The 57,216-nt window shown below is 48.1% G+C and carries 43 protein-coding genes and 1 pseudogene; 35 read left to right on the plus strand and 9 right to left on the minus strand.

The features are described from left to right. The first annotated feature begins 15 nt into the window (after positions 1-15). From ydeP to ACJHX7_RS05120, 5 genes are all read left to right on the plus strand, one after another. On the plus strand, positions 16-2,295 hold the full coding sequence (gene ydeP, locus ACJHX7_RS05100) for an acid resistance putative oxidoreductase YdeP (protein WP_097465966.1): 2,280 nt from the start codon (positions 16-18) through the stop codon (positions 2,293-2,295). Between the two features lie 247 nt (positions 2,296-2,542). Next, positions 2,543-2,740, plus strand: a complete 198-nt coding sequence (safA, locus tag ACJHX7_RS05105; protein WP_000543389.1) for a two-component system connector SafA — start codon at positions 2,543-2,545, stop codon at positions 2,738-2,740. 74 nt (positions 2,741-2,814) lie between these two features. After that, complete coding sequence (gene ydeO, locus ACJHX7_RS05110) at positions 2,815-3,576, plus strand: acid stress response transcriptional regulator YdeO (RefSeq protein ID WP_000060457.1); 762 nt, start codon at positions 2,815-2,817, stop codon at positions 3,574-3,576. A gap of 401 nt (positions 3,577-3,977) precedes the next feature. Then, complete coding sequence (locus tag ACJHX7_RS05115) at positions 3,978-5,660, plus strand: sulfatase-like hydrolase/transferase (protein ID WP_094030371.1); 1,683 nt, start codon at positions 3,978-3,980, stop codon at positions 5,658-5,660. Between the two features lie 51 nt (positions 5,661-5,711). Continuing rightward, positions 5,712-6,869 (plus strand): anaerobic sulfatase maturase, encoded by a 1,158-nt coding sequence (locus ACJHX7_RS05120; protein WP_001299007.1) that lies wholly within the window; start codon positions 5,712-5,714, stop codon positions 6,867-6,869. Here ACJHX7_RS05120 and ACJHX7_RS05125 read toward each other — a convergent pair. Further along, entirely contained in the window at positions 6,835-6,960 is a 126-nt protein-coding gene (locus ACJHX7_RS05125) for a hypothetical protein (protein ID WP_122083086.1), read from the minus strand. The two genes, ACJHX7_RS05120 and ACJHX7_RS05125, sit on opposite strands and share 35 nt — an antisense overlap. Positions 6,961-7,160: 200 nt before the next feature. Here ACJHX7_RS05125 and ACJHX7_RS05130 point away from each other — a divergent pair, with 200 nt between their 5' ends. The 14 genes from ACJHX7_RS05130 (at position 7,161) to ACJHX7_RS05195 (ending at position 29,403) form a co-directional block, all read left to right on the plus strand. Further along, positions 7,161-8,846 (plus strand): ABC transporter ATP-binding protein/permease, encoded by a 1,686-nt coding sequence (locus ACJHX7_RS05130; protein ID WP_094030372.1) that lies wholly within the window; start codon positions 7,161-7,163, stop codon positions 8,844-8,846. Positions 8,847-8,883: 37 nt separating this feature from the next. Beyond that, a complete protein-coding gene (locus ACJHX7_RS05135) occupies positions 8,884-11,256 on the plus strand; it encodes a TonB-dependent receptor plug domain-containing protein (RefSeq protein WP_094030373.1) in 2,373 nt (790 codons plus the stop codon). Between the two features lie 56 nt (positions 11,257-11,312). Next, positions 11,313-14,096: a M16 family metallopeptidase gene (locus ACJHX7_RS05140; protein WP_012311699.1), complete on the plus strand. Its 2,784-nt coding sequence runs from the start codon at positions 11,313-11,315 to the stop codon at positions 14,094-14,096. A 361-nt stretch (positions 14,097-14,457) separates the two neighbouring features. Then, positions 14,458-15,858 carry a glutamate decarboxylase gene (locus tag ACJHX7_RS05145; RefSeq protein ID WP_000358930.1) on the plus strand — a complete coding sequence of 467 codons (1,401 nt, stop codon included), beginning with the start codon at positions 14,458-14,460 and terminating at the stop codon, positions 15,856-15,858. Positions 15,859-16,013: 155 nt separating this feature from the next. Then, entirely contained in the window at positions 16,014-17,549 is a 1,536-nt protein-coding gene (gene gadC / locus ACJHX7_RS05150; RefSeq protein WP_000246009.1) for an acid resistance gamma-aminobutyrate antiporter GadC, read from the plus strand. A gap of 130 nt (positions 17,550-17,679) precedes the next feature. Beyond that, positions 17,680-18,999 carry a family 10 glycosylhydrolase gene (locus ACJHX7_RS05155; RefSeq protein WP_094030487.1) on the plus strand — a complete coding sequence of 440 codons (1,320 nt, stop codon included), beginning with the start codon at positions 17,680-17,682 and terminating at the stop codon, positions 18,997-18,999. A gap of 375 nt (positions 19,000-19,374) precedes the next feature. Beyond that, the gene (gene dosC, locus ACJHX7_RS05160) at positions 19,375-20,757 is read left to right on the plus strand and encodes a diguanylate cyclase DosC (protein ID WP_000426277.1); all 1,383 of its coding nucleotides are present in this window, start codon (positions 19,375-19,377) and stop codon (positions 20,755-20,757) included. A 24-nt stretch (positions 20,758-20,781) separates the two neighbouring features. Beyond that, complete coding sequence (dosP, locus tag ACJHX7_RS05165; protein ID WP_077517065.1) at positions 20,782-23,181, plus strand: oxygen-sensing cyclic-di-GMP phosphodiesterase DosP; 2,400 nt, start codon at positions 20,782-20,784, stop codon at positions 23,179-23,181. Between the two features lie 257 nt (positions 23,182-23,438). Then, positions 23,439-24,020, plus strand: a complete 582-nt coding sequence (gene ddpX, locus ACJHX7_RS05170; RefSeq protein ID WP_001285824.1) for a D-alanyl-D-alanine dipeptidase — start codon at positions 23,439-23,441, stop codon at positions 24,018-24,020. Between the two features lie 13 nt (positions 24,021-24,033). Further along, positions 24,034-25,584, plus strand: coding sequence for an ABC transporter substrate-binding protein (locus ACJHX7_RS05175; RefSeq protein WP_094030486.1), 1,551 nt, complete (start codon positions 24,034-24,036; stop codon positions 25,582-25,584). Position 25,585: 1 nt separating this feature from the next. Beyond that, on the plus strand, positions 25,586-26,608 hold the full coding sequence (locus tag ACJHX7_RS05180; RefSeq protein ID WP_410231538.1) for an ABC transporter permease: 1,023 nt from the start codon (positions 25,586-25,588) through the stop codon (positions 26,606-26,608). Continuing rightward, on the plus strand, positions 26,605-27,501 hold the full coding sequence (gene ddpC / locus ACJHX7_RS05185; protein WP_000979620.1) for a D,D-dipeptide ABC transporter permease: 897 nt from the start codon (positions 26,605-26,607) through the stop codon (positions 27,499-27,501). The genes ACJHX7_RS05180 and ddpC overlap by 4 nt, the downstream gene beginning before the upstream one ends. After that, positions 27,498-28,484, plus strand: a complete 987-nt coding sequence (locus tag ACJHX7_RS05190) for an ABC transporter ATP-binding protein (protein ID WP_094030485.1) — start codon at positions 27,498-27,500, stop codon at positions 28,482-28,484. Before ddpC ends, ACJHX7_RS05190 begins: the two co-directional genes overlap by 4 nt. Then, complete coding sequence (locus tag ACJHX7_RS05195; protein ID WP_077737838.1) at positions 28,477-29,403, plus strand: ABC transporter ATP-binding protein; 927 nt, start codon at positions 28,477-28,479, stop codon at positions 29,401-29,403. Before ACJHX7_RS05190 ends, ACJHX7_RS05195 begins: the two co-directional genes overlap by 8 nt. Before the next feature lie 55 nt (positions 29,404-29,458). Here ACJHX7_RS05195 and osmC read toward each other — a convergent pair whose 3' ends face one another. Beyond that, on the minus strand, positions 29,459-29,890 hold the full coding sequence (osmC, locus tag ACJHX7_RS05200) for a peroxiredoxin OsmC (RefSeq protein WP_000152305.1): 432 nt from the start codon (positions 29,888-29,890) through the stop codon (positions 29,459-29,461). A 344-nt stretch (positions 29,891-30,234) separates the two neighbouring features. On the opposite strand from osmC, the gene bdm reads away from it, so the two are divergent. The 5 genes from bdm (at position 30,235) to ACJHX7_RS05225 (ending at position 34,117) form a co-directional block, all read left to right on the plus strand. Then, positions 30,235-30,450, plus strand: coding sequence for a biofilm-dependent modulation protein (bdm, locus tag ACJHX7_RS05205; RefSeq protein ID WP_000495766.1), 216 nt, complete (start codon positions 30,235-30,237; stop codon positions 30,448-30,450). A 101-nt stretch (positions 30,451-30,551) separates the two neighbouring features. After that, entirely contained in the window at positions 30,552-30,689 is a 138-nt protein-coding gene (sra, locus tag ACJHX7_RS05210) for a stationary-phase-induced ribosome-associated protein (RefSeq protein WP_000841554.1), read from the plus strand. Positions 30,690-30,845: 156 nt separating this feature from the next. Then, positions 30,846-32,543, plus strand: coding sequence for a malate dehydrogenase (gene maeA / locus ACJHX7_RS05215; RefSeq protein WP_000433471.1), 1,698 nt, complete (start codon positions 30,846-30,848; stop codon positions 32,541-32,543). A 133-nt stretch (positions 32,544-32,676) separates the two neighbouring features. Further along, positions 32,677-33,687 carry an alcohol dehydrogenase AdhP gene (adhP, locus tag ACJHX7_RS05220; RefSeq protein ID WP_000642407.1) on the plus strand — a complete coding sequence of 337 codons (1,011 nt, stop codon included), beginning with the start codon at positions 32,677-32,679 and terminating at the stop codon, positions 33,685-33,687. 145 nt (positions 33,688-33,832) lie between these two features. Next, the gene (locus tag ACJHX7_RS05225) at positions 33,833-34,117 is read left to right on the plus strand and encodes a HigA family addiction module antitoxin (RefSeq protein WP_000781370.1); all 285 of its coding nucleotides are present in this window, start codon (positions 33,833-33,835) and stop codon (positions 34,115-34,117) included. A 50-nt stretch (positions 34,118-34,167) separates the two neighbouring features. Here ACJHX7_RS05225 and fdnI read toward each other — a convergent pair whose 3' ends face one another. Genes fdnI through fdnG form a run of 3 tightly spaced genes read right to left on the minus strand, consistent with a single transcriptional unit; the run spans position 34,168 to position 38,758 of the window. Next, positions 34,168-34,821, minus strand: a complete 654-nt coding sequence (gene fdnI, locus ACJHX7_RS05230) for a formate dehydrogenase-N subunit gamma (protein ID WP_000045648.1) — start codon at positions 34,819-34,821, stop codon at positions 34,168-34,170. Beyond that, positions 34,814-35,698 carry a formate dehydrogenase N subunit beta gene (fdnH, locus tag ACJHX7_RS05235; protein ID WP_001240581.1) on the minus strand — a complete coding sequence of 295 codons (885 nt, stop codon included), beginning with the start codon at positions 35,696-35,698 and terminating at the stop codon, positions 34,814-34,816. The genes fdnI and fdnH overlap by 8 nt, the downstream gene beginning before the upstream one ends. Positions 35,699-35,710: 12 nt before the next feature. Then, positions 35,711-38,758 (minus strand): formate dehydrogenase-N subunit alpha, encoded by a 3,048-nt coding sequence (fdnG, locus tag ACJHX7_RS05240; protein WP_157908352.1) that lies wholly within the window; start codon positions 38,756-38,758, stop codon positions 35,711-35,713. Between the two features lie 231 nt (positions 38,759-38,989). Between fdnG and yddG the strand changes: the two genes are divergently transcribed. The 10 genes and pseudogenes from yddG to ACJHX7_RS05290 all read left to right on the plus strand — a co-directional run bounded on the left by yddG (position 38,990) and on the right by ACJHX7_RS05290 (position 53,396). Further along, positions 38,990-39,871, plus strand: coding sequence for an aromatic amino acid efflux DMT transporter YddG (yddG, locus tag ACJHX7_RS05245; protein ID WP_000198203.1), 882 nt, complete (start codon positions 38,990-38,992; stop codon positions 39,869-39,871). A gap of 257 nt (positions 39,872-40,128) precedes the next feature. Next, positions 40,129-41,229 (plus strand): porin OmpC, encoded by a 1,101-nt coding sequence (gene ompC / locus ACJHX7_RS05250; protein WP_000768393.1) that lies wholly within the window; start codon positions 40,129-40,131, stop codon positions 41,227-41,229. Positions 41,230-41,989: 760 nt separating this feature from the next. Beyond that, positions 41,990-42,277: pseudogene (locus tag ACJHX7_RS05255) on the plus strand (leucine Rich Repeat family protein); the annotation flags it as partial. A 443-nt stretch (positions 42,278-42,720) separates the two neighbouring features. Beyond that, positions 42,721-43,977: a leucine-rich repeat domain-containing protein gene (locus tag ACJHX7_RS05260; RefSeq protein ID WP_094030483.1), complete on the plus strand. Its 1,257-nt coding sequence runs from the start codon at positions 42,721-42,723 to the stop codon at positions 43,975-43,977. 309 nt (positions 43,978-44,286) lie between these two features. Then, on the plus strand, positions 44,287-45,675 hold the full coding sequence (gene narU / locus ACJHX7_RS05265; protein ID WP_001207907.1) for a nitrate/nitrite transporter NarU: 1,389 nt from the start codon (positions 44,287-44,289) through the stop codon (positions 45,673-45,675). A gap of 94 nt (positions 45,676-45,769) precedes the next feature. Continuing rightward, positions 45,770-49,510: a nitrate reductase Z subunit alpha gene (narZ, locus tag ACJHX7_RS05270; protein ID WP_001361907.1), complete on the plus strand. Its 3,741-nt coding sequence runs from the start codon at positions 45,770-45,772 to the stop codon at positions 49,508-49,510. Then, positions 49,507-51,051 carry a nitrate reductase subunit beta gene (narH, locus tag ACJHX7_RS05275; protein WP_000702550.1) on the plus strand — a complete coding sequence of 515 codons (1,545 nt, stop codon included), beginning with the start codon at positions 49,507-49,509 and terminating at the stop codon, positions 51,049-51,051. The genes narZ and narH overlap by 4 nt, the downstream gene beginning before the upstream one ends. Beyond that, complete coding sequence (gene narW / locus ACJHX7_RS05280) at positions 51,051-51,746, plus strand: nitrate reductase molybdenum cofactor assembly chaperone (RefSeq protein WP_077737842.1); 696 nt, start codon at positions 51,051-51,053, stop codon at positions 51,744-51,746. The genes narH and narW overlap by 1 nt, the downstream gene beginning before the upstream one ends. Further along, positions 51,743-52,423: a respiratory nitrate reductase subunit gamma gene (gene narI / locus ACJHX7_RS05285; protein WP_000617136.1), complete on the plus strand. Its 681-nt coding sequence runs from the start codon at positions 51,743-51,745 to the stop codon at positions 52,421-52,423. Before narW ends, narI begins: the two co-directional genes overlap by 4 nt. Before the next feature lie 79 nt (positions 52,424-52,502). After that, positions 52,503-53,396 carry a PhzF family isomerase gene (locus ACJHX7_RS05290; protein ID WP_094030482.1) on the plus strand — a complete coding sequence of 298 codons (894 nt, stop codon included), beginning with the start codon at positions 52,503-52,505 and terminating at the stop codon, positions 53,394-53,396. A 95-nt stretch (positions 53,397-53,491) separates the two neighbouring features. Here the strand turns inward: ACJHX7_RS05290 and nhoA are convergent, their stop codons facing one another. Then, positions 53,492-54,337, minus strand: a complete 846-nt coding sequence (nhoA, locus tag ACJHX7_RS05295; protein ID WP_094030481.1) for an N-hydroxyarylamine O-acetyltransferase — start codon at positions 54,335-54,337, stop codon at positions 53,492-53,494. Positions 54,338-54,511: 174 nt separating this feature from the next. Here nhoA and ACJHX7_RS05300 point away from each other — a divergent pair, with 174 nt between their 5' ends. Further along, positions 54,512-55,081 (plus strand): flavin reductase family protein, encoded by a 570-nt coding sequence (locus ACJHX7_RS05300; protein WP_000085928.1) that lies wholly within the window; start codon positions 54,512-54,514, stop codon positions 55,079-55,081. Positions 55,082-55,084: 3 nt separating this feature from the next. On the opposite strand, the gene pptA is transcribed toward ACJHX7_RS05300, so the two are convergent. The 3 genes from pptA to ACJHX7_RS05315 all read right to left on the minus strand — a co-directional run. Next, positions 55,085-55,312, minus strand: a complete 228-nt coding sequence (pptA, locus tag ACJHX7_RS05305; protein WP_001120144.1) for a tautomerase PptA — start codon at positions 55,310-55,312, stop codon at positions 55,085-55,087. A 383-nt stretch (positions 55,313-55,695) separates the two neighbouring features. Continuing rightward, entirely contained in the window at positions 55,696-56,832 is a 1,137-nt protein-coding gene (locus ACJHX7_RS05310) for an ISAs1-like element ISEc1 family transposase (RefSeq protein WP_410231539.1), read from the minus strand. Between the two features lie 189 nt (positions 56,833-57,021). Then, positions 57,022-57,216: transposase (locus tag ACJHX7_RS05315; protein WP_410003950.1), on the minus strand; the 195-nt coding region annotated here is incomplete at its 5' end.

The raw sequence follows: 57,216 nt of genomic DNA on the forward strand, positions 1-57,216 counted from the left end.
ACACAGGATAAGTAGATGAAGAAAAAAATTGAATCCTACCAGGGTGCTGCCGGTGGTTGGGGTGCTGTTAAATCCGTAGCGAATGCAGTACGTAAGCAGATGGATATACGCCAGGATGTTATTGCCATGTTTGACATGAATAAGCCAGAGGGCTTTGACTGTCCGGGTTGTGCATGGCCAGATCCTAAGCACAGTGCGTCATTCGACATTTGTGAAAACGGCGCAAAAGCAATCGCCTGGGAAGTCACGGATAAGCAGGTAAACGCCTCTTTCTTTGCTGAGAATACGGTTCAATCATTACTTACCTGGGGAGACCACGAGCTTGAGGCTGCGGGGCGTCTCACCCAGCCTTTGAAATATGATGCCGTCAGCGACTGTTACAAGCCATTAAGCTGGCAACAAGCTTTCGACGAAATTGGCGAACGCCTTCAAAGCTATAGTGATCCCAATCAGGTTGAATTCTATACTTCGGGCCGCACTTCCAATGAAGCTGCCTTTCTTTATCAGCTTTTTGCCCGTGAATACGGGAGCAATAACTTCCCCGACTGCTCCAACATGTGCCATGAACCGACCAGTGTGGGTTTGGCAGCGAGTATCGGTGTAGGTAAAGGGACCGTGTTGCTGGAAGACTTTGAGAAATGCGATTTAGTCATTTGCATTGGGCATAACCCTGGTACAAACCACCCTCGCATGTTGACTTCGTTGCGCGCTTTAGTGAAACGGGGAGCGAAAATGATCGCCATCAATCCTCTACAGGAACGTGGCCTGGAGCGATTTACCGCACCGCAAAACCCGTTTGAAATGCTGACGAACTCTGAGACTCAGTTGGCCAGTGCCTACTACAACGTGCGCATTGGTGGTGATATGGCGTTGCTCAAGGGGATGATGCGCCTGTTAATTGAGCGCGATGATGCTGCAAGCGCCGCAGGTCGGCCCTCATTGCTGGATGACGAATTTATTCAAACGCATACCGTCGGCTTTGACGAGCTACGCCGTGACGTTCTCAATTCCGAGTGGAAAGATATCGAGCGTATTTCTGGACTAAGTCAGACTCAAATCGCCGAACTGGCTGATGCATATGCCGCTGCCGAACGAACCATTATCTGTTACGGAATGGGGGTCACTCAGCACGAACATGGTACCCAGAATGTACAGCAACTGGTCAATCTGCTGTTGATGAAAGGTAACATTGGCAAGCCTGGTGCGGGCATCTGCCCACTACGAGGTCACTCTAATGTACAGGGCGACCGAACCGTCGGTATCACCGAGAAACCGTCTGCAGAGTTTCTGGCTCGCCTGGGTGAGCGCTATGGTTTCACCCCACCTCATGCACCTGGACATGCTGCAATTGCCAGCATGCAAGCAATATGTACGGGGCAGGCTCGAGCATTGATCTGCATGGGGGGCAACTTTGCACTGGCAATGCCAGATCGGGAAGCGAGCGCTGTACCGTTAACACAATTAGATCTGACGGTACACGTAGCCACTAAGCTTAACCGCTCTCATCTGCTGACCGCACGTCATAGCTATATTCTGCCGGTTCTGGGACGCAGCGAGATTGACATGCAAAAAAGCGGTGCGCAGGCGGTAACCGTTGAGGATTCAATGTCGATGATTCATGCCTCGCGTGGCGTGTTAAAACCCGCCGGTGTAATGCTGAAATCAGAGTGTGCAGTGGTCGCGGGAATCGCGCAGGCAGCACTACCCCAGAGCGTGGTAGCCTGGGAGTATCTGGTGGAAGATTATGATCGCATTCGCAATGACATTGAAGCTGTGCTGCCAGAGTTTGCCGACTATAACCAGCGCATCCGTCATCCTGGTGGTTTTCACCTGATAAACGCAGCTGCTGAAAGGCGCTGGATGACGCCGTCAGGTAAGGCTAATTTCATTACCAGCAAAGGGCTGTTAGAAGATCCCTCTTCAGCGTTTAACAGTAAGCTGGTCATGGCGACAGTACGCAGCCACGATCAGTACAACACGACGATTTATGGTATGGATGATCGCTATCGAGGTGTATTCGGTCAACGAGATGTGGTCTTTATGAGTGCTAAACAAGCTAAAATTTGCCGTGTAAAAAACGGCGAAAGAGTTAATCTTATTGCACTCACGCCAGACGGTAAACGTAGCTCACGCCGCATGGATAGATTAAAAGTGGTCATTTACCCTATGGCTGACCGCTCACTGGTGACCTATTTTCCAGAATCGAATCACATGCTAACACTTGATAACCACGATCCATTAAGTGGCATTCCTGGCTATAAAAGTATTCCTGTTGAATTAGAACCATCAAATTAATTCGCCTCCTCATTTCTTCTGCTGTCATCCGCACAGCAGAAGAATTCCTCATTGACTATTATCGCGCAATTTGCTCACATGGATTAAATTAAACTACATACTATAAGATATAAACTTCTGCCTACAGCTGTAAGAAACTCCGCTCAGTACTGAAGCACCAGTCCTATTTCCTCTTTTTTCCAGCCTGTTATATTAAGCATACTGATTAACGATTTTTAACGTTATCCGCTAAATAAACATATTTGAAATGCATGCGACCACAGTGAAAAACAAAATCACGCAAAGAGACAACTATAAAGAAATCATGTCTGTAATTGTGGTTGTCTTATTACTGACACTTACGTTGATAGCCATTTTTTCGGCAATTGATCAGCTGGGTATTTCAGAAATGGGTCGCATTGCAAGAGATCTTACACATTTCATTATCAATAGTTTGCAAGACTGAAAATAAACAGCAAATTATAAATATGAAATGTTAAAAAAGTATCGATAAAAACTTTATTGTTTTAAGGAGATAAAATGTCGCTCGTTTGTTCTGTTATATTTATTCATCATGCCTTCAACGCTAACATTTTAGATAAAGATTACGCCTTCTCTGACGGCGAGATCCTGATGGTAGATAACGCTGTTCGTACGCATTTTGAACCTTATGAGCGGCATTTCAAAGAAATCGGATTTAATGAAAATACCATTAAAAAATATCTACAATGCACTAACATCCAGACAGTGACGATGCCTGTTCCTGCGAAGTTTTTACGTGCTTCAAATGTACCGACTGGATTGCTTAATGAAATGATTGCTTATCTCAACTCGGAAGAACGCAATCATCATAATTTTTCAGAGCTTTTGCTTTTTTCTTGCCTGTCTATTTTTGCCGCATGCAAAGGTTTCATTACACTATTAACTAACGGTGTGCTATCCGTTTCCGGGAAAGTAAGAAATATTGTCAACATGAAGCTGGCGCACCCATGGAAGCTGAAAGATATTTGTGACTGCCTGTACATCAGTGAAAGCCTGTTGAAGAAAAAACTAAAGCAAGAGCAAACGACATTCTCACAGATTCTATTAGATGCCAGAATGCAGCACGCAAAAAATTTGATACGCGTAGAAGGTTCAGTCAATAAAATTGCCGAACAATGTGGTTATGCGAGTACATCTTATTTTATTTATGCGTTCCGCAAACATTTCGGCAACAGTCCAAAGAGAGTTTCTAAGGAGTACCGTTGTCAAAGGCACACCGGTATGAACACGGACAACACGATGAGTGCTTTAGCTATTTGATTATTTGCTAACGAGTAGTCAACCACACACGCTGCGTAAGAATTAAATGGGGCAGCCATTCCCTGCCCCGCGTTGTTTTTAGGTGATATATTTCTTGAAATAAATAAGTGACAGCCATCACATATTTATGCATTTGCATAACCCGTTGCATGATTATTTATGATCTCAATTCGGTATTTTGTCGGTGAAATTAAATAATTTATTAAATATCAATAGATTAGTTGTTTATCGGCGAGAAATTACTTAGTAGAACAGAAAGTAATGTCAACGCTTTATGGACTGTTATTTCCCTTTTTTTAGCTAAATCTGCTATCTCTTTATGTGACTCACTTCACTTACATCCACTTATTTCTCTTCGTAAAATTACTTTGGAATTAAGTACAATAAGAAGAGGAACATTTATGAAGTCTGCATTAAAGAAAAGTGTCGTAAGTACCTCGATATCTTTGATACTGGCATCTGGTATGGCTGCATTTGCTGCTCATGCGGCAGATGATGTAAAGCTGAAAGCAACCAAAACAAACGTTGCTTTCTCAGACTTTACGCCGACTGAATACAGTACCAAAGGAAAGCCAAATATTATCGTACTGACCATGGATGATCTTGGTTATGGACAACTTCCTTTTGATAAGGGATCTTTTGACCCAAAAACAATGGAAAATCGTGAAGTTGTCGATACCTACAAAATAGGGATAGATAAAGCCATTGAAGCTGCACAAAAATCAACGCCGACGCTCCTTTCATTAATGGATGAAGGCGTACGTTTTACTAACGGCTATGTGGCGCACGGTGTTTCCGGCCCCTCCCGCGCCGCAATAATGACCGGTCGAGCGCCCGCCCGCTTTGGTGTCTATTCCAATACCGATGCTCAGGATGGTATTCCGCTAACAGAAACTTTCTTGCCTGAATTATTCCAGAATCATGGTTATTACACTGCAGCAGTAGGTAAATGGCACTTGTCAAAAATCAGTAATGTGCCGGTACCGGAAGATAAACAAACGCGTGACTATCATGACAACTTCACCACATTTTCTGCGGAAGAATGGCAACCTCAAAACCGTGGCTTTGATTACTTTATGGGATTCCACGCTGCAGGAACGGCATATTACAACTCCCCTTCACTGTTCAAAAACCGTGAACGCGTCCCCGCAAAAGGTTATATCAGCGATCAGTTAACCGATGAGGCAATTGGCGTTGTTGATCGTGCTAAAACACTTGACCAGCCTTTTATGCTTTACCTGGCTTATAATGCTCCGCACCTGCCAAATGATAATCCTGCACCGGAGCAATATCAGAAGCAATTTAATACCGGTAGTCAAACAGCAGATAACTACTACGCTTCCGTTTATTCTGTTGATCAGGGTGTAAAACGCATTCTCGAACAACTGAAGAAAAACGGACAGTATGACAATACTATTATTCTCTTTACCTCCGATAATGGTGCGGTTATCGATGGTCCTCTGCCGCTGAACGGGGCGCAAAAAGGCTATAAGAGTCAGACCTATCCTGGCGGTACTCACACCCCAATGTTTATATGGTGGAAAGGAAAACTTCAACCCGGTAATTATGACAAGCTGATTTCCGCAATGGATTTCTACCCGACAGCTCTTGATGCAGCCGATATCAGCATTCCAAAAGACCTTAAGCTGGATGGCGTTTCCTTGCTGCCGTGGTTGCAAGATAAGAAACAAGGCGAGCCACATAAAAATCTGACCTGGATAACCTCTTATTCTCACTGGTTTGATGAAGAAAATATTCCCTTCTGGGATAATTACCACAAATTTGTCCGCCATCAGTCAGACGATTACCCGCATAACCCCAACACCGAGGACTTAAGCCAATTCTCTTATACGGTGAGAAATAACGATTATTCGCTTGTCTATACAGTAGAAAACAATCAGTTAGGTCTATACAAACTGACGGATCTACAGCAAAAAGATAACATTGCCGCCGCCAATCCGCAGGTCGTTAAAGAGATGCAAGGCGTGGTAAGAGAGTTTATCGACAGCAGCCAACCACCACTTAGCGAGGTAAATCAGGAGAAGTTTAACAATATCAAGAAAGCACTAAGCGAAGCGAAATAACTAAACCTTCATGCGGCGGATTTTTCCGCCGCCTTATTGAGCGAGATAGCGATGCACGTTACAGCCAAGCCCTCCAGTTTTCAATGTAATCTCAAATGTGATTACTGTTTTTACCTTGAAAAAGAGTCGCAGTTTACTCATGAAAAATGGATGGATGACAGCACTCTGAAAGAGTTCATCAAACAATATATCGCAGCGTCTGGCAATCAGGTCTATTTTACCTGGCAAGGCGGTGAACCCACTCTGGCTGGCCTGGATTTTTTCCGTAAAGTTATTCACTATCAACAACGCTATGCAGGCCAAAAACGTATTTTTAATGCATTACAAACGAATGGCATTTTATTGAATAATGAATGGTGTGCCTTTCTCAAAGAACATGAGTTTCTGGTTGGTATATCGATCGATGGACCCCAGGAGCTACATGATCGTTACAGACGCAGTAATTCAGGTAACGGTACTTTTGCAAAAGTGATAGCAGCCATCGAGCGTCTGAAATCATATCAAGTAGAGTTTAATACGTTAACCGTCATTAATAACGTTAATGTCCATTACCCTCTTGAGGTTTATCATTTTTTAAAATCTATCGGCAGTAAACATATGCAATTTATCGAATTGCTCGAAACCGGGACGCCGAATATTGATTTCAGTGGTCATAGTGAGAACACATTCCGTATCATTGATTTTTCTGTGCCTCCTACGGCTTATGGCAAGTTTATGTCGACCATTTTTATGCAATGGGTTAAAAACGATGTGGGTGAAATTTTCATCCGTCAGTTTGAAAGCTTTGTCAGCCGTTTTTTGGGGAATGGGCATACCAGTTGTATTTTCCAGGAATCCTGCAAGGATAATCTGGTTGTTGAAAGTAATGGAGATATTTACGAATGCGATCATTTTGTCTATCCACAGTACAAAATTGGAAACATTAATAAATCTGAACTCAAAACGATGAACAGTGTTCAACTGACAGCGCAAAAAAAACGGATTTCAGCGAAATGTCAGCAATGTGCATATAAACCTATCTGCAATGGTGGTTGCCCTAAGCATCGTATTACTAAAGTAAACAATGAGACTGTTTCCTATTTTTGCGAAGGTTATAAAATCCTTTTTTCAACCATGGTACCTTATATGAACGCCATGGTGGAGTTAGCTAAGAACAGAGTACCGCTTTACCACATTATGGATGTTGCAAAACAAATGGAGAATAATTAATAACGCTCCCCCTTAGCTCCATTCTTAGCCTCCTTCTTATGACCTTAACAAGGCACCCGACATAAATTCCTGTCGGGTGTTTCGTCTTCATCATCTTCCTTTGCGAAAATCCTGGCTTACGAGGTATGCGTCAGGGCATTAGCAATACCCTTGATTATCAATAGCATAACCATAACCACTGAAAATGAAATATTTCTTTATATTTCATATTGTTAAATGATACTTAAATAAATTTCATCAGTATATCATTGCCATAGATAATCATTGGATGGCACAATCAATTTTTCGCTAATGATAACCATTCCCATTACGTTTTGTATGTTGATAGCAAAGTATCTCTGTCTGCTGAAGCCCTTTTGGCTGCGTAAGAATAATAAAACTTCAGTGTTGTTAATCATTATTATCCTCGCCATGATCCTTGGCGTGGTTAAAATTCAGGTCTGGTTAAACGACTGGAATAATGATTTTTTCAATGCGCTAAGCCAGAAAGAAACTGATAAGCTTTGGCAGCTTGTCCTTTGGTTCCCTGCCCTGCTGGGGATCTTTGTATTAATATCCGTAAACAAAACATGGTTAATTAAACTACTGACTATTCGCTGGCGCGAATGGTTAACAGATTACTACCTTAATCGCTGGTTTGCAGATAAAAACTACTACTTCACGCAGATCTACGGCGAGCATAAAAATACAGATAACCCTGACCAACGTATCGCTGAAGACATTCTCTTACTGATCAGCAAAACGCTCAGTCTTTCATTTGGCTTCATCCAGTCACTTAGCATGCTGATCACCTTTACCGTTATTCTTTGGCAAAGCGCGGGTACGCTCTCATTCACTGTTGGTGGAACTGAATGGAATATCCAGGGGTATATGGTCTATACCGTCGTGCTCATTGTGATCGGTGGAACTTTATTTACCCATAAGGTTGGTAAACGTATTCGTCCGCTTAATGTGGAAAAACAACGTAGCGAAGCGACATTTCGAACTAATCTTGTGCAGCATAATAAGCAGGCAGAACTGATTGCGCTAAGCAATGCTGAGTCTCTACAACGCCAGGAGTTGAGCGAAAATTTTCATACCATTAAAGAGAACTGGCATCGTTTAATGAATCGTCAGCGGTGGCTTGATTACTGGCAGAATATTTATTCGCGCTCGCTTAGCGTTCTTCCCTACTTTCTGTTATTGCCGCAGTTTATTAGCGGACAGATCAATCTGGGCGGACTGATGAAATCGCGCCAGGCATTTATGCTGGTATCGAACAATTTAAGCTGGTTTATTTATAAATATGATGAACTTGCTGAACTGGCTGCGGTTATCGATCGCTTGTATGAGTTCCATCAACTCACCGAACAGCGCCCTACGAATAAGCCTAAAAATTGCCAACATGCGGTACAAGTGGCTGACGCGAGTATTCGTACTCCTGATAATAAGATCATATTAGAGAACCTGAACTTTCATGTTTTGCCAGGCAAATGGCTATTACTGAAAGGTTACTCTGGTGCGGGAAAAACCACACTGCTTAAAACATTATCCCACTGCTGGCCGTGGTTTAAAGGTGATATTTCTTCTCCTGCTGACAGTTGGTATGTGTCACAAACACCGTTAATCAAAACCGGCTTACTGAAAGAGATTATTTGTAAAGCACTTCCCCTGTCCGTAGACGATAAATCGTTGAGTGAAGTACTGCATCAGGTTGGGCTGGGGAAATTGGCTACGCGTATTCATGACCACGATCGCTGGGGAGATATTCTTTCCAGCGGCGAAAAACAACGTATCGCCCTGGCTCGATTAATTTTACGACGTCCGAAATGGATATTTCTTGACGAAACTACCTCTCATCTTGAGGAACAAGAGGCAATCCGCTTACTGCGTTTAGTGCGAGAAAAACTCCCCACAAGCGGCGTCATTATGGTTACACATCAACCCGGTGTCTGGAACCTGGCCGATGATATTTGTGACATTAGCTCGGTTTTATAAAAACAATAAAAGCCCTGCTGTACGGAGATATAAATAAATGAAGCGAGTTCTTATTCCTGGCGTCATTTTATGTGGCGCTGATGTAGCGCAGGCCGTCGATGACAAAAATATGTACATGCATGTTTTTGAAGAGATGATGGTCTATGCTCCTGTCCCTGTACCCGTAAACGGCAACACGCATTACACCAGTGAAAGCATCGAGCGTTTACCGACCGGGAATGGCAATATCAGCGATCTGCTGAGAACCAACCCTGCGGTACGCATGGATTCAACGCAAAGTACCTCATTGAACCAGGGAGATATTCGTCCGGAGAAAATCTCTATTCACGGTGCGTCGCCCTACCAGAATGCCTATTTGATTGACGGTATTAGTGCAACGAATAACCTGAACCCAGCGAATGAGTCCGATGCCAGTAGTGCAACCAATATTAGCGGGATGTCACAGGGGTATTATCTTGATGTCAGCTTACTGGACAATGTGACGCTTTATGACAGTTTTGTGCCGGTTGAATTCGGTCGCTTCAATGGCGGGGTAATTGATGCAAAGATCAAACGCTTCAACGCTGATGATAGCAGCGTGAAACTGGGTTATCGCACTACGCGTTCGGACTGGTTAACATCGCATATCGATGAGAATAACAAGAGCGCATTTAATCAAGGTTCTTCAGGAAGTACTTATTACTCTCCAGATTTTAAAAAGAACTTTTATACCTTGTCGTTTAATCAGGAACTCGCTGATAACTTTGGCGTTACCGCCGGTTTATCGCGCCGCCAGTCTGATATCACCCGCGCGGATTATGTTTCGAATGACGGCATTGTCGCCGGCCGGGCACAGTATAAAAACGTTATCGATACTGCATTGAGCAAATTTACTTGGTTTGCCAGCGACCGCTTTACCCACGATTTAACCTTAAAATATACCGGCTCCAGCCGTGATTATAATACCAGCACCTTCCCGGAGTCTGATCGCGAAATGGGTAATAAATCCTATGGTCTGGCATGGGATATGGATACCCAGCTCGCATGGGCCAAACTGCGTACCACCGTTGGTTGGGATCATATTAGTGATTATACCCGTCACGATCATGACATCTGGTACACCGAACTTTCATGTACATATGGTGATATTTCAGGGCGTTGCACCCGTGGCGGATTAGGACACATTTCCCAGGCTGTAGATAATTACACCTTCAAAACACGCCTGGACTGGCAAAAATTCACCGTGGGTAATGTTTCGCATCAACCCTACTTCGGCGCGGAATACATCTATTCCGATGCATGGACTGAACGCCATAACCAGTCTGAATCCTATGTGATTAATGCTGCCGGAAAGAAAACTAACCATACCATTTATCATAAAGGTAAAGGCAGCCTGGGAATTGACAACTACACGCTGTATATGGCGGATCGCATTAGCTGGCGTAATGTGTCATTAATGCCCGGCGTGCGGTATGACTATGACAACTATCTGTCAAACCACAATATCTCCCCGCGTTTTATGACGGAATGGGATATTTTTGCTGATCAAACCTCAATGATTACCGCAGGTTATAACCGTTACTATGGCGGGAATATTCTTGATATGGGATTACGTGATATTCGCAATAGCTGGACGGAATCGGTATCAGGCAATAAAACCCTGACGCGTTATCAGGATTTGAAAACGCCTTATAACGATGAACTGGCAATGGGATTGCAGCAAAAAATCAGTAAGAACGTTATTGCGCGCGCAAACTATGTTTACCGTGAAGCGCATGATCAAATCAGCAAAAGCAGTCGTACCGACAGCGCGACTAAAACCACCATTACTGAATATAACAACGACGGTAAAACCAAAACGCATTCGTTCAACCTCAGTTTTGAACTGGCCGAACCCCTGCATATCAGCCAGGTAGATATTAACCCGCAAATTGTCTTTAGCTATATCAAGAGCAAGGGCAACTTGTCGTTAAACAATGGTTATGAGGAGAGCAATACCGGTGATAACCAGGTGGTTTATAACGGTAATCTGGTCTCTTACGATAGCGTTCCAGTGGCGGATTTTAATAATCCATTAAAGATCTCCTTAAACATGGATTTCACGCATCAACCGAGCGGGTTGGTGTGGGCGAATACGCTGACCTGGCAAGAAGCGCGTAAAGCTCGCATTATCCTGGGTAAGACGAATGCGCAATACATCAGCGAATATTCAGATTACAAGCAGTATGTTGACGAAAAACTGGATAGCAGCCTGACCTGGGACACCCGCTTGTCCTGGACGCCACAATTTCTGAAACAACAAAACCTGACGTTCAGTGCCGATATTCTCAATGTACTGGATAGCAAAACCGCTGTTGATACAACGAATACCGGTGTGGCGACCTACGCCAGTGGCCGTACTTTCTGGCTTGATGTCAGCATGAAATTTTAATAGTTCGGATTTTACTTAACCGGGTAAATTCGCCCGGTTTTCGCATGGAGATAATTATGAGAAACCTCTGTTTCTTACTGACGTTAGTGGCAACTCTGTTGCTCCCCGGGCGACTGATTGCCGCCGCCTTACCGCAGGATGAAAAGTTAATTACCGGGCAACTGGACAATGGCTTGCGATATCTGATTTATCCGCATGCTCAACCAAAGGATCAGGTAAATTTATGGCTGCAAATTCATACCGGTTCATTGCAGGAAGAGGACAATGAGCGCGGCGTGGCTCATTTTGTAGAACATATGATGTTTAACGGCACAAAAACATGGCCGGGTAATAAAGTCATCGAAACATTTGAGTCAATGGGCCTGCGTTTTGGTCGCGATGTTAATGCCTATACCAGCTATGACGAAACAGTGTATCAGGTGAGTTTGCCGACTACGCAGAAACAAAATCTGCAACAAGTGATGGCAATCTTCAGTGAATGGAGTAATGCCGCAACCTTTGAAAAACTCGAAGTAGACGCTGAACGTGGCGTAATTACTGAGGAATGGCGTGCCCATCAGGATGCAAAATGGCGCACCTCTCAGGCGCGCCGCCCTTTCCTGCTGGCAAATACCCGTAATTTAGACCGTGAACCTATCGGCCTGATGGATACCGTCGCCACGGTCACACCGGCACAATTGCGCCAATTTTATCAACGCTGGTATCAACCAAATAATATGACCTTTATTGTGGTCGGCGATATCGACAGTAAAGAAGCGCTGGCGCTGATAAAGGATAATTTAAGTAAGCTTCCGGCTAACAAAGCAGCTGAAAATCGCGTCTGGCCGACAAAAGCCGAAAACCACCTGCGCTTTAATATCATCAATGATAAAGAAAACCGGGTGAACGGCATCGCACTCTATTATCGCCTGCCAATGGTGCAAGTGAGCGATGAGCAAAGCTTTATCGAACAAGCTGAATGGAGCATGTTAGTTCAGCTGTTCAATCAACGTCTGCAGGAACGTATACAGTCGGGCGAGTTGAAGACTATTTCTGGCGGCACTGCGCGCAGCGTCAAAATTGCACCCGATTATCAGTCGCTGTTTTTCCGTGTAAATGCACAAGACGATAATATGCAGGATGCTGCGAATGCATTAATGGCAGAGTTGGCAACCATTGATCAGCATGGCTTTTCTGCTGAAGAACTCGATGATGTTAAATCTACCCGCCTTACCTGGCTGAAAAATGCGGTTGATCAGCAAGCTGAGCGTGATTTACGTATGCTGACCAGTCGCCTGGCATCCAGCTCATTAAATAATACGCCGTTCTTGTCGCCGGAAGAAACATATCAACTTTCGAAACGTCTGTGGCAGCAAATTACCGTGCAAAGTCTGGCGGAAAAATGGCAGCAGTTAAGAAAGAACCAGGACGCATTTTGGGAGCAAATGGTAAACAATGAAGTTGCCGCCAAAAAAGCATTGTCTCCTGCGGCTATCCTGGCGCTGGAAAAAGAGTACGCCAACAAAAAGCTGGCGGCTTACATCTTCCCAGGCAGAAATTTATCGTTAACAGTAGACGCTGACCCACAGGCGGAAATTAGCAGCAAAGAAACGCTGGCTGAGAATCTGACATCATTAACACTTTCCAATGGTGCCAGGGTTATTCTGGCAAAATCCGCGGGTGAAGAGCAAAAGCTACAAATTACTGCCGTATCTAATAAAGGCGATTTAAGTTTCCCTGCGCAGCAAAAATCACTTATCGCGCTGGCAAATAAAGCAGTAAGCGGAAGCGGCGTTGGTGAACTCTCCTCTTCCAGCCTGAAACGCTGGAGTGCGGAAAACTCGGTAACCATGAGCAGTAAAGTCAGTGGCATGAATACATTGCTCTCTGTTAGCGCGCGGACTAATAACCCTGAACCTGGTTTCCAGTTGATTAACCAGCGAATCACCCACAGCACGATTAACGATAATATTTGGGCATCGCTACAAAATGCTCAAATTCAGGCGTTGAAAACGCTCGACCAGCGTCCAGCGGAGAAATTCGCCCAGCAGATGTATGAGACGCGCTATGCTGATGACCGCACGAAATTACTGCAAGAAAATCAGATTGCACAGTTTACTGCCGCAGATGCGCTGGCTGCCGATCGCCAGTTGTTTTCATCTCCAGCGGATATCACCTTTGTCATTGTCGGTAATGTCGCAGAAGACAAACTCGTGGCGTTAATTACGCGTTACTTAGGATCAATCAAACACTCTGATTCGCCATTAGCCGCAGGTAAACCATTAACTCGCGCGACGGACAACGCATCGGTTACTGTAAAAGAACAAAATGAACCTGTGGCACAGGTTTCACAGTGGAAGCGTTATGATTCCCGGACACCTGTAAATCTGGAGACGCGTATGGCGCTCGATGCTTTTAACGTCGCACTGGCAAAAGATCTACGCGTTAATATTCGTGAACAGGCATCTGGAGCATACAGCGTTTCTTCTCGCCTCTCGGTTGATCCTCAGGCCAAAGATATCAGTCATTTGCTGGCTTTTACTTGTCAACCAGAACGACATGATGAACTGTTAACGTTAGCGAATGAAGTGATGGTTAAGCGCCTGGCTAAAGGGATCAGTGAGCAAGAACTGAATGAATACCAGCAAAACGTTCAGCGCAGCCTCGATATCCAACAGCGTAGCGTTCAACAATTAGCGAACACCATTGTAAATAGTCTTATTCAATATGACGATCCTGCAGCATGGACTGAGCAGGAGCAATTATTGAAACAAATGACGGTAGAGAATGTTAACACTGCCGTTAAACAATATCTTTCTCATCCGGTGAATACCTATACCGGAGTATTATTGCCAAAATAATAACAGCCCCGTCAACACCTCGTTGGCGGGGATTTTAGCAATATTCGCCATTTTTATGTAATAATTTTATAAATGCGTTCAAAATAATAGCCGAGTGCTAATAGTGATATTTTAAGGTCTGATTTTTACGTGATAATTCAGGAGGCGTAGAAAGTGCATAAAAATAACAGCATAAAACACCTTGCCACCACCCAAGAATTCAATAATATATTGATTTTCAATGATAAAATATAATTCGCATAATATCTCGCGATAAATAACATTAGGATTTTGTTATTTAAACACGAGTCCTTTGCACTTGCTTACTTTATCGATAAATCCTACTTTTTTAATGCGATCCAATCATTTTAAGGAGTTTAAAATGGATAAGAAGCAAGTAACGGATTTAAGGTCGGAACTACTCGATTCACGTTTTGGTGCAAAGTCTATTTCCACTATCGCAGAATCAAAACGTTTTCCGCTGCACGAAATGCGCGACGATGTCGCATTTCAGATTATCAATGACGAATTATATCTTGATGGCAACGCTCGTCAGAACCTGGCCACTTTCTGCCAGACCTGGGACGACGAAAACGTCCACAAGTTGATGGATTTATCCATTAACAAAAACTGGATCGACAAAGAAGAATATCCGCAATCCGCAGCCATCGACCTGCGTTGCGTAAACATGGTTGCCGATCTGTGGCATGCGCCTGCGCCGAAAAATGGTCAGGCCGTTGGCACCAACACCATTGGTTCTTCCGAGGCCTGTATGCTTGGCGGGATGGCGATGAAATGGCGTTGGCGCAAGCGTATGGAAGCTGCAGGCAAACCAACGGATAAACCAAACCTGGTGTGCGGTCCGGTGCAAATCTGCTGGCATAAATTCGCCCGCTACTGGGATGTGGAGTTGCGTGAGATCCCTATGCGCCCCGGTCAGTTGTTTATGGACCCGAAACGCATGATTGAAGCCTGCGACGAAAATACCATCGGCGTGGTGCCGACTTTCGGCGTGACCTACACCGGTAACTATGAGTTCCCGCAGCCGCTGCACGATGCGCTGGATAAATTCCAGGCCGACACCGGTATCGACATCGACATGCACATCGACGCCGCCAGCGGTGGCTTCCTGGCACCGTTCGTCGCCCCGGATATCGTCTGGGACTTCCGCCTGCCGCGTGTGAAATCGATCAGTGCTTCAGGCCATAAATTCGGTCTGGCTCCGCTGGGCTGCGGCTGGGTTATCTGGCGTGATGAAGAAGCGCTGCCGCAGGAACTGGTGTTCAACGTTGACTACCTCGGCGGTCAGATTGGGACTTTCGCCATCAACTTCTCCCGCCCGGCGGGTCAGGTGATTGCACAGTACTATGAATTCCTGCGCCTCGGTCGTGAAGGCTATACCAAAGTACAGAACGCTTCCTACCAGGTTGCCGCTTATCTGGCGGATGAAATCGCCAAACTGGGACCGTATGAGTTTATCTGTACCGGTCGCCCGGACGAAGGCATCCCGGCGGTTTGCTTCAAACTGAAAGATGGTGAAGATCCGGGATACACCCTCTACGACCTCTCTGAACGTCTGCGTCTGCGCGGCTGGCAGGTTCCGGCCTTCACTCTCGGCGGTGAAGCCACTGACATCGTGGTGATGCGCATTATGTGTCGTCGCGGCTTCGAAATGGACTTTGCTGAACTGTTGCTGGAAGACTACAAAGCCTCCCTGAAATATCTCAGCGATCACCCGAAACTGCAGGGTATTGCCCAGCAGAACAGCTTTAAACATACCTGATAACGTTTAACGGTAACGGTGTCCCGAAACACACCCGTTTCGGGACAATTTCCAAAGTCTGTTCACTGGCATTAGCAACGGAAAATATTGTTCTGAATACGCTTCAGAACAAAACAGGTGCGGTTCCGACAGGAATACCGTTTTAGGGGGATAATATGGCTACATCAGTACAGACAGGTAAAGCTAAGCAGCTCACATTACTCGGATTCTTTGCCATAACGGCATCGATGGTAATGGCTGTTTATGAATACCCTACCTTCGCAACATCGGGCTTTTCATTAGTCTTCTTCCTGCTATTAGGCGGGATTTTATGGTTTATTCCCGTGGGACTTTGTGCTGCGGAAATGGCTACCGTCGACGGCTGGGAAGAAGGTGGCGTCTTCGCCTGGGTATCAAATACTTTGGGGCCGAGATGGGGATTTGCAGCGATCTCATTTGGTTATCTGCAAATCGCCATTGGTTTTATTCCGATGCTCTATTTCGTGTTAGGGGCACTCTCCTACATCCTGAAATGGCCAGCGCTGAATGAAGACCCCATTACCAAAACTATTGCAGCACTCATCATTCTTTGGGCGCTGGCATTAACGCAGTTTGGTGGCACGAAATACACGGCGCGCATTGCTAAAGTTGGCTTCTTCGCCGGTATCCTGTTACCTGCATTTATTTTGATCGCATTAGCGGCTATTTATCTGCACTCCGGTGCCCCCGTTGCTATCGAAATGGATGCGAAGACCTTCTTCCCTGACTTCTCTAAAGTGGGCACCCTGGTTGTATTTGTTGCCTTCATTTTGAGTTATATGGGCGTTGAAGCTTCCGCAACCCACGTCAATGAAATGAGCAACCCCGGGCGCGACTATCCACTGGCTATGTTACTGCTGATGGTAGCGGCAATCTGCTTAAGCTCTGTTGGCGGTTTGTCTATTGCGATGGTCATTCCGGGTAATGAAATCAACCTCTCCGCAGGGGTAATGCAAACCTTTACCGTTCTGATGTCACATGTGGCACCGGAAATTGAGTGGACGGTTCGCGTGATCTCCGCACTGCTGTTGCTGGGTGTTCTGGCGGAAATCGCTTCCTGGATTGTTGGTCCTTCTCGCGGGATGTATGTCACAGCGCAGAAAAACCTGCTGCCAGCAGCATTCGCTAAAATGAACAAAAATGGCGTACCGGTAACGCTGGTCATTTCGCAGCTGGTGATTACTTCTATCGCGTTGATCATCCTCACCAATACCGGTGGCGGTAACAACATGTCCTTCCTGATCGCACTGGCACTGACGGTGGTGATTTATCTGTGTGCTTATTTCATGCTGTTTATTGGCTACATTGTGTTGGTTCTTAAACATCCTGACTTAAAACGCACATTTAATATCCCTGGTGGTAAAGGGGTGAAACTGGTCGTGGCTATTGTCGGTCTGCTGACTTCAATTATGGCGTTTATTGTTTCCTTCCTGCCGCCGGATAACATCCAGGGTGACTCTACCGATATGTATGTTGAATTACTGGTCGTGAGTTTCCTGGTGGTACTTGCCCTGCCCTTTATTCTCTATGCTGTTCATGATCGTAAAGGCAAAGGGAATACCGGCGTTACTCTGGAGCCAATCAACAGTCAGAACGCACCAAAAGGTCACTTCTTCCTGCACCCGCGTGCACGTTCACCACACTATATTGTGATGAATGACAAGAAACACTAACCATGTCTGAATGGTTATAAGACAAGGGAGCGATAATTCATCGCTCCCTTTTTCGTGCTTGCTGTCGTATTGACTTAACCGGGATAAGTACGAGAATGAGCGCACATCTGTTTACCGGAAACCAGCACATATGGATATCTGCTCCCGAAACGAGAAATTAGCGATTAGAAGACCAGCGATACTGGTTGCACTGGCACTTTTACTGTGTAGTTGTAAAAGCACGCCTCCAGAGTCCATGGTGACACCACCAGCGGGTTCAAAGCCACCAGCCACGACGCAACAATCGTCACAACCGATGCGTGGCATCTGGCTGGCCACGGTGTCTCGCCTCGACTGGCCACCGGTTTCCTCGGTTAACATTAGTAACCCCACCAGCCGGGCCCGTGTACAACAACAGGCGATGATCGACAAACTGGATCATCTGCAACGTCTCGGCATAAACACGGTCTTTTTCCAGGTCAAGCCAGACGGTACCGCCCTGTGGCCATCGAAAATTTTGCCGTGGTCCGATCTTATGACCGGTAAGATTGGTGAAAATCCGGGTTACGATCCGCTGCAATTCATGCTCGACGAAGCCCACAAGCGTGGGATGAAAGTACACGTCTGGTTTAACCCCTATCGCGTATCGGTTAATACGAAGCCCGGTACTATCAGGGAACTGAATAGCACCCTGTCTCAACAACCGGCGAGCGTCTATGTGCAACACCGCGACTGGATCAGAACGTCCGGCGATCGCTTTGTCCTCGACCCGGGCATACCTGAGGTTCAGGACTGGATCACATCAATAGTTGCAGAAGTGGTTTCCCGCTATCCGGTAGATGGCGTGCAGTTTGACGACTATTTCTATACTGAGTCGCCAGGTTCACGGCTAAATGATAATGAAACGTACCGCAAATACGGCGGCGCATTTGCGTCAAAAGCAGACTGGCGGCGCAACAATACTCAGCAGTTAATTGCGAAGGTATCGCACACCATTAAAAGCATTAAGCCGGAAGTCGAATTTGGCGTTAGCCCGGCAGGCGTGTGGCGTAACCGATCACACGATCCGCTCGGTTCCGATACCCGAGGCGCGGCAGCCTATGACGAATCCTACGCTGATACCCGTCGATGGGTGGAACAAGGGTTGCTGGATTACATTGCTCCCCAAATTTACTGGCCGTTCTCACGGAGTGCCGCACGTTATGACGTGTTGGCAAAATGGTGGGCGGATGTCGTTAAACCGACCAGGACCCGCCTGTATATCGGTATCGCCTTCTATAAAGTGGGTGAACCTTCAAAGATAGAGCCAGACTGGATGATTAACGGCGGCGTACCGGAACTGAAAAAGCAGCTCGATCTTAACGATGCCGTGCCAGAAATTAGCGGCACAATCTTGTTCCGTGAGGACTATCTGAATAAGCCACAGACTCAACAAGCGGTCAGCTATCTGCAAAGTCGTTGGGGCAGTTAAACTCCCATTCTTACTTTGTAACAAGCCGGTGCTTTCCCCCCGGCTTGTTACCCTCTTGAAATATCCCACTAGTAATCATGCTTACTTAAGTCAAATTAACTACGCAATTAACCACACTTAGTTAAACAGTCATAAATCCCCTAATAAAAATGTATGAATATGAAAAAACATACGATATTCGCTGTCACCGAAAAATAATTACGATGGGCTATACTCTTCTGAAGAACAGTAGCGTAGATTGAAACTGTCCTAAGTCGCTTATTTGTTTTCAGTATATCTTCATATTTCAGGAGAGTATGGTGCAGTTAGTCGATCTCGCACGTTGCGTTTCGTTTTGATTCCGTCTGCTTTCCCAGCCTTATAAGGGTGTGAATTATGGAGATGTATTTTAAAAGAATGAAAGATGAGTGGACCGGGCTTGTCGAACAAGCAGATCCGCTCATTCGTGCTAAAGCCGCGGAAATTGCCGTTGCGCATGCTCATTATCTGAGTATTGAGTTTTATCGAATTGTCCGCATCGACCCGCATGCCGAAGAATTCTTGAGTAATGAACAAGTTGAGCGGCAGTTGAAAAGTGCGATGGAACGCTGGATTATTAACGTGCTTTCTGCCCAGGTTGACGATGTCGAAAGGCTAATACAAATCCAGCATACCGTCGCGGAAGTGCATGCCCGCATAGGAATTCCGGTAGAAATTGTCGAGATGGGGTTTCGGGTGCTGAAAAAAATCCTCTATCCGGTAATCTTCTCTTCGGATTATTCCGCCGCAGAAAAACTTCAGGTCTACCATTTCTCGATTAACAGTATTGATATCGCTATGGAAGTGATGACCCGCGCGTTTACCTTTAGTGACAGTAGTGCCTCAAAGGAAGATGAAAACTATCGTATCTTCTCGTTACTGGAAAACGCCGAAGAAGAAAAAGAACGGCAAATAGCCTCAATACTTTCATGGGAAATAGATATTATCTATAAAGTCCTGCTGGATTCTGATTTAGGCAGTAGTTTGCCTTTAAGCCAGGCTGATTTTGGCCTGTGGTTTAACCATAAAGGTCGACATTATTTTAGCGGCATAGCCGAAGTGGGCCATATCTCCCGTCTGATTCAGGATTTCGACGGTATTTTCAATCAAACCATGCGTAACACCAGGAATTTGAATAACAGAAGTTTACGGGTGAAATTTTTATTACAGATAAGAAATACCGTATCGCAAATTATTACCTTGTTGCGTGAATTGTTTGAAGAAGTATCGCGCCACGAAGTCGGTATGGATGTCCTGACGAAATTACTTAACCGCCGTTTCCTGCCGACGATCTTCAAACGCGAAATTGCCCATGCCAACCGGACCGGTACACCGCTGTCAGTGCTGATTATTGACGTTGATAAATTCAAAGAGATTAACGATACGTGGGGCCATAACACTGGCGATGAAATTCTGCGTAAAGTCTCTCAGGCCTTTTATGACAACGTCCGCAGTAGTGATTATGTTTTCCGCTACGGTGGCGATGAATTTATCATTGTTTTGACTGAAGCTTCGGAAAACGAAACGTTACGTACCGCAGAACGTATTCGCAGTCGGGTGGAGAAAACCAAACTGAAAGCCGCAAACGGCGAGGATATTGCCCTCTCACTTTCCATCGGTGCCGCCATGTTTAATGGTCATCCTGACTATGAGCGCCTCATTCAAATAGCCGATGAAGCTCTGTATATCGCCAAAAGACGAGGTAGAAACCGTGTTGAACTCTGGAAAGCCAGTCTTTAGATGCGTCAGGATGCAGAGGTAATTATGAAGCTAACCGATGCGGATAATGCCGCCGATGGCATTTTTTTCCCCGCCCTTGAGCAAAATATGATGGGTGCGGTGTTAATTAACGAAAATGATGAAGTGATGTTTTTCAACCCCGCCGCAGAGAAGCTCTGGGGGTACAAACGTGAAGAAGTCATTGGCAATAACATTGATATGCTGATTCCGCGGGATTTGCGTCCTGCGCATCCTGAATACATTCGTCATAACCGTGAAGGCGGTAAAGCGCGCGTCGAGGGGATGAGTCGGGAGCTGCAGCTGGAGAAAAAAGACGGCAGTAAAATCTGGACCCGTTTTGCGCTATCGAAAGTGAGCGCCGAGGGGAAAGTTTATTACCTGGCGCTGGTACGGGATGCCAGCGTAGAAATGGCGCAAAAAGAACAGACCCGACAATTGATTATTGCCGTTGACCATCTCGACCGACCGGTGATTGTCCTCGATCCGGAACGCCATATTGTGCAGTGCAATCGCGCATTTACCGAAATGTTTGGTTACTGCATTAGCGAAGCCAGCGGTATGCAGCCCGATTCACTCCTTAACATTCCTGAATTCCCTGCCGATAACCGCATTCGTTTACAACAGTTGCTTTGGAAAACCGCCCGCGATCAGGACGAATTTCTGCTATTGACGCGCACCGGTGAAAAAATCTGGATTAAAGCCTCTATCAGCCCGGTTTATGACGTGCTCGCGCATCTGCAGAACCTGGTAATGACCTTCTCGGATATCACCGAAGAACGGCAAATCCGCCAGCTTGAAGGCAATATTCTCGCCGCCATGTGCAGCAGCCCGCCATTTCATGAAATGGGGGAAATCATTTGTCGTAACATCGAATCTGTACTCAACGAATCGCATGTTTCGCTGTTCGCGCTGCGCAACGGGATGCCGATACACTGGGCGTCATCTTCGCACGGTACAGAAGTTCAAAATGCGCAAAGCTGGTCAGCGACCATTCGTCAGCGTGATGGCGCGCCGGCGGGGATCCTGCAAATTAAAACCTCGTCAGGAGCAGAAACCAGCGCCTTTATCGAACGCGTGGCAGATATCAGCCAGCATATGGCCGCGCTGGCGCTGGAACAGGAAAAAAGCCGTCAGCATATTGAACAACTCATCCAATTTGATCCGATGACCGGTCTGCCAAATCGCAATAACCTGCACAATTACCTCGATGACCTGGTCGACAAAGCCGTCTCTCCAGTGGTGTATCTCATCGGTGTTGACCATATTCAGGATGTGATTGATAGCCTTGGCTATGCGTGGGCCGATCAGGCATTGCTGGAAGTGGTCAATCGCTTTCGTGAAAAACTCAAACCGGATCAATATCTCTGTCGTATCGAAGGTACGCAGTTTGTCCTCGTGAGCCTCGAAAACGACGTCAGTAACATTACGCAGATCGCCGATGAGCTACGGAATGTGGTCAGCAAGCCGATAATGATTGACGATAAACCATTCCCGCTCACCTTGAGCATTGGCATCAGCTACGACGTGGGTAAAAACCGCGATTACCTGCTCTCCACTGCTCACAATGCAATGGATTTTATTCGCAAAAATGGCGGTAACGGCTGGCAGTTCTTCAGCCCGGCGATGAACGAAATGGTAAAAGAGCGTTTGGTTTTAGGCGCGGCGCTGAAAGAAGCAATTAGCAATAACCAACTGAAACTGGTTTACCAGCCACAAATCTTCGCAGAAACGGGTGAACTGTACGGCATCGAAGCCCTTGCTCGCTGGCACGATCCCCTGCATGGTCATGTGCCCCCTTCACGGTTTATTCCTCTCGCAGAAGAGATCGGTGAAATCGAAAATATTGGACGCTGGGTCATCGCGGAAGCTTGCCGTCAGTTAGCAGAATGGCGTAGCCAGAATATTCATATCCCGGCGTTATCCGTGAACTTGTCGGCGCTGCACTTTCGCAGTAATCAGCTGCCTAATCAGGTGTCTGATGCAATGCAAGCCTGGGGTATTGACGGCCACCAGCTGACGGTAGAAATCACGGAAAGCATGATGATGGAACACGATACCGAAATCTTTAAGCGCATTCAGATCCTGCGCGATATGGGCGTGGGCTTATCGGTAGATGATTTTGGCACGGGCTTTTCCGGATTATCCCGCTTAGTCAGTCTTCCGGTAACGGAAATCAAAATTGACAAAAGTTTTGTCGATCGTTGTCTGACGGAAAAACGCATCCTTGCCTTACTTGAAGCCATTACCAGCATTGGGCAAAGCCTTAATTTAACCGTCGTGGCGGAAGGCGTCGAAACCAAAGAGCAATTTGAGATGCTACGCAAGATCCACTGTCGCGTTATTCAGGGATATTTCTTTTCCCGCCCCCTACCCGCCGAAGAAATTCCAGGCTGGATGAGCAGTGTGTTACCGCTGAAAATCTGACAAATTCCTCTCGCCCGCACTCGCGGGTTTTCCTTTAACGTGACACTGTCACTTAAATACTGTGATTTCAGCTACGATTCCGGGAGATTCCTTCCTTAACTTCCCCTCTTGCACCAAAACTGCACTACGCTGCACAAATGTTGATCAAAAGTTAAAAAATATAACTTTAAGCCAGCATTCTGGCGCTTATCCCGGCGTGGCATGAGATCTGCATAAGCGGAAAGCGCAGCAATTTTTGTCTTATACAGGAACCGTTTATGTCGGATACCACCGAACTGGTTGATCTAGCCGTGATCTTCCCTGATCTGGAGATCGAATTGAAATACGCCTGCGCTGATAACATCACAGGCAAAGCTATTTATCAGCAAGCGCGTTGTCTGTTACACAAGGATGCGATTACCGCGCTGGCGAAAAGTATCAGTATCGCCCAGCTGTCAGGCTTACAACTGGTGATTTACGATGCGTATCGCCCACAACAAGCACAGGCGATGTTGTGGCAAGCCTGCCCAGACCCGCAATATGTTGTTGATGTGGCGGTCGGTTCTAATCACAGCCGTGGCACGGCGATCGACCTGACGCTTCGTGATGAGCACGGGAACATACTGGATATGGGTGCAGAGTTCGATGAAATGCACGAACGTTCCCATGCTTATCACCCTTCCGTCCCGCCAGCTGCTCAGCGCAATCGGCTGTTGCTGAATGCGATTATGACTGGCGGTGGCTTTGTCGGTATCCCGAGCGAATGGTGGCACTTCGAATTACCCCAGGCAGCGAGTTACCCACTACTCGCTGATCAATTCACCTGTTTTATATCCCCTGGCACACAGCACGCCAGTTAATCAGGAAACTGTCATGAAGAGATCGATTTTGTTTCGTCCTACATTGCTCGCGATCGTCCTTGCCACAACAATGCCGGTTGCACACGCCGCCGTACCGAAAGATATGCTGGTGATCGGTAAAGCTGCCGACCCACAAACCCTCGACCCAGCGGTGACAATTGATAATAACGACTGGACAGTGACCTACCCGTCTTATCAGCGACTGGTTCAGTACAAAACGGACGGTGATAAAGGCTCAACCGACGTTGAAGGCGATCTGGCAAGTAGCTGGAAAGCGTCTGACGATCAAAAAGAGTGGACGTTCACCCTGAAGGACAATGCTAAATTTGCCGATGGTACACCTGTCACTGCCGAAGCAGTAAAACTCTCTTTTGAGCGGTTACTAAAAATCGGCCAGGGGCCAGCAGAAGCATTTCCCAAAGATTTAAAGATTGATGCTCCCGACGAACATACAGTGAGGTTTACCCTTAGCCAGCCATTCGCACCGTTCCTCTACACGCTGGCGAATGACGGTGCATCCATTATCAATCCGGCGGTCTTAAAGGAGCATGCGGCGGATGATGCCCGTGGTTTCCTCGCGCAAAATACCGCTGGCTCCGGACCGTTTATGCTGAAAAGCTGGCAAAAAGGTCAGCAATTAGTTCTGGTGCCAAATCCGCATTACCCCGGCAATAAACCGAATTTCAAACGGGTATCGGTAAAAATTATCGGTGAAAGTGCTTCCCGTCGCCTGCAGCTCTCCCGTGGCGACATTGACATTGCCGATGCGCTGCCGGTGGATCAACTCAACGCACTGAAGCAGGAAAACAAAGTCAATGTGGCAGAGTATCCGTCACTGCGCGTCACCTATCTGTATCTGAATAACAGCAAAGCGCCACTTAATCAGGCGGATCTGCGTCGGGCCATTTCCTGGTCTACCGATTATCAGGGTATGGTTAACGGCATTCTGAGTGGTAACGGAAAACAAATGCGCGGCCCGATTCCGGAAGGCATGTGGGGATACGATGCGACGGCAATGCAATACAACCATGACGAAACGAAAGCCAAAGCCGAATGGGATAAAGTGACGAGCAAACCCACCAGCCTGACGTTTCTCTATTCTGATAATGATCCGAACTGGGAGCCTATTGCTCTGGCGACACAATCCAGTCTCAACAAGCTGGGCATCAACGTGAAGCTGGAAAAGCTGGCGAACGCCACCATGCGCGACAGAGTGGGTAAAGGTGATTACGACATCGCGATTGGCAACTGGAGTCCGGATTTTGCCGACCCGTATATGTTTATGAATTACTGGTTTGAGTCCGACAAAAAAGGTCTGCCGGGTAACCGCTCGTTCTATGAAAACAGTGAGGTCGATAAGTTACTGCGCAATGCGCTAGCGACCACCGACCAGACGCAGCGTACCCGGCACTACCAGCAGGCACAGAAAATCGTCATTGATGACGCTGCTTATGTGTACCTGTTCCAGAAAAACTACCAACTGGCGATGAACAAAGAGGTGAAAGGCTTTGTGTTCAATCCCATGCTGGAACAGGTCTTCAATATCAATACTATGAGTAAATAACGTGACCTTCTGGAGTATTTTACGCCAACGCTGCTGGGGGCTGGTGCTCGTGGTGGCGGGCGTCTGCGTGATTACGTTTATTATCTCGCACCTGATCCCCGGCGATCCGGCGCGGTTACTGGCGGGTGACCGCGCCAGCGATGCTATCGTGGAAAATATTCGCCAGCAACTGGGGCTGGACCAGCCACTGTACGTACAGTTTTACCGCTACGTCAGCGATCTGTTTCAGGGTGACCTGGGAACATCCATTCGTACCGGGCGTCCGGTGCTGGAAGAGTTGCGTATATTTTTCCCGGCGACGCTGGAACTGGCATTTTGCGCGCTGCTGCTGGCACTCCTGATTGGCATCCCGTTGGGCATACTCTCTGCAGTCTGGCGAAATCGCTGGCTGGATCATCTGGTGCGAATAATGGCCATTACCGGAATCTCCACACCTGCGTTCTGGCTTGGGCTGGGCGTCATTGTGCTGTTTTATGGTCATCTGCAAATTCTTCCCGGCGGCGGAAGGCTTGATGACTGGCTGGATCCACCAACGCACGTTACCGGCTTTTATCTGCTCGATGCGCTGCTTGAAGGCAACGGTGAAGTCTTCTTCAATGCGCTGCAACATCTCATCTTACCGGCATTAACGCTGGCGTTCGTTCACCTGGGAATTGTCGCTCGCCAGATCCGCTCAGCGATGCTGGAACAATTGAGTGAAGATTACATTCGTACCGCCCGTGCCAGCTGCTTGCCCGGCTGGTATATCGTTTTATGTTATGCGCTACCCAATGCGTTGATCCCCTCGATTACCGTATTGGGACTGGCGCTGGGCGATTTGTTGTATGGCGCAGTGCTCACCGAAACCGTTTTTGCCTGGCCCGGAATGGGTGCATGGGTAGTAACATCAATACAGGCGCTCGACTTCCCGGCAGTGATGGGCTTTGCCGTCGTGGTTTCGTTTGCTTATGTGCTGGTGAACCTGGTGGTGGATTTGCTCTATTTGTGGATTGATCCGCGTATCGGACGTGGAGGTGGTGAATGATGCTAAGCGAGGAAACGTCCGCCGTACGCCCACAAAAACAAACGCGATTTAACGGTGCAAAACTGGTATGGATGCTGAAAGGCAGCCCGCTCACCGTGACCGGCGCAGTCATCATTGTATTAATGCTATTGATGATGATTTTTTCACCGTGGCTGGCGACGCATGATCCCAACGCCATTGATTTAACCGCCCGCCTTTTGCCGCCTTCTGCGGCGCACTGGTTTGGCACCGATGAAGTGGGACGCGATCTGTTCAGCCGCGTACTGGTCGGCAGTCAGCAATCAATTCTCGCCGGATTAGTGGTGGTCGCCATTGCAGGTATGATGGGGTCGCTACTCGGGTGTCTATCCGGTGTGCTTGGCGGACGCGCAGACGCGATTATCATGCGCATCATGGACATTATGCTGTCGATTCCTTCGCTGGTACTGACAATGGCACTGGCAGCCGCTCTCGGGCCGAGTTTGTTTAACGCCATGCTGGCGATTGCTATTGTGCGAATTCCCTTTTATGTGCGCCTGGCGCGGGGGCAAACATTAGTTGTTCGCCAGTATACCTATGTTCAGGCGGCGAAAACCTTTGGTGCGTCGCGTTGGCATCTGATCAACTGGCATATTTTACGTAACTCCCTGCCGCCGCTGATTGTGCAGGCATCGCTGGATATCGGTAGCGCGATTTTAATGGCCGCCACGTTGGGATTTATTGGCCTTGGTGCTCAACAACCGAGTGCTGAATGGGGGGCGATGGTGGCGAATGGTCGCAACTATGTGCTCGATCAATGGTGGTATTGCGCATTTCCGGGGGCAGCGATTTTGCTTACCGCCGTCGGGTTTAATCTCTTTGGCGATGGTATTCGCGATCTGCTTGACCCGAAAGCAGGAGGAAAGCAGTCATGACCCAACCCGTTCTGGACATTCAACAACTGCATTTGAGTTTCCCCGGTTTTAACGGCGACGTTCACGCGCTCAACAATGTGTCATTGAAAATCAACCGCGGTGAAATTGTCGGTCTGGTGGGAGAATCCGGCTCGGGTAAATCAGTCACTGCAATGTTGATTATGCGTCTGTTACCGACGGGCAGTTATTGCGTACATCGAGGACATATTTCACTGCTGGGAGAAGATGTTCTTAACGCTCGGGAAAAGCAGCTTCGTCAGTGGCGCGGCGCACGAGTGGCGATGATCTTTCAGGAACCGATGACCGCCCTCAATCCGACACGTCGAATAGGTCTTCAGATGATGGACGTGATCCGCCATCATCAACCAATAAGTCGTCGGGAAGCCAGAGCTAAAGCGATTGCCCTGCTGGAAGAGATGCAAATCCCGGATGCCGTGGAAGTTATGTCGCGCTATCCGTTTGAGCTTTCAGGTGGTATGCGCCAGCGGGTAATGATTGCGCTGGCATTCTCCTGCGAGCCGCAATTGATTATTGCCGACGAACCGACTACGGCGCTGGACGTCACGGTACAGTTGCAGGTACTGCGTCTGCTTAAACATAAAGCCCGCGCCAGTGGAACTGCGGTACTGTTCATCAGCCATGATATGGCCGTGGTGTCGCAACTGTGCGATAGCGTTTACGTGATGTATGCCGGAAGCGTGATTGAGAGCGGCGTGACGGCAGACGTTATCCATCATCCCCGGCATCCGTATACCATTGGTTTGCTGCAATGCGCACCGGAACATGGAATACCGCGCCAGCCATTACCCGCCATTCCGGGGACGGTACCAAACCTCACCTATTTGCCTGACGGCTGCGCTTTTCGAGATCGTTGCTATGCGGCAGGTGCACAGTGTGAAAACGTCCCGGCGCTAACAGCGTATGGTGACAACAACCACCGCTGCGCCTGTTGGTATCCGCAGCAGGAGGTCATTAGTGTCTGATACGTTATTAACGTTACGCGACGTCCATATCAATTTCCCTGCCCGAAAAAACTGGCTTGGTAAAACTACGGAACATGTTCATGCCATCAATGGTATTGATTTACAGATCCGTCGTGGTGAAACCTTAGGGATCGTCGGTGAGTCAGGCTGCGGCAAAAGCACCCTCGCACAGCTTTTAATGGGTATGCTGCAACCGAGCCACGGGCAGTACATCCGTTCAGGATCACAACGCATTATGCAGATGGTGTTTCAGGACCCGCTCTCTTCGCTTAATCCGCGCTTACCGGTGTGGCGCATCATCACGGAACCGCTCTGGATTGCTAAGCGTAGTAGTGAACAACAGCGGCGAGCGTTGGCAGAGGAGCTGGCTGTGCAGGTGGGTATTCGTCCGGAGTATCTCGACCGCTTGCCTCATGCGTTCTCAGGCGGGCAGCGGCAACGTATCGCCATTGCCAGAGCACTCTCTTCGCAGCCTGACGTGATTGTGCTTGATGAACCAACCTCGGCGCTGGATATCTCCGTGCAGGCGCAGATCCTCAATTTACTGGTAACGCTACAGGAAAATCGCGGGCTGACTTATGTGCTGATTTCACACAATGTCTCGGTGATACGTCATATGAGCGATCGGGTGGCGGTGATGTATCTCGGACAGATTGTGGAATTAGGAGACGCGCAACAGGTGCTGACAGCTCCGGCACATCCATACACCCGATTATTGCTGGATTCCCTCCCCGCCATTGATAAACCGCTGGAGGAAGAATGGGCATTACGTAAAACGGATCTACCAGGAAACCGCACGTTGCCACAAGGCTGTTTTTTCCGCGAACGTTGCCCTCTGGCAACCCACGGGTGTGAAGTCCGGCAATCATTAACAATAAGGGAGGACGGACGTGAGATCCGGTGCTGGCGGGCGCTGTAGAGACGCTAACAACGCATCAGGCAATCACGCGCCTGACGCGTCATACGGCAACGCTTTATGATTTCAACTGGTAATCAAGCGTAATTTCAGCTTTCAGTACCTGAGAAACCGGGCATCCTGCTTTTGCTTTCTGGATAATGCCGTCAAAAGTAGAGGCATCAATACCCGGCACCGCAACTTCGCTTTTCAGTGCGATTTTAGTAATCGCAAAACCGGCATCCACTTTATCCAGCGACACATCGGCGGTGGTATCAATCGATGTTGGCGTGAATCCCGCTTCCCCCAGCATTAATGAAAGCGCCATTGAGAAACATGCGGCATGCGCTGCGCCAATCAGTTCTTCAGGGTTGGTTCCTTTTTCGCCTTCAAAACGCGTGTTAAATCCATACGGCTGTTGGTTCAGCACGCCGCTCTCGGTGGATACAGTTCCCTTCCCGCGTTTGATATCGCCTTCCCAGTGTGCCTGACCTTTCTTATGGATTGTCATTGTTGCTCTCCTGTGGGCTTAAAAAGGAAATTATAGACTACGTGAGAAACCGCACGAGGATAAGCAGGTTATTCCGAATAAAATCCGGCGAAAATATTACTTCTGCACTTAAATTAAATTCCCACAATAGATTACCGGGAATATATATATCAAGAGATATTGCATCAATATCATTCAACTCACCACAATAATAATACCTATCAATATCATGGGGTTAAAATATAAAAATTATCAACCAGGACTAATCTTAACAACGAAGCGGCAAATATTTGCCATGCTGAATGTGCTTTATAAATCTGCGATCCGTAGCAGACACCATAAATACACAGACACGGAGAATCACTATGTTTACTTATTATCAGGCAGAAAATTCAACAGCAGAACCCGCTCTGGTTAATGCCATTGAGCAAGGCCTTCGGGCAGAGCACGGTGTTGTCACTGAAGATGACATTCTCATGGAGCTGACCAAATGGGTGGAAGCTTCTGATAACGACATCCTCAGTGATATCTACCAGCAAACGATCAATTATGTGGTCAGTGGCCAGCACCCTACACTTTAAGGTGCTATGCTTGATCGGCAACCTAATTTAGGGGTTTAGCACGTGTTTCTTCGCTACGGCGATGTTGTCCTTAAAACTAGCAACAGGATTGAGGAGTTAAAATGAAATCGAACCGTCAGGCACGTCATATTCTTGGACTGGACCATAAAATATCTAACCAGCGCAAAATAGTTACCGAAGGTGACAAATCCAGCGTGGTAAATAACCCAACCGGCAGAAAACGCCCCGCTGAAAAGTAATTCATAACCATCAGTCCTCAATGACGATTAAACACCATTGCCTGCGCAATGGTGTTTTTGTTTTTATCTGCTTTATACTTGGGGCCGACGCCCTGGCGGTAAAGCAAAGACGATAAAAGCGTGCCAGGGATGGATATTCAAAAAAGAGTGAGTGACATGGAACCAAAAACAAAAAAACAGCGTTCGCTTTATATCCCTTACGCTGGCCCTGTATTGCTGGAATTTCCGTTGTTGAATAAAGGCAGCGCCTTCAGCATGGAAGAACGCCGTAACTTCAACCTGCTGGGGTTACTGCCGGAAGTGGTCGAAACCATCGAAGAACAAGCGGAACGAGCATGGATCCAGTATCAGGGATTCAAAACCGAAATCGACAAACACATCTACCTGCGTAACATCCAGGACACTAACGAAACCCTCTTCTACCGTCTGGTAAACAATCATCTTGATGAGATGATGCCAGTCATTTACACCCCAACCGTCGGCGCAGCCTGTGAGCGTTTTTCTGAGATCTACCGCCGTTCACGCGGTGTGTTTATCTCTTACCAGAACCGCCACAATATGGACGATATTCTGCAAAACGTACCAAACCATAATATCAAAGTGATTGTGGTGACTGACGGCGAACGTATTCTGGGGCTTGGTGACCAGGGCATCGGCGGGATGGGCATTCCGATCGGTAAACTGTCACTCTATACCGCCTGTGGCGGCATCAGCCCGGCGTATACCCTTCCGGTGGTGCTGGATGTCGGGACGAACAACCAACAGCTGCTTAACGATCCGCTGTATATGGGCTGGCGTAATCCGCGTATCACTGACGACGAATACTATGAATTCGTTGATGAATTTATCCAGGCTGTGAAACAACGCTGGCCGGACGTACTGTTGCAGTTTGAAGACTTCGCACAAAAAAATGCGATGCCGTTACTTAACCGCTATCGCAATGAAATTTGTTCTTTTAACGATGACATTCAGGGCACCGCGGCGGTAACGGTCGGCACACTGATCGCAGCCAGCCGCGCGGCGGGTGGTCAACTGAGCGAGAAAAAGATTGTCTTCCTCGGCGCAGGCTCTGCGGGGTGCGGGATTGCCGAAATGATCATTGCCCAGACTCAGCGTGAAGGATTAAGCGAGGAAACGGCGCGGCAGAAAGTCTTTATGGTCGATCGCTTTGGCCTGCTGACCGACAAGATGCCGAACCTGCTGCCTTTCCAGACCAAACTGGTGCAGAAACGCGAAAACCTCAGTGACTGGGATACCGACAGCGATGTGCTGTCACTGCTGGATGTGGTGCGCAATGTAAAACCAGATATTCTGATTGGCGTCTCAGGACAGACCGGGCTGTTTACGGAAGAGATCATCCGTGAGATGCATAAACACTGTCCGCGTCCGATCGTGATGCCGCTGTCTAACCCGACGTCACGCGTGGAAGCCACACCGCAGGACATTATCGCCTGGACTGAAGGTAACGCGCTGGTCGCCACTGGCAGTCCGTTTAATCCAGTGGTATGGAAAGATAAAATCTACCCTATCGCCCAGTGTAATAACGCCTTTATTTTCCCGGGCATCGGGCTGGGTGTTATTGCTTCCGGCGCGTCACGTATCACCGATGAGATGCTGATGTCGGCAAGTGAAACGCTTGCTCAGTATTCGCCGCTGGTCCTGAACGGCGAAGGTCTGGTACTGCCGGAACTGAAAGATATACAGAAAGTCTCCCGCGCAATTGCGTTTGCGGTTGGCAAAATGGCGCAGCAGCAAGGCGTGGCGGTGAAAACCTCCGCCGAAGCTCTGCAACAGGCCATTGATGATAATTTCTGGCAAGCCGAATACCGCGACTACCGCCGTACCTCCATCTAAGCCTGCGCCCGGTAGTGAAGGCTACCGGGCAATTTCCCTCTCCCTTTTTCAGATCTCATCCATACTGGGTAGTGGCGAATAAATCTCATTTGCCTCACCTGCTATGCAGAACATCATCCGAAAAGGAGGAACTATGAAGGCTGCAGTTGTTACGAAGGATCATCATGTTGACGTTACGGATAAAACACTGCGCTCACTGAAACATGGCGAAGCCCTGCTGAAAATGGAGTGTTGTGGTGTATGTCATACCGATCTTCATGTTAAGAATGGCGATTTTGGTGACAAAACCGGCGTGATTCTGGGACACGAAGGTATTGGTGTGGTGGCAGAAGTTGGCCCAGGTGTCACTTCATTAAAACCAGGCGATCGTGCCAGCGTGGCGTGGTTCTATGAAGGATGCGGTCATTGCGAATACTGTAACAGTGGTAACGAAACGCTCTGCCGTTCAGTAAAAAATGCCGGATACAGCGTTGATGGCGGGATGGCTGAAGAATGCATCGTGGTCGCCGATTACGCGGTTAAAGTGCCGGATGGCCTGGACTCGGCGGCGGCCAGCAGCATTACCTGTGCGGGGGTCACCACCTACAAAGCCGTTAAGCTGTCAAAAATTCGTCCAGGGCAGTGGATTGCTATCTACGGTCTTGGCGGTCTGGGTAACCTCGCCCTGCAATACGCGAAGAATGTCTTTAACGCCAAAGTGATCGCCATTGATGTCAATGATGAGCAGTTAAAACTGGCAACCGAAATGGGCGCTGATTTAGCGATTAACTCACGCACCGAAGACGCCGCCAAAATTGTGCAGGAAAAAACCGGTGGCGCTCACGCTGCGGTGGTGACAGCGGTAGCTAAAGCTGCGTTTAACTCGGCAGTTGATGCTGTCCGTGCAGGCGGGCGTGTTGTGGCAGTCGGTCTGCCGCCGGAGTCTATGAGCCTGGATATCCCACGCCTTGTGCTGGATGGTATTGAAGTGGTCGGTTCGCTGGTCGGCACGCGCCAGGATTTAACTGAAGCCTTCCAGTTTGCCGCCGAAGGCAAAGTGGTACCGAAGGTCGCCCTGCGTCCGTTAGCGGACATCAACACAATCTTTACTGAGATGGAAGAAGGCAAAATCCGTGGCCGTATGGTGATTGATTTCCGCCGCTAAGAGGCCTTTGCTGCGACTGCCATGTTCGGGTCGCAGCATCGCAAACTCTCCAACATGAAATGGCTAAATGGATTATTGTTGCGTAGGAAGGAACAATAATGATAGTGTTCCTGGTGAAGGAACGCTACTGAGAGTAAAGACACTGATGAAAATGGCCAATCATCCCCGCCCAGGAGACATTATTCAGGAATCACTGGACGAACTTAATGTCAGCCTGCGCGAGTTTGCCAGAGCAATGGAAATTGCTCCCTCAACGGCAAGCCGATTGCTGACCGGAAAAGCAGCTTTGACGCCAGAAATGGCAATTAAACTTTCCGTGGTGATCGGCAGTTCGCCGCAAATGTGGCTGAATCTGCAAAACGCCTGGAGCCTGGCAGAGGCTGAAAAAACGGTGGATGTGTCGCGACTGCGCCGTCTGGTTACGCAATAAAAAAATGGCGCTTCTTAAAGCGCCATTTTCAGCTTAAAGTTCAAAAGAGATTATATCCCTTCTTCACTCTCTTTTTTCGCTTCTGCCTTCTCGATTTCACGATACCAGCGCGGATGGTGTTTCTTCGCCCAGCGACGGCTCACCTTCCCTTCGATCATCCCTTTAATCGATCCTTTCACCCAGAATGCCATATACATATGGATCAGGATGGCGTGGATCAGGATGATACCCGCAGCCGCGTGAATCAGCAGGCTGTAGCGAACAACCTGCATCGGGAAGTACTGCGCAAAGTACGGACGCCAGATAATCACCCCGGTCACCAGCAGCACGAAAATCATGCTCATGATCGACCAGAACATCATCTTCTGCCCGGCGTTGTACTTACCAACATCCGCCACTTTGTGCTCATTGCCTTTTAATACTTCGACAATGTTCAACAGCCACGGAATATCTTTCTTATCCGGGATGTTGTGATGCACAAAACGCACAAACATAAACATCAGCGCGACGAAAATCGCAATGCCGAAGAACGGGTGCAAAATGCGTCCCATCTGCGGCGTACCGAAGGTTTGCGTCAGCCATTGCAGCGTCGGGAAGAAGAACGAAATCCCGGACAGCGCCACCAGGAAGAAGCAAATCACCACGGTCCAGTGACAGGCGCGATCAATAAACTTGGTGCGCACAATCATTTTCGACTTACTCATGATGCTCCTCCTCGTCATCGTCCACTTCCTTATTCGGGCCAATACCGATGTAGTGGAAAATCAACCCGGCAAAAGTGGCGATAAAGCCAGCCGCTGCCAGCGGTTTCAACGCGCCTTTCCACAAGTTCACCGATGTGTCGATCTTCGGATCTTTCGGCAGACCGTGATACAGCTCCGGCTGATCGGCGTGATGCAACACGTACATGACGTGCGTACCACCGACCCCTTCCGGGTTGTAGACGCCAGCATGTTCGTAACCACGCGCTTTCAGTTTCGCCACGCGCTGTTCCGCCAGCTCCAGCATCTCCTTCTTGGTGCCGAAGTGGATAGCCCCGGTCGGACAGGTTTTCACACAAGCTGGTTCCTGGCCGACGCTGACGCGATCGACGCAGAGCGTGCATTTATATACCCGGTTATCCTCTTTGTTGAGGCGCGGAATATTAAACGGACACCCGGCAATGCAGTAACCACAGCCGATGCAGTTTTCCGACTGGAAATCGACAATCCCGTTAGCGTACTGAATGATTGCACCAGCAGACGGGCACGCCTTCAGGCAGCCCGGATCTTCACAGTGCATACAGCCGTCTTTACGGATCAGCCACTCCAGCTTGCCGTTCTGTTCGGTTTCGCTAAAGCGCATCACAGTCCAGGACTTGGCGCTCAGATCGGCGGGGTTATCGTAAACCCCGACGCAGTGCCCCACTTCATCACGGATGTCGTTCCACTCCGAACACGCCACCTGACAGGCTTTACAGCCGATACAGGTGGAAACGTCGATAAGTTTTGCGACTTCTGCTTTGTAATCACGCACCTGCGAAGGCGGCGTGATGGAGTTAGTTGCGGACCTTTTGATAATGTCCTGCGTTTCCATAGCCATCTGTTCGCCCCCTTACGCCTTCTCGATGTTGACTAAGAACGCTTTATATTCCGGCGTTTGCGAGTTTGCATCACCGACATTCGGCGTCAGAGTGTTAGCGATATAACCTTTACGCGCGACACCCTCAAAGCCCCAGTGGATTGGAATACCCACCGTTTCAACCTGCTGACCGTTTACATTCAGCGGTTTCAGACGGCGCGTTACCACCGCCACCGCGCGGATAAAGCCACGCTTGCTTGAGACAGTGACACGATCGCCATTATTAATGCCTTTCGCCGCCGCCAGCGTTTCGCTGATTTCCACAAACTGTTCCGGCTGAGCAATTGCGTTGAGCAACGCGTGCTTGGTCCAGGTGTGGAAGTGCTCGGTCAGACGATAGGTCGTACCCACATACGGGAACTGCTCTTTTTTACCCATCCGCAGCGCGTCTTGTTCATACAGACGAACCACCGGGTTAGACACCACGTTCGGATGCAGCGGGTTAGTGCCCAGCGGCGTTTCGATTGGCTCGTAGTGTTCCGGGAACGGACCTTCCGCCATTTTGTTGATGGCAAACAGGCGTCCCATCCCTTCCGGCTGCATGATAAACGGCCCGGTTGGCGTACCCGGTGCGGCATTGCCGAAGTCCGGAATATCGTTACCCGTCCACTTGCTACCGTTCCACTGGATCAGCATCCGTTTCGGATCCCACGGTTTACCGTTGATATCAGCCGAAGCACGGTTGTAGAGTACGCGACGGTTGAGCGGCCACGCCCAGGCCCATCCCAGCGTATTCCCCAGACCGGACGGGTCGGAGTTATCGCGGTTAGCCATCTGGTTGCCCTGCTCTGTCCAGCTACCGGTGTAGATCCAGCAAGACGATGCGGTTGTACCGTCATCACGCAGATGCGCAAAGCTACTCAGCAACTGACCTTTCTTCGCAATCAGCACGCCATTGGCATCATAGAGATCTTCCAGCGCGTAGCCGTTGTTCTCTTTAGCTACTTCGTCAGATTGCGGTTCGTGCGGCTGCTTGTAGTTCCAGCTCATCTTCATCAGCGGTTCTACGCCTTTACCACCTTCGGCCTGGTACAACTCGCGCAGATGATGGTAGATACCCGCCAGAATTTCGCCGTCGTTACGCGCTTCGCCCGGCGCGTCCTGACCTTTCCAGTGCCACTGCAACCAGCGACCGGAGTTAGCGATAGAACCATCTTCTTCAGCAAAGCAGGTCGAAGGTAGACGGAATACTTCAGTCTGAATAGACGCCGGATCGACATCGTTCGACTCGCCGTGGTTCTGCCAGAAGGTAGAAGTTTCAGTCACCAGCGGATCGATTACCACCATGTACTTCAGCTTGCTCAGGCAGCTCACCACTTTGTTTTTGTCCGGGAAGGACGCAACCGGGTTAAAGCCCTGGCAGAAATAACCGGTGACTTTGCCTTCGTCCATCATGTTGAAATACTTGATGACGTCGTAGGTCTGGTCCCACTTCGGCAGCCAGTCGTAGCCCCAGTTGTTCTCTTTCTGCGCGGCATCGCCGTAGAAAGATTTCATCAGGCTAACGAAGAACTTCGGATAGTTGCTCCAGTAGTTCACCTGATCAGCCAGCGTCGCTTTCGGCGTATTCGCTTCCAGATACGACTGCAAATCAACCTGTTTTTCTGACGGCAGCGTCAGATAACCCGGCAGGCTGGTTGAGAGCAGACCTAAGTCGGTCAGGCCCTGAATGTTGGAGTGACCACGCAATGCGTTCACGCCGCCACCGGCCATACCCATGTTACCGAGCAGCAACTGGATCATCGCCATAGTACGGATGTTCTGCGCACCCACGGTGTGCTGCGTCCAGCCCAGCGCGTACAGGAAGGTGGTTGTGCGATCCGGTGCGCTGGTGGAGGCCAGCACTTCACACACTTTCAGGAAGTCGGCTTTTGGCGTACCGCAGATGTTTTCTACTACGTCCGGCGTGTAGCGGGAAACGTGCGCTTTCAGCAAGTTCCACACACAGCGCGGATGAGTCAGTGTTTCATCGCGTTTCGCATAGCCGTTTTCATCGAACTGATAGTTCCAGGACGATTTATCGTACTGGCGTTTTTCAGCGTCATAACCGCTGAACAGGCCATCTTCGAAAGCAAAATCATCACGCACCAGCAGGCTGGCGTTGGTGTAATGCTTAACGTATTCGGCGTTGATTTTGTTGTTTTCGGTCAGGTAGCGCAAAACGCCAGACAGGAACGTAATGTCCGTACCGGAACGAATAGGTGCGTAAATATCCGCTACAGAAGCGGTACGCGTAAAACGGGGATCGACAACGATCAAGGTTGCATCGTTGTTGTTTTTCGCTTCCATCGCCCAGCGGAAACCGACGGGATGCGCTTCAGCAGCGTTACCACCCATCACCATTACGACGTTAGCGTTTTTGATATCCACCCAGTGGTTGGTCATCGCACCGCGACCAAATGTTGGAGCAAGACTTGCTACCGTTGGTCCGTGTCAGACGCGCGCCTGGTTGTCTACCGCCAGCATCCCGAGGGAGCGGGCAAATTTTTGAGTCAGCATCCCGGTTTCGTTGCTGGCACCGGAGGCACACAGCATACCGGTAGAAAGCCAACGGTTTACCGTTACGCCCTGCTCGTTCTTTTCAATAAAGTTAGCGTCACGGTCAGCTTTCATCAGCTTCGCAATACGGGAGAATGCTTCATCCCAGCTAATACGCTGCCATTTATCAGAACCTGGCGCACGATATTCCGGGTAGCGCAGACGGTTTTCGCTGTTGACGTAATCCAGCAAACCGGCCCCTTTCGGGCACAGCGCACCACGGCTTACCGGATGATCCGGGTCACCTTCAATGTGATAAATCGCTTCTCTGGCGTTTTTCGCGCCATCACCCAGGCTATACATCAATAGCCCGCAACCTACGGAACAGTATGTGCAGGTGTTACGGATCTCTTTAGCGCGTAATAATTTGTAGTTTCGCGCCTGAGCCAGTGCTTGCTTTGGGGCAAAGCCCAATGCCGCTACTGTTGTTCCAGCCATACCGCCCGCGCAGATTTTAAAAAATTGTCTGCGACTGACGTCCATTGCTTTCCTCTTTTTTCAGGGGTATTACTGCGCGAGGAAACTAACAGTAAAATTCTGAATCTTTTTGCGCGAAATCAAAAAGAACACGTGTTTGCCACAAAATAATCCGCCTGCGCAAATTGACCTACCTCAATAGCGGTAGAAAAACGCACCACTGCCTGACAGGCCAGTTAAAAAAATGCTATAAAATTCAGCTTAATTTTTAACGGCAAGAGAGACAAAACAGCGAGCATGACACGACAAAAAGCAACGCTCATAGGGCTAATAGCGATCGTCCTGTGGAGCACGATGGTAGGATTGATTCGCGGTGTCAGTGAGGGGCTCGGCCCGGTCGGCGGCGCAGCTGCTATCTATTCATTAAGCGGGCTGCTGTTAATCTTCACGGTTGGATTTCCGCGTATTCGGCAGATCCCGAAAGGCTATTTACTCGCCGGGTGTCTGTTATTCGTCAGCTATGAAATCTGTCTGGCGCTTTCCTTAGGATATGCGGCGACCCGTCATCAGGCGATTGAAGTGGGTATGGTGAACTATCTGTGGCCCAGCCTGACAATTCTCTTTGCCATTCTGTTTAATGGTCAGAAAACCAACTGGCTGATTGTACCAGGATTATTATTAGCCCTGGTTGGCGTCTGCTGGGTGTTAGGTGGTGACAATGGGTTACATTATGATGAAATCATCAATAATATCACCACCAGCCCATTGAGTTATTTCCTGGCGTTTATTGGTGCGTTTATCTGGGCAGCCTATTGCACAGTAACGAATAAATACGCACGCGGATTTAACGGAATTACCGTTTTTGTCCTGCTAACGGGAGCAAGTCTGTGGGTTTACTATTTTCTCACGCCACAACCAGAAATGGTATTTAGCACGCCAGTCATGATTAAACTCATCTCTGCGGCATTTACCTTAGGATTTGCTTATGCTGCATGGAACGTCGGTATATTACATGGCAACGTCACCATTATGGCGGTAGGTTCGTATTTTACGCCCGTCCTTTCCTCAGCGCTTGCAGCCGTGCTGCTCAGCGCCCCGCTGTCGTTCTCGTTCTGGCAAGGCGCGCTAATGGTCTGCGGCGGTTCCCTGCTCTGCTGGCTGGCGACACGTCGTGGCTAAAATAATTGTCGGGTCTACGGCCCGGCAGTTAATCAGATAAATTCCGACAATATAAAAAATAAATTTCAAATACCAGTAGTTCACCTTATATTTCATTTCGACTTCGATCACATATCGATAAATAATATTATTTCATCTATTTTTCTCATTGTGTTTAATCACCATTCCATTTTAAAAACAGTATGTCATTTATAAATGACGTCGTTTAAAATTCGTTTAGAAAATACGTTTAACGATAATTAAAAGGATTCTGTTAAATGAAATTAAAAATAGTTGCGGTGGTTGTAACTGGTTTGTTAGCTGCGAACGTAGCACACGCTGCCGAAGTCTATAACAAGGATGGTAATAAACTCGACCTTTATGGCAAGGTTACCGCTCTACGTTATTTTACTGATGATAAGCGTGACGATGGTGATAAAACTTATGCCCGTCTCGGCTTTAAAGGAGAAACGCAAATCAATGATCAAATGATTGGTTTTGGTCACTGGGAATATGATTTTAAAGGCTATAACGATGAAGCCAACGGCTCGCGCGGTAACAAGACCCGTCTGGCCTATGCAGGTTTAAAAATTAGTGAATTTGGCTCTCTGGACTATGGTCGTAACTACGGTGTCGGCTATGACATTGGTTCATGGACCGATATGTTGCCAGAATTTGGTGGCGATACCTGGAGTCAGAAAGATGTCTTCATGACATACCGTACTACCGGTGTGGCAACCTATCGCAACTACGATTTCTTCGGCTTAATTGAAGGTCTGAACTTTGCCGCGCAATATCAAGGCAAAAATGAACGCACTGACAATGGTCATCTTTATGGTGCTGACTACACGCGTGCCAATGGTGACGGTTTCGGTATCTCCTCAACTTATGTTTATGATGGCTTTGGTATCGGTGCGGTGTATACCAAATCCGATCGGACAAATGCGCAGGAAAGAGCCGCTGCTAATCCTCTCAATGCCTCCGGTAAGAATGCAGAACTGTGGGCTACAGGTATAAAATATGATGCCAACAACATCTACTTTGCAGCTAATTACGCTGAAACATTAAACATGACCACCTATGGCGATGGTTATATCTCTAACAAAGCACAAAGTTTTGAAGTAGTGGCACAATATCAATTCGACTTCGGCTTGCGCCCATCACTCGCTTACCTGAAATCGAAAGGCAGAGATCTGGGCCGCTACGGCGACCAGGACATGATTGAGTATATCGACGTTGGTGCGACGTATTTCTTCAACAAAAATATGTCGACCTATGTTGATTATAAAATCAACCTGATTGATGAAAGTGACTTTACCCGTGCCGTAGATATTCGCACCGATAACATCGTCGCAACGGGAATTACCTATCAGTTCTAACATCCTCTCCTGACCAGCCCTTCTCTGGGCTGGTTTTTGATTTAAGTGCTGCTGTATGACTCCTTAAGTAAAAATGAGCAATTTTTGATATATCTGGTCATTCACCTCAATTAATATTATTCCATACCCTCCGGGGACATCTTACTATAATATTTATTGATGAGTGATTATGACCAATATTAATACAGCTTGTGTAAAAAATAATGCCAGTTATCAATTAAATAACGCATTACCTAACAAAGAAACCATCTCCAGCAATTTTTGTGAACGACTGGCACAATGGGGTAATAAGTCGCTTAATAATGGTGAAGAAAGAGCAATTGCCGTGGAGCGAATTAAAGAAGCTTACAATTCGAACATGGCATCTCTTGATTTGTCATATCTTGATTTGAGTGAGTTACCCCCTATCCCCTCGACAGTTAACACGTTAAATCTGGAAAACAATTGTCTCACTTGTCTTGACTTTACTGACAATGCCAGCCTCGTCAATATCAACCTCAGCTTTAATAAAATTAAAACGATAACCTTTCCAAATCAATCAAAACTGGAAAATATTTATATTGATCACAACAATCTGGAAAATTTGGATTTAAAAAATCAGCTTTCATTGGTTAACCTGGAAGCGCAAAATAACAACCTGACAAAAATTAATATTTCTGATAGTTATAAACTGAAATTTCTTAATCTTGATTATAACAAGCTAGCATCGCTGGATCTTTCCCGGCAAGAATCTCTGATTGAGTTAAGTGCCCATCACAACATGATCAATGACCTTATATTACACAATCACCCCATAGTGGAGAAAATCACTTTAAACGACAACCATATTGCACATTTAAACGCGAAAACCACTACAAAACTGGAATATTTAAACTTAAGCAATAACAATTTATTGCCAACAGATGACATTGATCAATTAATATCATCAAAACATCTTTGGCATGTATTAGTTAACGGCATCAACAATGATCCCCTTGCCCAAATGCAGTACTGGACTGCAGTAAGAAATATAATTGATGACACTAATGAAGTGACCATTGATTTATCTTATAACCTGGCAATCACAAATATCGATACCAGCGATGAACATCTTGTAGAAGTAAGCGAGAATTCCGAAGGAAATCATATAAAAGACAATGACTCAATGTCTATTCGTTATAGATCAAAACATTATTCCAGAGAGTACGCTTTAATAGAAGAAGAAACAATATTTTCTGACGCAGAACTAAAAGCCATTCTGCCTATGCATCGCATGTACGGGGTTGGTGACTATAAGTCAAATTCCTCTTCTCTACCCTCACACTCGGGGCTAAAGGACCCAACGGGCACACCCGTCTGTTATTATATTCATAATGAGGATAAACCTTCCTTAGGTTTTGGTCCAACATCCAATAATTGGTTAAGCCAATCCTTTACAACAGAGTTATAAAACACATCCTGATTTATCAAGGGTAATAAATCATTAAAATAAAGCATTACTACGGAGCAGTTATGAAATTCCCTTCAATATTTAATAAAATAAATCCACAATCCATACAGCAACATCCAGAAAAAAATGAACTTAACTGGATGCTCGAATTAAATCAATGGAAAGCAGAACGCATACTTACAGGTGAAATCCATCGTCCGGAATGCCGAAACGAAGCCGCTAAAAGGATAAATTGTGCTTTTTTGTCGAAACAGAATGATATTGATTTATCAGGACTTAATTTAACTACCCAACCACCAGGGCTGCAAAACTTCACCTCTATCAATCTTGATAATAACCAACTCACACATTTTGATACAACCACCTACGATAGACTCGTAAAGCTTAGTCTGAATAGTAATGCTCTTGAGTCAATAAATTTTCCTCAAGGTAGAAATGTAAGCATTACACATATATCTATGAATAATAATCCTCTCAGAAATATTGATATAGATCGGCTTTCATCAATTACTTATTTTAGTGCGGCACATAATCAACTAGAGTTTGTGCAATTAGAATGTTGCGAAAGGCTGCAGTACCTGAATCTCAGCCACAATCAATTAACTGATATTGTGGCAGGAAATAAAGATGAACTTTTACTGCTGGATCTATCCCATAATAAACTAACAAGTTTACATAATGCCTTATTCCCCAACTTGAATACGTTACTTATCAACAACAACTTGCTTTCTGAAATTAAAATATTCTTTAGCAACTTCTGCAATGTTCAGACATTAAACGCTGCGAACAATCAGTTGGAAAAAATAAACCTTCATTTCCTGACTTATCTTTCATCTATCAAAAGTTTAAGGCTGGACAATAATAAAATAACCCGCATTGACACTAAGAATACATCCGATATTGGAACTTTATTCCCCATAATAAAACAGAGCAAAAACTTAAATTTTTTAAATGTTTCTGGGAAGAACAATTGCCCTACTATGCAGCTCATGTTATTTAATTTATTTTCCCCAGCACTTAAGCTTAATACTGGCCTGGCAATTCTTTCGCCTGGTGCATTTGAAGTTCACTCTGACGGAGTAGATGTGGATAACGAATTGTTTCACTATACTATTAAAGAAGCATATACCCCATATAATATACACACTTATAAAACAGAAGAAGTTGTAAATCAGATGAATATAAAAACTAAAAATATGACATTAGATGAAATAAACAATACTTACTGTAATAACGATTATTACAATGAGGCGATAAGAGAGGAACCGATAGACTTTCTGGACAGATCGTTTTCCTCCAGCTCATGGCCTTTTCAGTGAATAAATCATCACTAATTCTATAAGTGTCTGGTCTTGTTGTGAATATAGTTAATATGCAACCCTTCAGATTCACGATCTGAAGGGTTGAAACATGACATACGTTCAAAGATTAACCCCCGTTTGATGGTTACATTTAGTAACACATATCTGTCTGTTTAATCCACATTCTGCCTCCGCAGTTACGCTTTCTTATCTATTCTTCTAATCAGCACTTCACCTGATTCATCCTTAATTCTAATAACTGGCTATTGCGCCTTACCTCCTGTTTTGTCTTTTTTTCATTACCAATGTGTGCATGTGAGGAACAATATGGCACTGCAAAATGAGAAAAATAGTCGTTATCTTTTACGCGACTGGAAACCAGAAAATCCGGCCTTCTGGGAAAATAAAGGAAAACATATTGCACGAAGAAACCTCTGGATATCAGTCAGTTGTCTACTTCTTGCCTTCTGTGTCTGGATGCTATTTAGCGCAGTTACTGTTAATCTCAATAAAATCGGTTTTAATTTCACTACCGATCAACTCTTTTTATTAACCGCATTACCCTCCGTTTCTGGCGCATTATTACGTGTCCCCTACTCCTTTATGGTGCCTATATTCGGTGGACGCCGATGGACGGTTTTTAGTACTGCAATCCTGATTATTCCTTGCGTCTGGCTCGGAATTGCCGTGCAGAATCCGAATACTCCTTTTGGGATATTTATCGTTATCGCTTTGCTATGCGGTTTTGCAGGTGCGAACTTTGCTTCGAGCATGGGCAATATCAGTTTCTTCTTCCCAAAAGCCAAACAAGGGAGCGCACTTGGGATTAATGGCGGATTAGGAAACTTAGGTGTAAGTGTGATGCAGCTGGTTGCACCGCTGGTCATTTTTGTACCCGTATTTGCCTTTCTCGGCGTCAATGGCGTACCGCAGGCCGACGGTTCGGTGATGTCGCTGGCGAATGCCGCATGGATTTGGGTGCCATTACTGGCGATTGCCACGATCGCCGCCTGGTCAGGGATGAATGATATCGCCAGTTCACGCGCGTCAATTGCCGACCAGCTGCCAGTGTTACAACGCCTGCATCTCTGGCTGCTGAGCCTGCTTTACCTTGCCACCTTCGGTTCGTTTATCGGTTTTTCTGCGGGTTTTGCCATGCTGGCGAAAACTCAGTTCCCGGATGTGAATATTCTGCGCCTGGCGTTCTTTGGCCCATTTATCGGTGCCATCGCGCGATCGGTTGGTGGTGCTATTTCCGATAAATTCGGCGGCGTGCGGGTGACGTTGATCAACTTCATTTTTATGGCGATTTTCAGCGCCCTGCTGTTCCTTACCTTACCGGGCACAGGCTCCGGTAATTTCATCGCATTTTACGCCGTATTTATGGGGCTGTTTCTGACCGCGGGTCTGGGAAGTGGTTCTACTTTCCAGATGATCGCCGTCATCTTTCGCCAGATAACCATTTATCGGGTGAAGATGAAAGGCGGTAGTGATGAGCAAGCTCAAAGAGAAGCCGTCACCGAAACGGCAGCCGCTCTGGGCTTTATCTCAGCCATTGGCGCAGTGGGCGGCTTTTTTATTCCGCAGGCGTTTGGCATGTCGCTCAATATGACCGGCTCTCCGGTGGGCGCGATGAAAGTGTTTTTAATCTTCTACATCGTTTGCGTGCTACTGACCTGGCTGGTTTATGGTCGGCGGAAGTTCAGCCAAAAATAAGAGATCGATGCCTGACACGTCTTATCAGGCTACAACCGTGTCGCGTCCGACAAGGCATCAGATCCCAATTCATTCCTAGAGCAGGAGTTATGTCATGAGTAAACTTTTGGATCGCTTTCGCTACTTCAAACAAAAGGGCGAAACCTTTGCCGATGGTCACGGACAGGTGATGCATAGCAACCGCGACTGGGAGGACAGCTATCGCCAGCGTTGGCAGTTCGACAAAATCGTGCGTTCCACCCACGGTGTTAACTGTACAGGCTCCTGTAGCTGGAAAATCTACGTTAAAAATGGTCTGGTGACCTGGGAAATCCAACAGACCGACTACCCGCGCACTCGCCCTGACCTGCCAAATCACGAACCTCGCGGCTGCCCGCGTGGCGCAAGTTACTCCTGGTATCTCTACAGCGCTAACCGCCTGAAATACCCGCTCATTCGTAAACGACTGATTGAACTGTGGCGCGAAGCCCTCAAGCAACACAGCGATCCGGTACTGGCGTGGGCATCAATTATGAACGATCCGCAAAAGTGCCTGAGCTACAAACAAGTACGTGGACGCGGCGGCTTTATCCGCTCCAACTGGCAGGAGCTAAACCAGCTGATTGCCGCTGCTAACGTCTGGACCATCAAAACTTACGGCCCGGATCGCGTTGCCGGTTTCTCGCCGATCCCGGCGATGTCGATGGTTTCTTACGCCGCCGGAACACGTTATCTGTCGCTGTTAGGTGGCACCTGTTTAAGCTTCTACGACTGGTATTGCGACCTGCCGCCCGCCTCGCCGATGACCTGGGGCGAGCAAACCGACGTACCGGAATCTGCCGACTGGTATAACTCCAGTTACATCATCGCCTGGGGGTCTAACGTACCGCAGACACGTACGCCGGACGCCCATTTCTTTACCGAAGTACGCTACAAAGGCACTAAAACCATCGCCATTACCCCTGACTACTCTGAAGTGGCCAAATTGTGCGACCAGTGGCTGGCACCGAAACAAGGCACTGATAGTGCCCTGGCAATGGCAATGGGCCATGTCATTTTAAAAGAGTTTCATCTCGATAATCCCAGCGACTACTTTATCAACTACTGCCGCCGCTACAGCGACATGCCGATGCTGGTAATGCTGGAACCTCGCGACGACGGCAGCTACGTTCCCGGGCGCATGGTCCGCGCGTCTGACCTGGTAGATGGACTGGGCGAAAGCAATAATCCGCAGTGGAAAACCGTGGCAGTTAATACCGCAGGTGAACTGGTGGTGCCGAACGGTTCGATTGGTTTTCGCTGGGGAGAAAAAGGCAAATGGAATCTGGAATCCATTGCCGCCGGTACGGAAAACGAATTGTCGTTAACTCTGCTCGGTCAACATGATGCCGTTGCAGGCGTGGCCTTCCCCTACTTTGGCGGCATTGAAAATCCGCATTTTCGCCGCGTAAAACACAATCCGGTCCTGGTGCGCCAATTGCCCGTTAAAAACCTGACATTAGCCGATGGCAACACCTGTCCGGTCGTCAGCGTTTATGATTTGGTACTGGCGAATTATGGCCTCGATCGCGGGCTGGAAGATGAAAACAGCGCGAAAGATTACGCTGAAATCAAACCGTACACCCCAGCCTGGGGTGAGCAAATTACCGGCGTGCCGCGCCAGTATATTGAAACCATCGCCCGTGAATTTGCCGATACCGCCCATAAAACGCATGGGCGTTCGATGATTATCCTCGGTGCTGGCGTCAACCATTGGTATCACATGGACATGAACTACCGTGGGATGATCAACATGCTGATCTTCTGCGGTTGTGTCGGGCAAAGCGGTGGCGGCTGGGCACACTATGTCGGTCAGGAAAAACTGCGCCCGCAAACCGGCTGGTTGCCACTGGCCTTTGCGCTCGACTGGAACCGACCACCGCGCCAGATGAACAGCACCTCGTTTTTCTACAATCATTCCAGCCAATGGCGCTATGAAAAAGTCTCTGCTCAGGAGTTACTTTCACCGCTGGCCGATGCCAGTAAGTACAGCGGTCATCTGATTGATTTCAACGTTCGCGCCGAACGTATGGGCTGGCTACCTTCTGCGCCGCAGTTGGGGCGTAATCCGCTCGGGATTAAAGCTGAAGCCGACAAGGCCGGATTATCTCCCACAGAATTCACCGCCCAGGCGCTGAAATCGGGCGATTTACGTATGGCCTGCGAACAACCAGATAGCGGCAGCAATCATCCGCGTAATTTGTTTGTCTGGCGTTCTAACCTGCTTGGCTCCTCCGGCAAAGGTCACGAGTATATGCAGAAGTATCTGCTGGGAACCGAAAGTGGGATTCAGGGTCAGGAACTCGGTGCCAGCGACGGGATCAAACCAGAAGAAGTCGAGTGGCAAACTGCGGCGATTGAAGGCAAGCTCGACCTGCTGGTGACGCTCGACTTCCGTATGTCCAGTACCTGCCTGTTCTCCGATATCGTTCTGCCCACCGCCACCTGGTACGAAAAAGACGATATGAACACCTCGGATATGCATCCGTTTATTCATCCGCTTTCTGCGGCGGTCGATCCGGCGTGGGAATCACGCAGCGACTGGGAAATCTACAAAGGTATCGCCAAAGCATTTTCGCAACTGTGCGTGGGTCATCTTGGCAAAGAAACCGACGTGGTATTACAACCACTGCTACATGACTCTCCGGCAGAACTCTCCCAGCCGTGTGAAGTGCTCGACTGGCGCAAAGGCGAATGCGATCTGATCCCGGGTAAAACCGCGCCCAATATTGTGGCGGTGGAACGCGACTACCCTGCTACCTATGAACGCTTTACCTCGCTCGGGCCATTGATGGACAAACTTGGCAACGGCGGTAAAGGGATTTCGTGGAATACCCAGGATGAAATCGATTTCCTCGGCAAACTCAACTACACCAAGCGTGAAGGCCCGGCACAGGGGCGTCCGCTGATTGACACCGCCATTGACGCATCAGAAGTGATTCTGGCTCTTGCACCGGAAACCAACGGTCATGTTGCAGTCAAAGCGTGGCAGGCGCTGGGCGAGATCACCGGACGCGAACATACCCATCTGGCGCTGCACAAAGAGGACGAGAAGATTCGCTTTCGCGATATTCAGGCGCAGCCACGTAAAATTATCTCCAGCCCCACATGGTCCGGTCTGGAAAGCGATCACGTTTCCTATAACGCGGGATACACCAACGTTCATGAGTTAATTCCGTGGCGCACGCTGTCGGGACGCCAGCAGCTCTATCAGGATCATCCGTGGATGCGTGCTTTTGGTGAAAGCCTGGTGGCTTATCGCCCGCCTATTGACACCCGTAGCGTCAGTGAAATGCGCCAGATACCGCCAAACGGCTTCCCGGAAAAAGCACTTAACTTCCTGACGCCGCACCAGAAATGGGGCATTCACTCAACCTACAGTGAAAACCTGCTAATGCTGACGCTCTCTCGCGGTGGACCAATTGTCTGGATCAGCGAAACCGATGCCCGTGAACTGACCATTGTCGATAACGACTGGGTGGAAGTGTTTAACGCCAACGGCGCGCTGACGGCCCGCGCGGTGGTCAGCCAACGTGTACCGCCGGGCATGACCATGATGTATCACGCCCAGGAACGCATTATGAATATTCCTGGTTCGGAAGTAACTGGCATGCGCGGCGGCATTCATAACTCGGTCACCCGCGTTTGTCCGAAACCAACGCATATGATTGGCGGTTACGCGCAGCTGGCCTGGGGCTTTAACTACTACGGCACCGTCGGCTCGAACCGCGACGAATTCATCATGATCCGCAAGATGAAGAACGTTAACTGGCTGGATGATGAAGGTCGCGATCAGGTACAGGAGGCGAAAAAATGAAAATACGTTCGCAAGTCGGCATGGTGCTTAACCTCGATAAATGTATTGGCTGCCATACCTGTTCGGTGACCTGTAAAAACGTCTGGACCGGACGCGAAGGCATGGAGTACGCATGGTTTAACAACGTCGAAACCAAACCGGGCATTGGTTATCCGAAAAACTGGGAAGATCAGGAAGAGTGGCAAGGCGGCTGGGTGCGTGATGTGAATGGCAAGATCCGCCCGCGTCTGGGCAGCAAGATGGGCGTAATAACCAAAATCTTCGCCAACCCGGTGGTGCCGCAGATTGATGATTACTACGAACCTTTCACCTTCGACTACGAACATTTGCATAGCGCACCGGAAGGCAAACATATCCCTACTGCTCGCCCGCGTTCACTGATTGACGGCAAACGGATGGACAAAGTGATCTGGGGGCCAAACTGGGAAGAATTGTTGGGCGGCGAATTCGAAAAACGCGCCCGTGACCGCAACTTCGAGGCCATGCAAAAGGAGATGTACGGGCAGTTTGAAAACACCTTCATGATGTACCTGCCGCGCTTGTGCGAACACTGTCTCAATCCCAGTTGCGTGGCGACCTGCCCAAGCGGCGCTATCTACAAACGCGAAGAAGACGGCATTGTGCTGATCGATCAGGATAAATGCCGTGGCTGGCGTTTGTGCATTAGCGGTTGTCCGTACAAAAAAATCTACTTCAACTGGAAAAGCGGCAAGTCAGAAAAATGTATCTTCTGTTACCCACGAATTGAGTCAGGCCAACCCACCGTGTGCTCAGAAACCTGCGTGGGTCGCATCCGATATCTGGGCGTGCTGCTTTACGACGCCGACCGCATCGAGGAAGCGGCGAGCACCGAGCGCGAAGTTGACCTCTATGAACGCCAGTGCGAAGTGTTCCTCGATCCGCACGATCCCTCGGTGATCGAGGAAGCCCTGAAACAAGGTATTCCACAAAACGTGATTGACGCTGCCCAGCGTTCGCCAGTCTACAAAATGGCAATGGACTGGAAACTGGCGCTACCGCTGCACCCTGAATACCGCACCCTGCCGATGGTCTGGTACGTTCCGCCGCTGTCACCGATTCAGTCCTACGCTGATGCGGGAGGTTTGCCGAAAAGCGAAGGCGTGCTGCCCGCCATCGAAAGCCTGCGTATTCCGGTGCAATATCTCGCCAATATGTTGAGTGCCGGCGATACCGGTCCGGTACTGCGGGCGCTGAAACGGATGATGGCGATGCGCCACTATATGCGTTCACAAACCGTGGAAGGCGTTACCGATACCCGCGCCATTGACGAAGTAGGCCTGAGCATCGCCCAGGTCGAAGAGATGTATCGCTACCTCGCCATTGCCAACTATGAAGACCGTTTTGTCATTCCAACCAGTCATCGGGAAATGGCGGGCGATGCCTTTGCTGAACGCAACGGCTGCGGTTTTACCTTTGGCGACGGTTGCCATGGCTCGGACAGCAAATTCAACCTGTTCAACAGTAGCCGTATCGATGCCATCAACATCACCGAAGTGCGCGACAAAGCGGAGGGCGAATAATGCAGATCCTCAAAGTGATCGGCCTGTTGATGGAGTATCCGGACGAGCTGTTGTGGGAATGCAAGGAGGACGCGCTGGCGTTGATCCGCCGCGACGCGCCGATGCTTACGGATTTTACCCGCAACCTGCTTAACGCGCCGCTGCTGGATAAACAGGCCGAATGGTGCGAAGTGTTTGACCGTGGACGTACCACATCGCTGCTGCTGTTCGAACATGTTCATGCCGAGTCCCGCGATCGCGGCCAGGCAATGGTGGACCTGCTGGCGGAGTATGAAAAGGTCGGCCTGCAGTTGGATTGTCGAGAACTGCCCGATTATCTACCGCTGTATCTGGAGTACTTAAGCGTACTGCCGGACGATCAGGCGAAAGAAGGCTTGCTCAACGTTGCGCCGATCCTCGCCCTGCTTGGCGGACGCTTAAAACAACGCGAGGCACCGTGGTACGCGTTATTTGACACCATGTTGCAACTGGCAGGAAGCCCTCTGTCAAGTGACAGCGTCACAAAACAGATTCGCAGTGAAGAGCGTGACGACACCCGCCAGGCGCTGGATGCGGTGTGGGAAGAAGAACAGGTGAAGTTTATTGAAGATAACGCCACGGCGTGTGACAGCTCGCCGCTTAATCAATATCAGCGACGCTTTAGCCAGGATGTCGCGCCGCAGTATGTCGACATCAGTGCGGGAGGTGGGAAATGATTCAGTATCTGAACGTCTTTTTTTATGATATCTACCCGTACTTGTGTGGCACGGTTTTTATCCTTGGAAGCTGGCTGCGCTACGATTACGGGCAGTATACCTGGCGCGCCGCCTCCAGCCAGATGCTGGATAAACGCGGGATGGTGCTGTGGTCGAACTTGTTCCATATCGGCATTCTGGGGATCTTCTTCGGTCATCTGTTCGGCATGTTAACGCCGCACTGGATGTACGCGTGGTTTCTGCCGGTGGCGGTAAAACAGCAGATGGCGATGATCCTCGGCGGAATATGTGGGGTATTGACGCTGATTGGCGGTGCGGGACTACTGGTGCGTCGTTTAACAAATCCGCGTATCAGGGCGACGTCTTCTGGTGCGGATATACTGATCCTCGCCATTTTGTTAATTCAGTGCATTCTTGGGTTAACCACCATTCCTTTTTCAGCACAACATCCGGACGGCAGTGAAATGATGAAGCTGGTGGGCTGGGCGCAAAGCATTGTCACTTTCCAGGGCGGTGCATCTACGCATCTTGATGGTGTCGCCTTTATATTCCGCGTTCATCTGGTGCTTGGAATGACCATCTTTCTGCTCTTCCCGTTCACCCGACTGGTGCATGTCTGGAGCGCGCCGTTTGAGTACTTTACTCGTCGGTATCAGATTGTGCGTTCGCGGCGTTAATTCTCTCGCGGGCCGGATAGCTCTTCGCTCTCCGGCCACTTGCAGGCTATGATAGTTCTCCAGCCACAGGAGAACATTAATGAAACCGCAGGTTTACCACGTCGATGCTTTTACCTCTCAACCGTTTCGCGGCAATTCTGCCGATGTTGTTTTCCCCGCCGATAATCTTAGCGAAGCGCAAATGCAGCTTATCGCCCGCGAGTTAGGTCATTCGGAAACTGCTTTTCTGCTGCACAGCGACGACAGCGATGTGCGCATCCGCTACTTTACGCCAACGGTTGAAGTGCCGATTTGTGGTCACGCGACAGTAGCTGCGCACTATGTACGTGCAAAGGTGTTAGGTTTAGGAAATTGCACCGTCTGGCAAACGTCGCGGGCAGGAAAACATCGTGTGACTATCGAAAAGCAAAATGATGATTATCGTATTTCGCTGGAACAAGGTACTCCAGGCTTTGAGCCACCGCTGAAAGGTGAAACACGTGCAGCGATTATCAACGCGCTTCATCTCACTGAAGACGATATTTTGCAAGGCTTGCCAATCCAGGTGGCTACCACAGGACACTCAAAAGTGATGATTCCACTGAAGCCGGAAGTGGATATCGACGCCCTTTCGCCTGACCTTGCTGCGCTGACCACAATCAGCAAACAGATTGGCTGCAATGGTTTCTTCCCGTTCCAGATCCGCCCAGGCAAAAACGAAACCGATGGTCGCATGTTCTCGCCTGCGATTGGTATTGTGGAAGATCCGGTGACTGGCAATGCCAATGGCCCGATGGGTGCATGGTTAGTACATCACAACGTATTGCCACACGATGGCAACGTGTTGCGTGTTAAAGGCCATCAGGGGCGCGCATTAGGGCGTGAAGGCGTGATTGAAGTGACGGTGACAATTCGTGATAACCAACCGGAGAAAGTCACCATTTCTGGCACGGCGGTGATTTTGTTTCATGCCGAATGGGCAATTGAACTCTGAAACCGTTGCCTGATGCGCTTCGCTTATCAGGCCTACAACCGGACTAATGTATGCCGGATTAGGCATTTACGCCACATCCGGCAACCTGACATAAATTATTTTCCCGCCTCCGGGTGCGTATCAAACGCCGCCATCACCAGCGCTAACTCATCCACAGTAAAGCCATGTTTCGCATCATCTACGCCCAGACCAAACTGTTCCTGCATCACGGCATATAACGACGCCACATCTGGTAGATTTCGCTGCTCAACTGCGTGCCCATTTTCATAATGGGTAAAATGAAAATTGGTCAGTGTCAGCTTGCCGCCGTCCGGTAAATGGCGGCACATCAGCAAATGATGGCGAAAATGCGACTGCGGCCAATGCGCCGACCAGAAATTGCCCATCACATAATCGCTTTGTTGCTGCTCGCAGAGATCAAAACGGTACATCGACTGCCAGTGCTGATGATGATTAAACTGCAACACCCAATCATCACCCTCCTGCAACAACCGATACTCTCCGTGTGGCGTGGTCTGCACGAGCTCGGGAACTAACCGAATCGGCGCGGTTAGCGTCTGTCCACCGAAACCGACATCAGCAATCCATTTTTCCCCTTCCAGTTCCACCAACAACAAACGATGGGTGCGCGGCGGTAATGCTGGCGGATTTGATAACACTACGCGCCCTAACAAGCTGCGAACGTTAAACCCCAGCTCGCGTAACACACGCTCAAACACGCCATTCTGCTCAAAACAGTAACCACCACGACGGGCTGTCACCAGTTTCTCTTCCAGCGATTGATCATCAAGCTGTATTTCCCTTGGCAGCAAAACGTCGAGGTTTTCAAATGGAATGGTGCAATTGTGTTTCAGGTGCAATGCACGCAGCGTATCAATATTGGCCGCAGCAGCTCCCAACCAGTTAATACGGGCAAAATAATGATTCAGAATGGGCGTCATCAGGCGTTTCCCTTAGTGGTTTTCTCAACTTATAACCTGGAATAGACGCTGCACCGGCTATTTTGTGCGATCGCGGACATGCATCACGTTCGCAAATCGCCAATCCCGTTAATTTCGTTACTTATAGCGTTACGAGCTACGCTTTTAAAACACCCTTCTTAGCGAGGCGATACCGTGAGCCGATTCATCCCCGTCGAATTACACCATGCCAGCCGTCTGTTAAATCATGGCCCAACTGTCTTGATCACCAGTTTCGATGAGCAATCCCAGCGGCGTAACATTATGGCTGCAGCCTGGTCAATGCCGGTGGAGTTTGAACCGCCACGCGTCGCGATTGTGGTAGATAAATCGACATGGACCAGGGAGTTGATTGAACGTAACGGTAAATTTGGCATCGTTATCCCGGGCGTTGCAGCAACTAACTGGACGTGGGCGGTGGGAAGTGTGTCGGGGCGTGATGAAGATAAGTTTAATTGCTATGGTATTCCGGTTGTGAAAGGCCCGGTGCTTGGTTTGCCGCTGGTCGAGGAAAAATGTCTGGCGTGGATGGAGTGTCGCCTGCTACCTGCGACTTCTGCGCAAGAAAAATACGACACACTGTTTGGCGAGGTAGTATCAGCAGCGGCAGACGCACGGGTATTTGTTGAAGGCCGCTGGCAGTTTGATGATGATAAGCTCAATACGTTGCATCATTTAGGCGCTGGCACGTTTGTTACCAGCGGCAAGCGTGTTACGGCAGGTTAAGCATTACATGCTGTAACCAGGTTTCTTTATCAGCGTCTCCATTTGGGGCGCAATTTCGGCGTCCCAGATAGCTTGCCATGATTCTGGTTGAATCTGCTGTAGAGCAATGCTTATCGAACTGTCTTTACTGTTCAGATGGCGAATAATAACGTCGGTAATATCTGCAGCAAGTGCTGCTTTTTGTTGTTCGTCCAGTTCACGTGGAAAACATTTAATGTCTATGTGCGGCATGATTGTGCTCCTTTTGAAAGATGTCAGTAAAATTAACACACGTTGTGAATGTTATGTGTCCGGTGATGCTTTTTTACGGCAATAATGCCTACTTGAATTTGTACAGGTTTGTACTACACCCTTTTAAATAAAGCGCCAACAAAAACGTCAACTTGCAGAATATATTCTTCGCCAACATGCCATTAAGAAAACATCAAGTTCCCGGCTTGCCAATTTATTAACGCCCATTATAGTTATTCTTGCCCTCACAAAAATTTTCATCCGTAATTACCCCCAATAAAAGTCCATTCTGGATACGCTTAAGATGCAGCTTAATCATATTGTTAAAAGTCTGCGAATAACGGGATTATTCACCACCAGTTCTTTGCCACTCCAGGGAAAGATTACGAAAGCCCGCTCCCCGCAAGGACTGACGCCAGATAGTTTCTGTCCATGGCTGCTTTTCGCATCTTACGTCTTAACCCTGCCTTGAATACCTTATCATTCGTCAAAATATTAATAGCGATGTGCCGTATCCCTGAAAATAATTCTGCTGCATTTCCTCTTCTTATTTTGCAGTCGTCTTCATTCATTACCACGTCCAGACGCCAGTGCAGCTTATTCTCCACGTGCCAGTGGTTTCGGATTGCTGTGGCGAACTTCTCTGCGCTTAAATCAGCAGAACTGATATAATATCTGACCGTCATTTCTGGCTCTTTCTTTTGTTCTGCTATTATTGACCGAAAGGAGACTGCCACGCATAATTTCTTCAGACCTTTCCATTCAAACGTGAAATCAATAAGTTCATCAGGGACATCGCAAACAATATGAAGACGGATTTCTTCTCTGCCGTGACTTTTTTCACTAATTGCGTAACTGTCATGCTCTGGATTATTTAATTCTTTCAGTGGAAATTTTTCCTCAAAGGCTTTATTAAGCCGCCCCTGATTTCCTTTTACAGCGAATAAATAATCACCGCCCTGTTTTTGTATCTTCTCTGCAATATCTTTCTGGCAACCCATCGCATCAGTTGTGATGATTTTTCCTTTAATATCCAGCATGTTAAGAAGTTCTGGGATAGCTGTAATCTCATTGGATTTCTCATCCGTCTTGATCTGTCCGATGACCAGACTGTGCATTGTTGAGAACGCACTAATGACATGAATCGCTCCCCTGCGGCGGCTCTTGTCATAAGAATGCCGGAGCGTTTTTCCATCAATTGCAATGACGCCTTTATCATCTGAAGAATGGCAGTCACGCATCCAGTTAATAAAGCACTCGTGAAATTTTGCAGGACTGATACAGGATACAACTCTGGCAATGGTATCGTGAACAGGAATACCATTATCAAAATCACCATATTGCTTCAAAAAATCGAGATGTGTTTCCCCAAAATCCTCTATATCTTCCCAGCCTTCTGCACCCGAAATAACGGCACAAATAGTCAACAGTAGAATATCCGATAATTTATGTTCCACTTTCCAGGCTTGTCTGTAATCGGGGATAATAGAAATATGTTCCATCAATTTTTTAAGTTCCATTTTGTTCTCCTTAATTATGTAAGGAGTATTTGATCATGTATAAGCTATAAAAAACAGCTTTATGTAATGAGGAATATCTCAATTTTTAAACATAAAATGCGAATTGTTTAGTACAAAAAAGCAGCATTACGTGATCTTTCCCTGAGAGGAGTAACCGTTAATCCTAAAGGATCTATCCACAGGGCAAGATTACGAAAGCCCGCTCCCCGCAAGGACTGACGCCAGATAGTTTCTGTCCATGGCTGCTTTTCGCACCTTACGTCTTAACCCTGGCTTGAATACCTTATCATTCGTCAAAATATTAATAGCGATGTGCCGTATCCCTGAAAATAATTCTGCTGCATTTCCTCTTCTTATTTTGCAGTCGTCTTCATTCATTACCAC

The sequence above is a fragment of the Escherichia sp. WS1451 genome (genome assembly GCF_046487365.1).
Taxonomy (GTDB): Bacteria; Pseudomonadota; Gammaproteobacteria; order Enterobacterales; family Enterobacteriaceae; genus Escherichia; species Escherichia coli.

Bases quoted from the DNA above. Each gene is read 5' to 3' on its own strand.
- ACJHX7_RS05140 (WP_012311699.1), top strand. From the start codon at position 11,313: ATGAGAAACCTCTGTTTCTTACTGACGTTAGTGGCAACTCTGTTGCTC.
- fdnH (WP_001240581.1), bottom strand. From the start codon at position 35,698: ATGGCTATGGAAACGCAGGACATTATCAAAAGGTCCGCAACTAACTCC.
- ACJHX7_RS05290 (WP_094030482.1), top strand. From the start codon at position 52,503: ATGAAACCGCAGGTTTACCACGTCGATGCTTTTACCTCTCAACCGTTT.
- gadC (WP_000246009.1), top strand. From the start codon at position 16,014: ATGGCTACATCAGTACAGACAGGTAAAGCTAAGCAGCTCACATTACTC.
- ACJHX7_RS05135 (WP_094030373.1), top strand. From the start codon at position 8,884: ATGAAGCGAGTTCTTATTCCTGGCGTCATTTTATGTGGCGCTGATGTA.
- ACJHX7_RS05130 (WP_094030372.1), top strand. From the start codon at position 7,161: ATGATAACCATTCCCATTACGTTTTGTATGTTGATAGCAAAGTATCTC.
- safA (WP_000543389.1), top strand. From the start codon at position 2,543: ATGCATGCGACCACAGTGAAAAACAAAATCACGCAAAGAGACAACTAT.
- narZ (WP_001361907.1), top strand. From the start codon at position 45,770: ATGAGTAAACTTTTGGATCGCTTTCGCTACTTCAAACAAAAGGGCGAA.
- adhP (WP_000642407.1), top strand. From the start codon at position 32,677: ATGAAGGCTGCAGTTGTTACGAAGGATCATCATGTTGACGTTACGGAT.
- fdnI (WP_000045648.1), bottom strand. From the start codon at position 34,821: ATGAGTAAGTCGAAAATGATTGTGCGCACCAAGTTTATTGATCGCGCC.
- ACJHX7_RS05120 (WP_001299007.1), top strand. From the start codon at position 5,712: ATGCACGTTACAGCCAAGCCCTCCAGTTTTCAATGTAATCTCAAATGT.
- ddpX (WP_001285824.1), top strand. From the start codon at position 23,439: ATGTCGGATACCACCGAACTGGTTGATCTAGCCGTGATCTTCCCTGAT.
- ydeP (WP_097465966.1), top strand. From the start codon at position 16: ATGAAGAAAAAAATTGAATCCTACCAGGGTGCTGCCGGTGGTTGGGGT.
- ACJHX7_RS05115 (WP_094030371.1), top strand. From the start codon at position 3,978: ATGAAGTCTGCATTAAAGAAAAGTGTCGTAAGTACCTCGATATCTTTG.
- osmC (WP_000152305.1), bottom strand. From the start codon at position 29,890: ATGACAATCCATAAGAAAGGTCAGGCACACTGGGAAGGCGATATCAAA.
- pptA (WP_001120144.1), bottom strand. From the start codon at position 55,312: ATGCCGCACATAGACATTAAATGTTTTCCACGTGAACTGGACGAACAA.
- bdm (WP_000495766.1), top strand. From the start codon at position 30,235: ATGTTTACTTATTATCAGGCAGAAAATTCAACAGCAGAACCCGCTCTG.
- narW (WP_077737842.1), top strand. From the start codon at position 51,051: ATGCAGATCCTCAAAGTGATCGGCCTGTTGATGGAGTATCCGGACGAG.
- nhoA (WP_094030481.1), bottom strand. From the start codon at position 54,337: ATGACGCCCATTCTGAATCATTATTTTGCCCGTATTAACTGGTTGGGA.
- ACJHX7_RS05125 (WP_122083086.1), bottom strand. From the start codon at position 6,960: ATGAAGACGAAACACCCGACAGGAATTTATGTCGGGTGCCTTGTTAAG.
- ACJHX7_RS05260 (WP_094030483.1), top strand. From the start codon at position 42,721: ATGAAATTCCCTTCAATATTTAATAAAATAAATCCACAATCCATACAG.
- ompC (WP_000768393.1), top strand. From the start codon at position 40,129: ATGAAATTAAAAATAGTTGCGGTGGTTGTAACTGGTTTGTTAGCTGCG.
- ddpC (WP_000979620.1), top strand. From the start codon at position 26,605: ATGATGCTAAGCGAGGAAACGTCCGCCGTACGCCCACAAAAACAAACG.
- sra (WP_000841554.1), top strand. From the start codon at position 30,552: ATGAAATCGAACCGTCAGGCACGTCATATTCTTGGACTGGACCATAAA.
- ACJHX7_RS05225 (WP_000781370.1), top strand. From the start codon at position 33,833: ATGAAAATGGCCAATCATCCCCGCCCAGGAGACATTATTCAGGAATCA.
- narH (WP_000702550.1), top strand. From the start codon at position 49,507: ATGAAAATACGTTCGCAAGTCGGCATGGTGCTTAACCTCGATAAATGT.
- dosC (WP_000426277.1), top strand. From the start codon at position 19,375: ATGGAGATGTATTTTAAAAGAATGAAAGATGAGTGGACCGGGCTTGTC.
- ACJHX7_RS05175 (WP_094030486.1), top strand. From the start codon at position 24,034: ATGAAGAGATCGATTTTGTTTCGTCCTACATTGCTCGCGATCGTCCTT.
- maeA (WP_000433471.1), top strand. From the start codon at position 30,846: ATGGAACCAAAAACAAAAAAACAGCGTTCGCTTTATATCCCTTACGCT.
- ACJHX7_RS05190 (WP_094030485.1), top strand. From the start codon at position 27,498: ATGACCCAACCCGTTCTGGACATTCAACAACTGCATTTGAGTTTCCCC.
- ACJHX7_RS05155 (WP_094030487.1), top strand. From the start codon at position 17,680: ATGGATATCTGCTCCCGAAACGAGAAATTAGCGATTAGAAGACCAGCG.
- dosP (WP_077517065.1), top strand. From the start codon at position 20,782: ATGAAGCTAACCGATGCGGATAATGCCGCCGATGGCATTTTTTTCCCC.
- ydeO (WP_000060457.1), top strand. From the start codon at position 2,815: ATGTCGCTCGTTTGTTCTGTTATATTTATTCATCATGCCTTCAACGCT.
- yddG (WP_000198203.1), top strand. From the start codon at position 38,990: ATGACACGACAAAAAGCAACGCTCATAGGGCTAATAGCGATCGTCCTG.
- narI (WP_000617136.1), top strand. From the start codon at position 51,743: ATGATTCAGTATCTGAACGTCTTTTTTTATGATATCTACCCGTACTTG.
- ACJHX7_RS05310 (WP_410231539.1), bottom strand. From the start codon at position 56,832: ATGGAACTTAAAAAATTGATGGAACATATTTCTATTATCCCCGATTAC.
- ACJHX7_RS05145 (WP_000358930.1), top strand. From the start codon at position 14,458: ATGGATAAGAAGCAAGTAACGGATTTAAGGTCGGAACTACTCGATTCA.
- narU (WP_001207907.1), top strand. From the start codon at position 44,287: ATGGCACTGCAAAATGAGAAAAATAGTCGTTATCTTTTACGCGACTGG.